Source organism: Myxococcus eversor (assembly GCF_010894455.1).
Classification (GTDB): Bacteria; Myxococcota; Myxococcia; order Myxococcales; family Myxococcaceae; genus Myxococcus; species Myxococcus eversor.
Genome location: NZ_JAAIXY010000012.1, coordinates 1 through 57,671, shown reverse-complemented (window position 1 = coordinate 57,671; position 57,671 = coordinate 1). Strand labels below are relative to the sequence as shown.

Annotated in this window: 43 protein-coding genes and 1 pseudogene (1 of these 44 running past the window's edge); 21 read left to right on the top strand and 23 right to left on the bottom strand. The window is 69.1% G+C overall.

Translation table 11 applies throughout. The features are described 5' to 3' along the window. Positions 1 to 9: the 5' end (the start) of an SDR family NAD(P)-dependent oxidoreductase gene (locus G4D83_RS23920; RefSeq protein WP_163867129.1), read on the bottom strand. Its footprint begins 855 nt before the window's first position; the window shows 9 of its 864 coding nt (coding positions 1-9); the start codon lies at positions 7 to 9; its stop codon lies off the left edge, out of view. A 191-nt stretch (positions 10 to 200) separates the two neighbouring features. Between G4D83_RS23920 and G4D83_RS23915 the strand changes: the two genes are divergently transcribed. Next, a complete protein-coding gene (locus G4D83_RS23915) occupies positions 201 to 665 on the top strand; it encodes a universal stress protein (protein ID WP_163867128.1) in 465 nt (154 codons plus the stop codon). A gap of 17 nt (positions 666 to 682) precedes the next feature. On the opposite strand, the gene G4D83_RS23910 is transcribed toward G4D83_RS23915, so the two are convergent. After that, complete coding sequence (locus tag G4D83_RS23910) at positions 683 to 1,789, bottom strand: hypothetical protein (protein WP_240356530.1); 1,107 nt, start codon at positions 1,787 to 1,789, stop codon at positions 683 to 685. 94 nt (positions 1,790 to 1,883) lie between these two features. Here G4D83_RS23910 and G4D83_RS23905 point away from each other — a divergent pair, with 94 nt between their 5' ends. Beyond that, complete coding sequence (locus G4D83_RS23905) at positions 1,884 to 2,447, top strand: hypothetical protein (protein WP_163867127.1); 564 nt, start codon at positions 1,884 to 1,886, stop codon at positions 2,445 to 2,447. A 30-nt stretch (positions 2,448 to 2,477) separates the two neighbouring features. Here the strand turns inward: G4D83_RS23905 and G4D83_RS23900 are convergent, their stop codons facing one another. From G4D83_RS23900 to G4D83_RS46365, 3 genes are all read right to left on the bottom strand, one after another. After that, the gene (locus tag G4D83_RS23900) at positions 2,478 to 3,251 is read right to left on the bottom strand and encodes a lysophospholipid acyltransferase family protein (RefSeq protein ID WP_163867126.1); all 774 of its coding nucleotides are present in this window, start codon (positions 3,249 to 3,251) and stop codon (positions 2,478 to 2,480) included. Between the two features lie 18 nt (positions 3,252 to 3,269). Next, on the bottom strand, positions 3,270 to 4,052 hold the full coding sequence (locus G4D83_RS23895; RefSeq protein WP_163867125.1) for an exodeoxyribonuclease III: 783 nt from the start codon (positions 4,050 to 4,052) through the stop codon (positions 3,270 to 3,272). Positions 4,053 to 4,134: 82 nt separating this feature from the next. Further along, positions 4,135 to 8,430: a lamin tail domain-containing protein gene (locus G4D83_RS46365; protein WP_163867124.1), complete on the bottom strand. Its 4,296-nt coding sequence runs from the start codon at positions 8,428 to 8,430 to the stop codon at positions 4,135 to 4,137. Positions 8,431 to 8,838: 408 nt separating this feature from the next. Between G4D83_RS46365 and G4D83_RS23885 the strand changes: the two genes are divergently transcribed. From G4D83_RS23885 to G4D83_RS23865, 5 genes are all read left to right on the top strand, one after another. Further along, complete coding sequence (locus G4D83_RS23885; protein WP_240356529.1) at positions 8,839 to 14,172, top strand: multicopper oxidase domain-containing protein; 5,334 nt, start codon at positions 8,839 to 8,841, stop codon at positions 14,170 to 14,172. 80 nt (positions 14,173 to 14,252) lie between these two features. Continuing rightward, positions 14,253 to 16,241, top strand: coding sequence for a YncE family protein (locus tag G4D83_RS23880; RefSeq protein WP_163867123.1), 1,989 nt, complete (start codon positions 14,253 to 14,255; stop codon positions 16,239 to 16,241). Then, positions 16,238 to 17,371, top strand: coding sequence for an SCO family protein (locus tag G4D83_RS23875; RefSeq protein WP_163867122.1), 1,134 nt, complete (start codon positions 16,238 to 16,240; stop codon positions 17,369 to 17,371). Before G4D83_RS23880 ends, G4D83_RS23875 begins: the two co-directional genes overlap by 4 nt. Before the next feature lie 4 nt (positions 17,372 to 17,375). Further along, positions 17,376 to 19,091, top strand: a complete 1,716-nt coding sequence (locus G4D83_RS23870) for an ABC transporter substrate-binding protein (RefSeq protein ID WP_240356528.1) — start codon at positions 17,376 to 17,378, stop codon at positions 19,089 to 19,091. A 24-nt stretch (positions 19,092 to 19,115) separates the two neighbouring features. Beyond that, the gene (locus tag G4D83_RS23865) at positions 19,116 to 19,781 is read left to right on the top strand and encodes a DUF4336 domain-containing protein (protein WP_163867121.1); all 666 of its coding nucleotides are present in this window, start codon (positions 19,116 to 19,118) and stop codon (positions 19,779 to 19,781) included. Between the two features lie 4 nt (positions 19,782 to 19,785). Here the strand turns inward: G4D83_RS23865 and G4D83_RS23860 are convergent, their stop codons facing one another. From G4D83_RS23860 to G4D83_RS23850, 3 genes are all read right to left on the bottom strand, one after another. Then, positions 19,786 to 21,180 (bottom strand): sensor histidine kinase, encoded by a 1,395-nt coding sequence (locus G4D83_RS23860; protein WP_338041941.1) that lies wholly within the window; start codon positions 21,178 to 21,180, stop codon positions 19,786 to 19,788. Continuing rightward, positions 21,180 to 21,866 (bottom strand): response regulator transcription factor, encoded by a 687-nt coding sequence (locus G4D83_RS23855; protein ID WP_163867119.1) that lies wholly within the window; start codon positions 21,864 to 21,866, stop codon positions 21,180 to 21,182. The genes G4D83_RS23860 and G4D83_RS23855 overlap by 1 nt, the downstream gene beginning before the upstream one ends. A gap of 71 nt (positions 21,867 to 21,937) precedes the next feature. Beyond that, positions 21,938 to 22,912 carry an alpha/beta fold hydrolase gene (locus tag G4D83_RS23850; protein ID WP_163867118.1) on the bottom strand — a complete coding sequence of 325 codons (975 nt, stop codon included), beginning with the start codon at positions 22,910 to 22,912 and terminating at the stop codon, positions 21,938 to 21,940. A gap of 107 nt (positions 22,913 to 23,019) precedes the next feature. On the opposite strand from G4D83_RS23850, the gene G4D83_RS23845 reads away from it, so the two are divergent. Continuing rightward, positions 23,020 to 23,811, top strand: a complete 792-nt coding sequence (locus G4D83_RS23845; protein WP_163867117.1) for a phytanoyl-CoA dioxygenase family protein — start codon at positions 23,020 to 23,022, stop codon at positions 23,809 to 23,811. Between the two features lie 36 nt (positions 23,812 to 23,847). Here G4D83_RS23845 and G4D83_RS23840 read toward each other — a convergent pair whose 3' ends face one another. Then, the gene (locus tag G4D83_RS23840) at positions 23,848 to 24,498 is read right to left on the bottom strand and encodes an START domain-containing protein (protein WP_240356527.1); all 651 of its coding nucleotides are present in this window, start codon (positions 24,496 to 24,498) and stop codon (positions 23,848 to 23,850) included. A 300-nt stretch (positions 24,499 to 24,798) separates the two neighbouring features. Beyond that, positions 24,799 to 26,862 (bottom strand): ATP-binding protein, encoded by a 2,064-nt coding sequence (locus G4D83_RS23835; RefSeq protein ID WP_163867116.1) that lies wholly within the window; start codon positions 26,860 to 26,862, stop codon positions 24,799 to 24,801. 137 nt (positions 26,863 to 26,999) lie between these two features. Here G4D83_RS23835 and G4D83_RS23830 point away from each other — a divergent pair, with 137 nt between their 5' ends. Continuing rightward, positions 27,000 to 27,788 carry a WbqC family protein gene (locus tag G4D83_RS23830; RefSeq protein WP_163867115.1) on the top strand — a complete coding sequence of 263 codons (789 nt, stop codon included), beginning with the start codon at positions 27,000 to 27,002 and terminating at the stop codon, positions 27,786 to 27,788. Between the two features lie 3 nt (positions 27,789 to 27,791). Here the strand turns inward: G4D83_RS23830 and G4D83_RS23825 are convergent, their stop codons facing one another. Beyond that, a complete protein-coding gene (locus tag G4D83_RS23825) occupies positions 27,792 to 29,579 on the bottom strand; it encodes an ATPase (protein ID WP_163867114.1) in 1,788 nt (595 codons plus the stop codon). A gap of 172 nt (positions 29,580 to 29,751) precedes the next feature. Here G4D83_RS23825 and G4D83_RS23820 point away from each other — a divergent pair, with 172 nt between their 5' ends. Then, complete coding sequence (locus G4D83_RS23820) at positions 29,752 to 30,192, top strand: DUF6209 family protein (RefSeq protein WP_163867113.1); 441 nt, start codon at positions 29,752 to 29,754, stop codon at positions 30,190 to 30,192. Between the two features lie 125 nt (positions 30,193 to 30,317). Here G4D83_RS23820 and G4D83_RS23815 read toward each other — a convergent pair whose 3' ends face one another. Beyond that, the gene (locus G4D83_RS23815; RefSeq protein ID WP_240356526.1) at positions 30,318 to 31,166 is read right to left on the bottom strand and encodes a hypothetical protein; all 849 of its coding nucleotides are present in this window, start codon (positions 31,164 to 31,166) and stop codon (positions 30,318 to 30,320) included. Between the two features lie 352 nt (positions 31,167 to 31,518). Here G4D83_RS23815 and G4D83_RS23810 point away from each other — a divergent pair, with 352 nt between their 5' ends. Beyond that, a complete protein-coding gene (locus tag G4D83_RS23810; protein ID WP_163867111.1) occupies positions 31,519 to 31,758 on the top strand; it encodes a hypothetical protein in 240 nt (79 codons plus the stop codon). Positions 31,759 to 31,903: 145 nt separating this feature from the next. Continuing rightward, entirely contained in the window at positions 31,904 to 32,161 is a 258-nt protein-coding gene (locus tag G4D83_RS23805; RefSeq protein WP_163867110.1) for a hypothetical protein, read from the top strand. A gap of 54 nt (positions 32,162 to 32,215) precedes the next feature. Here the strand turns inward: G4D83_RS23805 and G4D83_RS23800 are convergent, their stop codons facing one another. Then, a complete protein-coding gene (locus G4D83_RS23800) occupies positions 32,216 to 35,239 on the bottom strand; it encodes an error-prone DNA polymerase (RefSeq protein ID WP_163867109.1) in 3,024 nt (1,007 codons plus the stop codon). Positions 35,240 to 35,513: 274 nt separating this feature from the next. Between G4D83_RS23800 and G4D83_RS23795 the strand changes: the two genes are divergently transcribed. From G4D83_RS23795 to G4D83_RS23780, 4 genes are all read left to right on the top strand, one after another. After that, positions 35,514 to 36,179, top strand: a complete 666-nt coding sequence (locus G4D83_RS23795; RefSeq protein WP_163867108.1) for a hypothetical protein — start codon at positions 35,514 to 35,516, stop codon at positions 36,177 to 36,179. A gap of 102 nt (positions 36,180 to 36,281) precedes the next feature. Then, positions 36,282 to 36,770 (top strand): NfeD family protein, encoded by a 489-nt coding sequence (locus tag G4D83_RS23790; RefSeq protein ID WP_163867107.1) that lies wholly within the window; start codon positions 36,282 to 36,284, stop codon positions 36,768 to 36,770. Then, positions 36,770 to 37,879 carry an SPFH domain-containing protein gene (locus G4D83_RS23785; RefSeq protein WP_163867106.1) on the top strand — a complete coding sequence of 370 codons (1,110 nt, stop codon included), beginning with the start codon at positions 36,770 to 36,772 and terminating at the stop codon, positions 37,877 to 37,879. The genes G4D83_RS23790 and G4D83_RS23785 overlap by 1 nt, the downstream gene beginning before the upstream one ends. A 246-nt stretch (positions 37,880 to 38,125) precedes the next feature. After that, positions 38,126 to 39,628, top strand: a complete 1,503-nt coding sequence (locus G4D83_RS23780; RefSeq protein WP_163867105.1) for an ATP-binding cassette domain-containing protein — start codon at positions 38,126 to 38,128, stop codon at positions 39,626 to 39,628. A 19-nt stretch (positions 39,629 to 39,647) separates the two neighbouring features. Here G4D83_RS23780 and G4D83_RS23775 read toward each other — a convergent pair whose 3' ends face one another. After that, the gene (locus G4D83_RS23775) at positions 39,648 to 40,628 is read right to left on the bottom strand and encodes an NAD-dependent epimerase/dehydratase family protein (RefSeq protein WP_163867104.1); all 981 of its coding nucleotides are present in this window, start codon (positions 40,626 to 40,628) and stop codon (positions 39,648 to 39,650) included. 130 nt (positions 40,629 to 40,758) lie between these two features. Here G4D83_RS23775 and G4D83_RS23770 point away from each other — a divergent pair, with 130 nt between their 5' ends. Then, positions 40,759 to 41,292 carry an FHA domain-containing protein gene (locus G4D83_RS23770; RefSeq protein WP_163867103.1) on the top strand — a complete coding sequence of 178 codons (534 nt, stop codon included), beginning with the start codon at positions 40,759 to 40,761 and terminating at the stop codon, positions 41,290 to 41,292. 12 nt (positions 41,293 to 41,304) lie between these two features. Here the strand turns inward: G4D83_RS23770 and G4D83_RS23765 are convergent, their stop codons facing one another. Further along, positions 41,305 to 41,829, bottom strand: a complete 525-nt coding sequence (locus G4D83_RS23765) for a hypothetical protein (protein WP_163867102.1) — start codon at positions 41,827 to 41,829, stop codon at positions 41,305 to 41,307. A gap of 148 nt (positions 41,830 to 41,977) precedes the next feature. On the opposite strand from G4D83_RS23765, the gene G4D83_RS23760 reads away from it, so the two are divergent. Together G4D83_RS23760 and G4D83_RS23755 are read left to right on the top strand one after the other, a co-directional pair. Next, positions 41,978 to 42,379 (top strand): hypothetical protein, encoded by a 402-nt coding sequence (locus G4D83_RS23760; RefSeq protein ID WP_163867101.1) that lies wholly within the window; start codon positions 41,978 to 41,980, stop codon positions 42,377 to 42,379. A gap of 193 nt (positions 42,380 to 42,572) precedes the next feature. Then, positions 42,573 to 42,848: a hypothetical protein gene (locus G4D83_RS23755; protein WP_163867100.1), complete on the top strand. Its 276-nt coding sequence runs from the start codon at positions 42,573 to 42,575 to the stop codon at positions 42,846 to 42,848. Positions 42,849 to 42,984: 136 nt separating this feature from the next. On the opposite strand, the gene sitI6 is transcribed toward G4D83_RS23755, so the two are convergent. The 5 genes and pseudogenes from sitI6 to G4D83_RS23730 all read right to left on the bottom strand — a co-directional run bounded on the left by sitI6 (position 42,985) and on the right by G4D83_RS23730 (position 48,183). Further along, entirely contained in the window at positions 42,985 to 43,710 is a 726-nt protein-coding gene (gene sitI6, locus G4D83_RS23750) for a SitI6 family double-CXXCG motif immunity protein (RefSeq protein ID WP_163867099.1), read from the bottom strand. Between the two features lie 6 nt (positions 43,711 to 43,716). Next, positions 43,717 to 44,384: pseudogene (gene sitA6 / locus G4D83_RS23745) on the bottom strand (SitA6 family polymorphic toxin lipoprotein). Between the two features lie 24 nt (positions 44,385 to 44,408). Beyond that, positions 44,409 to 45,920 (bottom strand): Y-family DNA polymerase, encoded by a 1,512-nt coding sequence (locus G4D83_RS23740; protein WP_163867098.1) that lies wholly within the window; start codon positions 45,918 to 45,920, stop codon positions 44,409 to 44,411. Between the two features lie 10 nt (positions 45,921 to 45,930). After that, a complete protein-coding gene (locus G4D83_RS23735; protein WP_163867097.1) occupies positions 45,931 to 46,797 on the bottom strand; it encodes an ImuA family protein in 867 nt (288 codons plus the stop codon). Between the two features lie 171 nt (positions 46,798 to 46,968). Further along, complete coding sequence (locus G4D83_RS23730) at positions 46,969 to 48,183, bottom strand: vWA domain-containing protein (protein WP_163867096.1); 1,215 nt, start codon at positions 48,181 to 48,183, stop codon at positions 46,969 to 46,971. Positions 48,184 to 48,441: 258 nt separating this feature from the next. On the opposite strand from G4D83_RS23730, the gene lon reads away from it, so the two are divergent. Then, complete coding sequence (gene lon / locus G4D83_RS23725; protein ID WP_163867095.1) at positions 48,442 to 50,934, top strand: endopeptidase La; 2,493 nt, start codon at positions 48,442 to 48,444, stop codon at positions 50,932 to 50,934. A 97-nt stretch (positions 50,935 to 51,031) separates the two neighbouring features. Here lon and G4D83_RS23720 read toward each other — a convergent pair whose 3' ends face one another. Beyond that, positions 51,032 to 54,601 (bottom strand): DEAD/DEAH box helicase, encoded by a 3,570-nt coding sequence (locus G4D83_RS23720; protein ID WP_163867094.1) that lies wholly within the window; start codon positions 54,599 to 54,601, stop codon positions 51,032 to 51,034. 149 nt (positions 54,602 to 54,750) lie between these two features. Between G4D83_RS23720 and G4D83_RS23715 the strand changes: the two genes are divergently transcribed. Further along, positions 54,751 to 55,755, top strand: coding sequence for an N-acetylmuramoyl-L-alanine amidase family protein (locus G4D83_RS23715; RefSeq protein ID WP_163867093.1), 1,005 nt, complete (start codon positions 54,751 to 54,753; stop codon positions 55,753 to 55,755). A gap of 13 nt (positions 55,756 to 55,768) precedes the next feature. Here G4D83_RS23715 and G4D83_RS23710 read toward each other — a convergent pair whose 3' ends face one another. Further along, the gene (locus tag G4D83_RS23710) at positions 55,769 to 56,545 is read right to left on the bottom strand and encodes a DUF4336 domain-containing protein (protein ID WP_163867092.1); all 777 of its coding nucleotides are present in this window, start codon (positions 56,543 to 56,545) and stop codon (positions 55,769 to 55,771) included. Between the two features lie 38 nt (positions 56,546 to 56,583). Then, positions 56,584 to 57,671, bottom strand: a 1,088-nt coding sequence (locus tag G4D83_RS23705) for a thioesterase domain-containing protein (protein ID WP_163867091.1), incomplete at its 5' end; no start/stop codon positions are given.

Sequence of the window (57,671 nt, the reverse complement as noted above, 5' to 3'; positions counted from 1 at the left end):
AGGACGCATGGAAGAGAGCCACCTCCGGTTTCGGTCAGGTGGGCATCCTGCGCACGATTCGCGGGCCGCGCTCGCCTCCCCGCAAGCCCTGCGCCCGGGCCACTCCAGCCAGGCGGGCAGACGGTGGCACGCGACTTCCACTGGGAGTCCTCCGCCCCCATTCCCATGACAGGGGCCTTTCCAACACCGAGGAGCCACCCATGGCCGCACCGTCCCGCATTCTCGTTCCCATCGACCTGAGCGAGGGCTCTCGCGCGGTCATCGACTACGCCCTGAACCTGGCGCGCCCCTTCAACGCCACCGTGGAGGTGGTGCACGCCTGGGAGCCCCCGCAGTACGTCGCGCCGGACCTGTTGGTGGCCGCGCCCGGCTGGAACGCCCTCTCCCTGGAGCAGGTCGCGCTGGACACGGCCAGCAAGGAGCTGGCGACCCTGCTCAAGCAGATGGAGACGGACCCGGTGCCCATCAAGCACCGGGTGCTGGTGGGCGAGGCGGCCTCCACCATCCTGGAGCTCGCGGAGAAGGAGGGGCACGACCTCATCATCATGGGCACCCACGGTCGCCGGGGGATTTCCCGCGTCCTCCTGGGCAGCGTGGCGCAGAAGATTGTCGCCCGCGCGCACTGCCCGGTGCTGACGCTGCACGTCCCGACCGACACGAAGTAGCCGCGGGCCCAAGGCCCCTAGCGTCCGAGCGCCGCCCGCGTGGCGGCCTCCCGCCGCCGTGCCGCGAGCACCGTGGGCGCGGCGAGCACCGACATCGCGACCATGACGAGCACGGCTCCGAGCAACTCGCGCGTCCCCACCCCGGGCAGCCCCAGCCACAGCGACAGCCCCAGCGTGGCCACCACGCCCGCGAGCACGCTGGAGGCGCGATTGACGGGCACGGAGAAGGCGTTCTCCCGCGAGTCCAGCAGGATGAGCCCGCCGAAGATGCCCGTGCCCTGGGACAAGAGGCCCACCAGCATCTCCTCCAGGAGCCGCCCCCGGGTGAACAGGCCGGTGAAGCCCTCGCGGATGTCCTGCGCCGCGACGGAGCCGCCCCAGAGCGCCACCCCGGCGAGCACCAGCACCAGGAAGGGCGTGGCCACCATCTGCTCCTCCACGAAGTAGCGGGTGGACAGCGACTTGTCCTCGGACTTGGCCAGCCGGCTCATGGCGCGCAGCCGGATGAAGTAGCTGAGCAGGTACACGCCCACGTCCACCATGGCCACCAGCGTCATCGTGGCTCGCGCATCCGTGCCCGACGCCACCACCACCGCCGACAGGCTCAGCCCCAGCGCCACCCACGAAGGCCAGCGCACCCGCCTGCGGCTGAGCACATCCACCACGGGCGCCAGCACCAACACGCCGCCGCGCATCAGCAACATCATGAAGACGATGGAGGTGCCCTCCAGCGTGTACGCCAGCGTCGTGGTGCCGATGATGGCCGCCGAGCACATCCCGGACAGGAAGGTCCACGGCCCCGGCGAGGGCACCCGCAGGCCCAGGACTTCCCGGTGCCCCGCGAAGCGCCACCAGCGCTTGAGCGTGAGGAAGACGAACATCCCCACCATCGACGTCGCCGCGCTCACCGGCAAGAGCGTGAAGCCGACGATGCCCTCCTCCATGCCCGGCAGGGAGCCGCTCGACAACGCCTTCGTCAGCGCGCTGTACGGGGCGTAGGCCGCGAAGTACCCGAACGCGTAGAGCCAGATGGAGAGGTCTTGGGAGTCGTCGTGCTGCGTCGAAGATGCGGCCAGGGCGGACCTCGGGACAGGGCCAGGGGTACACCGTACTGCAAGGCACAAGCCCTGGCCCGCGCCGCCTGGAGACACCACCCCATGCAATCGGTGCGAGCTCCCGTCCGTAGGCCTCTCAACTCGGATGCCTCAGGAGCCCGCCATGCGCGCACCACTGCTGCCTACCCTGGCCCTCGCCGCCACCCTCGCCTTCCCGGCCTTCGCGGGGGATGACTCCGCCAAGAAGGCCAACGGCATCAAGGTCGTCTGCGCCGCCAACGGCAAGGACGGCAGCCGCGCCGTGCAGGGCACGGACCTCGTCATCGAGGCCGGGGACAAGGTGACGGACGCGGTCGCCGTGGACGGCAACGTCATCATCCGCAAGGGCGCCAAGGTCGAAGACGCCGTCGCCATCCGGGGCCGGGTCATCGTCGAGTCCGGTGCCCGCGTGACGGGGGACGCCGTCTCCCTGGGCGGGGAGGTCCGCGTGCACAACGGCGCGCGCGTGGACGGCAGCGCCGTGGCCCTGGGCGGAAAGCTCACCGTGGACAAGGACGGCGCCATCGAAGGCGACCGAATCAGCCTGTCCTTCGAGATTGGCGGCAAGGACCTGCTGCGCGGCTTCATCGAGGACGCGCTGGAGGAAGAGACGGGCTGCCACATCATCGACGAGGACGACAACGACGACGACCACGGCGGCGGCCACAAGGACGACAAGGACGTCTGAGCGACGTCCCTCCCCAGCCCGCGCGAGGTGCTACGCGGCGCTGACCGGCTCCGGGGCGGAGTCCGGGTCCCGGGTCAACGGCTGGAGCGAGGCGCGCAGCGAGAGGATCTGCTCGCGCGCCAGCGTCTTGAGCTTCTCCAGGTCATCCATCGTCATGCCCTTGGTGGAGATGGGCGTGCCCACCGTCACCAGGCCGCGCGAGGTGGAGAAGCGCCACGAGTGCTTCGGCAACGCCTTGCGCGTCCCGCTCACCGCCAGCGGCAGCACGTCCGCCTGACGCTCGATGGCCAGCCGGAACGCGCCGTCCTTGAAGGGCAACAGCTCGTCCGTCTTCGAGCGCGTGCCCTCCGGGAAGATCATCACCGGCATCCCCTTCTCCATCCACTCCTTGCAGCGCGCCATGGCGCCCGTGGCGGACTCGCGGTCTCCCCGGTGCACGGGGATGTCGCCGGCGATGCTCATCATCCACCCGACGACGGGAATCTTGAAGAGGTTGGCCTTGCCCAGCCACTTCATCTCCCAGGGCAGATGGGAGATGAGGAACGGGTCCGCGTTGGACTCGTGGTTGCTCACCACCACCGTGTTGGGGGCCACGTGGTCCGGCACCGTGCCGTGCACGCGGAAGCGCCAGTACGGCGTCAGCTTCGCGGCGGTGACGCCCACCAGCCGGAAGCACCGGCCCGTGGCGTAGCGCGTCTTGTCGAACGGCAGCGTGAAGATGGCGATGACGAGCTGAACGAAGAAACCGACCAGCGCGACGATTCCAATCTCGACCCACGTCCAGATGGAGAGCAGTGCGTTCATGAGAGCCTCGAGAAATCGTCAGCAGACGGCGGAGTCCAGGTCCACGCTCACCGGGCAGTGGTCCGAACCCGACACTTCGGGGTGGATGGCGGCGCGCTTGACGTAGGCCATGGCGCCCGGCGACGCCAGGACGTAGTCGATGCGCCAGCCGATGTTCTTCTCCCGCACCCCGAAGCGCTGGCTCCACCACGAGTAGTGGCCGCCGCCCTTGTTGAAGTGCCGGAAGCTGTCGACCCAGCCCGCGCGGAGCCAGCGGTCCAGCTCCTCGCGCTCCTCCGGACGGAAGCCGCTCGTCTCGCGGTTCTCCCGGGGACGCGCCAGGTCGATGTCTTGATGCGCCGTATTGAAGTCGCCCACCACCAGCACGCGCCCGCCGTCGCGAAGCGGCTTCTCCAGCTCCGTGAAGAGGCGCCGGTAGAAGGCCAGCTTGAAGGGGATGCGGCTCAAGTCCCGGTCCTTCCCGTTGCCGTTGGGGAAGTACACGTTGGCCACGGTGAGCTTGCCGAAGCGGGCGAGCTGGAGCCGGCCCTCCACGTCCATCTCCGGGACGCCCAGGCGGGTCTCCACCGCGTCCGGCTCGTCTCGGGAGAACAGGCCCACGCCGCTGTAGCCGGGGCGCTCCGCGGACGAGAAGTGCGTCTTCCACCGGGGCGGAGTGCGGACCTCGTTGGGGAGCTGCTCGGGGCGCGCGCGCACCTCCTGCAGCGCCACCACCTGCGCCCTCGCGCCCGACAACCACGGCAGGAAGCCCTTGCCGTGGGCCGAACGCAGCCCATTCACGTTCCATGAGACGACTCGCACGGACACGCTTATGGCCCGGCCGGGCCGGGTTTTCCAGCCCCTACCGGTTCACAGACCGGTAGGGGCCGGGGGTTGCCGTCAACTACTCCGTGGCGCTGGAGGAGTTCTGGGGCTGACGCGTCGTCCTGAGGATGAAGTCGGACGCGTTGTCCTGCGAGTCATACCCGTTGCCAGCCGTCGCGTCCGAGCCACCCTGCATGGTCGCCGCCGTGGAGGAGATGGACGCCTTGCGCTCGTAGCTCCCCGCCGCCGCCGGGATGGTCGGGAAGGCAGTGCCTTCGGGGGCATTGCCGGTGCCGTAGCCAAGGGCATCCACCGTGTTCGGGTCATTCAGCCCAGTGTTCAGCGCCGGAGGGCCGATGCGCACGTTGCCGCCGCCATTGGCGCTGGCCTGCATGGAGAAGACCGTGCCCCAGCTCGCATCCCCGCTCACGGAGCCCGAGTAGAGCTGGTGTACCACGAGGTAGAAACCGCGAGGCTGGATGGTTGCGCCCGCCGGCAGCGAGACGGACTGGTAGATGGTGCCTGTCGCGCTCTTGTACTGGACCTTCCAGCCGGACAGGTCCACCGCGGTGGCGGTGGGGTTGAACAGCTCGATGAACTCGTCGCTCGCGTTGCTCGGGCCCTGCGGAGCCACCTCGCTGATGACGACGTGGTTGGCGCCCGTGGGCGCGGCCGTCACGCGAAGCTGCGCCGACGCCGACCAGCCGCCCAGCGTGGCAACGACCAGGCCCTCGCCGCTGACGTTGGCCGCGACCAGGTCGAACTTGGCGGACAGCGTGTTGGCCAGCACCGTCACCTGGGCCGGAACCGCTCCCAGGTTCGCGGGCTGAACCGACACCGACACCACCGTGTCCACCGCCGGAGGCACATCCAGCGTCACCGTGAAGGCGAACGAGGAGCCACCCGCCACCACGGCGATTTCAGGAGAGAGCTGCTCCAGCGCCGCCGGCTGATCCGCGGCCAGCACCTTCACCTGGGCATCACGCGTCACACCGCCCAGGCTGGCCGTCAACGTGACCTTCTGCACACCCGGGTCCTGCGACGCGTCGGCGCTCAGGATGACCATCGCGGAGCGCTCGCCCGCGGGAATCACCACCTGCCCACCGTCCACGGAGACGGCGGGGCTGGACGACGACACCGTCACCACCGTGTCCTGGAGCGCCGGGCCGCTGAGCGTCACCGTCAGCGGCTCGGGGAACGTCGGCCCGCTGAAGCCCGAGCGAACGAAACCGCCCGTGGGAGACAGCGAGGACAGCGTCGCCTCGGCCGCGCCCGCGGGCACCAGGTCCGCGGCGGAGCGCGGCTCGATCTTCGAGTGGTCGTTGCGCAGCTCCAGCACGCCGGTGATGGAGAAGAACTGGGCCCCCAGCGCCGGCAGCGGGAACGCGTACAGGTAGTCGTTGATGCGCAGCGAGCCGTTCACCTCGAACTCACCGGTGGGCGCGGTGTCGCCGCCGCCCACGGGAGGCGCGATGCTCGTCACGTTCACCTGCGACACGCGCACCAGCACGCCTTCCAGCGGACCGGCGCGCAGGCCACCCGTGGCGATCTCCAGGGGCGTCACCACCTGAGGCGTCGGCAGCGTGCTGCCCTGGCTGACGACCGCCGTCGTGGGCGTGGAGATCTGCAGCTGCCCGAAGTAGTTGGCCACCGTGCCGCTCACATTCACGCGCACGCCCGCCACCACGTCGCTCGGCGGCGCGGTACGGGTGAAGACGAAGACACCGGAGTAGTCCGCGCCCTGGTAGCCCTGGTCCAACGGGTTGACCTGGACGAAGTAGCCCGTCGTCCCCACGCCGGTGACGGTGACGTTGGAGAAGCCCACGCGCTGGCCCAGCCACGCGGAGCCTCCGCCCGGAGCCGGCGTCTTCACCTCGTAGATGGACAGCGGGCACGCGGCGTCGCCCGGGTTGGGCGCGGGGCAGATGTCACAGACATCGCCACGACCGTCGCCATCCGCGTCGGCCTGGTCGGGGTTGGGCACGCTGGGGCAGTTGTCCACGGCGTTGATGACGCCGTCGGCGTCCGAGTCGTTCGGGTTGGGCCGGGCGCACAGCGTGGTGTTCGCGTTGAGCGGGCACACGTCGCACGCATCACCCACGCCGTCGCCGTCCTCGTCCCGCTGGATGCCCTGGTCCATCGGGCGCACCGGGTTGAAGACAGACGGGCAGTTGTCCTGCGCGTCGGCGATTCCGTCGCCGTCCACGTCGGTGCCGGTGGGGTCACCCGAGTAGGCGGTGGAGCCCGTCACGGAGGCCGGGAAGCGCGAGTCCGTGGAGGCACGGCGGGGCTCGCACACCGGCTCGTTCGCCGGCGTGGTGCAGGAGAACAGCGGGTACGCGCTGTTGTTGCGCGAGGACAGCGTGGACAGCGAAATGCCGAGCTCCGACTGGAGGCACACCGAGCGCGGCGCGCCGCAGACGTCCAGCGTGTCGCAGCCCGTGCCGCCCAGGGCGGAGACCACCGCCGACTCGCCAAAGAGCGCCTTGCCGCCGCGCATCGTCAGCACCACGTCCGCCGGCTCCGCCATGATGACGGCGCGGTACGGCGAATCCAGGTGGCCGTTGAGCCGGAAGATGGCCACGTCCGCCACCTTGCCCGGCGCCAGCGCGCCCGTGTTCGTGGCCTGGAACGCGTGGGCCGCGTTGCCCGTCACCATCGCCCACGTCTCAGCGTCGGTCAGCGTGTTGTTGAAGTAGTCGGTGTCCAGCGCGTCCGCGCAGCGCAGCTCGCGCAGGATGTTCATGGAGCCGGAGCGCAGCCAGTCGGTGCCCAGCGCGATGTTCACGCCCAGGGACTTGTAGAGCGGCACGGCGGCGGTATCGCCATACAGGCCGACGTTGGAACGCGGCGACCAGACGAGGCTGGTGCCCTTGCCCGAAATCATGGAGATGTCGGAGGCGCGCAGCCCGATGCCATGGATGATGGCCGTGCGCGGGCCGAGGATGTCCTGACCACCGGCCTGCTGACCGGAGAGGCAGAGGAACTCGTTGCGCGCGGTAGCCTCGATTCCCTCGGCGATGTGCGGCAGGTAGGCCGAGGCGGCCGGGATGGCCGCCGGCGTGTCGATTCCCGCGTAGCCGCAGCCGCTCGCCAGCTCGCGACCGTTGCTGTCGCTCAGGGGGAACGTCTCGTAGTTCGCGCCCGAGCCCGCCCCCAGGCCTTCCTGGTTGCTGGCCGTTTCGGACACGTTGGGCGCGTCCAGGTTGCGCAACAGGCCCTTGGCTCCACCCGAGCCGGCGACGGACGTGGTGCCCGCCATGACCTGGCGCAGCTCGCCCCAGCGGATCCCATCCGCGCCCGTCGACCCACCGGAGGAGACGAGCGTGTGGCCGTTGTTGCCCACGCGCCAGTCGTGACGGTGCTCGTAGCGCTCCTCCACCGACGCGCCCGTCGCCACGTAGGGCGCGGCCTGGAACGTGATGTGGTCATGCGAGTTGATGAGACCTGGCGACACCACCGACTGAGGACACGTCACGCGAGTGGCCGTGGACGCGCCCGGCGTCTGGGAGCAATCACAGCTCACGCACTGGATGGTGCCCGCGGAGTCCACCAGCATCTGCCCACCCTGGTAGATCTTGTCCGGCGCCAGGATGATGCCCGTGAACAGCTTCGCCGCGCCGCCCGACTCCACCGTGCAGGCGCCCGTCGGAGGAGGCGGCAGGTTCGCCGCGGGGCACATCACCACGGTCTCACCCGTGCCAGCGTCCGTGCCGGCATCGCTTCCAGTGCCCGCGTCCGGCTCGCCAGAACCGGCGTCCGTGGTGCCCGCGTCCGTCTCACCCGGACCCGCGTCCGTGGTGCCCGCATCCGTCTCACCAGGACCCGCGTCCGTGGTGCCCGCATCCGCCTCACCAGGACCGGCGTCCGTGGTGCCCGCGTCCGTCTCACCAGGGCCCGCGTCCGTGGTGCCCGCATCCGTCTCACCAGGACCCGCGTCCGTGGTGCCCGCGTCCGTCTCACCAGGACCCGCGTCCGTGGTGCCCGCGTCCGCCTCACCAGGGCCCGCGTCCGTGGTGCCAGCATCCGTCTCGACAGGGCCGCCATCCGTCTCCACGGGGCCAGCGTCGGTCTCGACAGGACCGCCATCCGTCTCGACAGGACCGCCATCCGTCTCCACCGGGCCAGCGTCCGGATCCACGGGGCCGGCATCCGGTACGCCCGAATCCGGCACGCCCGCGTCAGGCGTCAACTGGCAGGTGTTCTCACATCCATCCCCGTTCGTCCTGTTGCCGTCGTCACAGCGCTCGCCGCTCTCGACGGTGCCGTTTCCACAGACGGGATTGTTGGGGACGGGGTCGTCATCACCGCAAGCGGAGACGACCAGGAGTAGCGCCGCGAGCGGCGCCAGCAGTTGGCGAAAGGACCAGGACATGAAGGGGACGCTCCGGAGTGGCAGACCTGCGGGGTCCTGAATCCTACAACCGGCGCCCATCTTTCAATCGGCAAAATTTCAACAGCAGCGTAGCAATTTGCAAGACCCGGGGTATTTCCCACCCCAGGAAAACTCAGGAAATTCCCGTGCTTCCGTTGAACTCCAGCTTGACGCTCTCCTCCGGGTTCCTTTGAAAACTCTCAGACAACCTCACGCAGTGTGAGGGAAGTGTCGCGAGTACGGACGCTTACGCGGAGTGTTTACTTCCGGTCGCAGGCCCCCATAGTGAGACATCAGGACCACGGACCGTATGTCTGTGTTTCATTAGAGAGATCTCAGAAACACGCAAAGCATTCCTGACGGACTAATCATGGAATCGCCTCCACTGGAGGCGACGCAGGGGGACGTGTGTCTTCAACCCAGAAACGACAACACCCGGGGGGGAAATCCCTCCCCGGAGGCCGGGTCGCGCCCACGCTCGGGCGGTCCGTCCTGACCGCCACGCTGCTCTTCAGCCTCGCCTGCCAAACCGAGGGCACCGACGCCTCCGCGCAGGCCGCGCCAGCCAACCAGCCCATGGCGCCCGCGCAGGAGAAGGCGGTGGGCTCCTCTCCACAGGCCGTCGCCGAGCCTCCTTGCGGACGGACCCTCTTCGCGGAAGTGGTCGCGATGGATCAGGTCTACACCTACAACCGGCTGGGCTCCTTCAATCCCACGGGCATGATCTACGCCTTGATGGATGACGTGGAGCCCATCAGCGTGAGCAAGCCCGCGGGCCCCGGCAACGTGCGGTTGAAGACGAACAAACGCCCCCGCCCGCTCACCCTGCGCGCCAACGTGGGGGACTGCCTTCAGGTGAAGTTCCACAACTGGCTGGCCCCCACCCGCTCGGCGATTCCCAGCCCGAACGAGTCCCAACCCGGCCCGAGCAGGGCGGGCGGCTCCTCCACGCTGAGCTTCCTGCGCAAGGTCCTGCCCCTCTGGGTGTGGACGATCACGTATGACCCCGTCCAATCGCTCATCAAGCGCGAGGCGGTGGGCGGCCGGTGGTTCTGGCTCGGCGAGGACAAGGAGGCGGAGAACGACCACCGCGACAACTCCCCCGCCACCCGCCACGCTTCCATCCACATCCAGGGCCTGCAGTACCGGAACATCTTCTCGGACGGCGCCAACGTCGGCAACAACCCCAGCAGCCTCGTGCCCTCCGGCGGCTCGTTCGACTACGTGTGGTACGCCGACCACGAGGGCGTCTTCTTCTTCCACAGCATGGGGGCCTCGTTCGGCGGCGAGGGCGACGGCGGCTCCACCGCGCAGGGCCTCTTCGGCGCCGTCAACGTCGAGCCCCCTGGCAGCACCTGGTATCGCTCCAAGGTGAGCGAGGGCGTGCTCAAGGCCGTCACCACCGGCACCAACCCGGACGGCACGCCCCTCATCCAGTACAACGCGGTGGATGGCTCCGGCCGTCCCCACCTGGCCATCCTGGACTCCAACCGGAAGATCCGCCACGGCGACCTGGAGGCCATCATCACCGGGTACACGAGCACGTCGGTGGGCACCCTGACGTCCGTCGACCAGGGCCACTTCCGCGAGCTCACCGCCATCTACCACGATGAAATCAAGGCAGTTCAGGCCTTCGACGAGCTGGAGTGGAACCCGACGTTCCACAGCGTCCGCGACGGCTTCGGGGTGAACTACGGCGTGGCGGGCCTGGGCGCGGAGCTCATCGCCAACCGCGCGAAGATCGGCCCCACCAAGGACTGCGTCACCTGCGAGTACGAGGAGTTCTTCCTCGAGTCCTGGGCCAACGGCGACCCGGCGATGAACGTGGAGAAGGACTCCTCGGGCAAGGCCGTGGCGGCGCTCTATCCGGACGACCCGACCAACGTGCACCACAGCTACCTGGGCGACCCGGTGCGCATCCGCAACATCCACGCGGGCCCCGCGGAGACCCACGTCTTCCACCTCCACGCCCACCAGTGGAAGTACTCCCCCGCCGCCCAGGACTCCAACTACCTGGACTCGCAGACCGTGAGCCCCGGCTCGGCCTTCACCTACGACATCAACTTCGGTGGCTCCGGCAACCGCAACCTCACCGTGGGCGACTCCATCCACCACTGCCACCTGTACCCCCACTTCGCGCAAGGCATGTGGGCGCTGTGGCGCGTGCATGACGTGTTCGAGGCCGGCACCAAGGACCGCGTGCTGCCCGACGCGGAGATCAAGAACGGCACCCCCAACCCGGCCGTCATCCCCATCCCCAGCCGGGCCATGCCGCCCATGCCCACGTACGTCGCCACCACCGTGAGCACGCCCTCGGGCCTGAGGACGCGGCCCGCGTTCCCCGGCTATCCCTTCTACATCCCGGGCATGCCCGGCCGCCGCACGCCCCAGGCCCCGCTGGACCTGGAGTTCGACGGCGGCCTGCCGCGCCACATCGTCACCAACGCGGTGGGCCCGGTGGCCTACGGCAACTCGGGACGCTTCGACGTGGACCCGACGGCGCTCAACATCAAGCTGCTGCCCCAGGCCGGCACTCCGACGGAGCAGGCCGCCATGGCCTTCCACTCCGGCGACTTCCCCAGCTCCGCCGGCGTCACCGCGCCGACCATCGTCCCGCTCCACAATGACCCCACCTTCGCGGAGACGCTGAAGTACTACCCCGCCTACACCCCGTTGGGTGGCATCGGGAAGTTCCTCGTCAACGGCCGGCAGCCCGTGGCCGGCGCGCCCTTCGCGGACCCGTGTCCGGCGCGCACGACGAAGCGCAACTACCGCGCGACCTATCTGCAGATCGCCATGCAGCGGGTGAACCGCGCGGGCTGGCATGACCCGCAGGCGCGCCTGATGGTGCTCAACGAGGACGTGGCGGCCACCCAGGACGGCAAGCGGCCTCCGGAGCCCTTCTTCTTCCGCGCCGAGTCGGGCGAGTGCATCAACTTCTACGCCACCAACCTCATCCCCGCGCACCTGGAGCCGGATGACTTCCAGATCTACACGCCGACGGACGTCATCGGTCAGCACATCCACCTGGTGAAGTTCGACGTGACGGCGGCGGACGGCGCCGGCAACGGTTGGAACTACGAGGACGGCACGCTGTCCGCGGACACGGTGGCGCACCGCATCCACCTGGCCAACGCGGCGGGCGGCGCCTTCGCCGCGGATGGCAACGTGACTGAGACAGGCACGCGCGTGTACCTCACCGCTCCCGCCTCCCATCCCCGTATCCCCCGCGCGCCGGGCACCGCGCAGACCTCCGTGCAGCGCTGGTGGGCAGACCCGCTGATCAGCCCCTCGGGCAAGGAGCACCCGCTGGAGACCGTGTTCACCCACGACCACTTCGGCCCGTCGTCACATCAGCAGCACGGCTTCTACGGCGCGCTCATCGTCGAGCCGAAGGGCTCCAAGTGGAGGGATCCCCGCACGGGCATCTACTACGGCTCGCGCGTGGCGGACGGTGGCCCGACGAGCTGGAGCGCGGACATCATCACCCCGAACCCGGCCAACAGCTTCCGCGAGTTCGCCATCGCCTTCGCGGACTACGTGCCCCTCTACGACGAGTGCGGCAAGCCGGTGAACCCGCCCAACTACAAGGAGACGAGTCTGCCGTGGGCGGTGGACTTCTGGGCCACGCCCATGCCGGAGGCCATCAGCGCCGCGGACCCGGGCGGGATGACCATCAACTACCACAACGAGCCCATCCCCCACCGCATCTCCTCCCGCATCAGCTGCAGTGATCGCGTGCAGCGCAGCGGGGCGCGCGGAGACATGGCCAACGTCTTCCGCTCGGACATCCATGGCGACCCGTACACGCCGGTGATGTACGGCAACCCGGGCGACAACGTCCGCATCCGCCTCATCCAGGGCTCGCAGGAGGAGCAGCACTCCTTCACCCTGCACGGCAACAAGTGGCTCAAGGAGTTGTACGAGCCGGACAGCGGCTACTACAACGCGCAGGCCATCGGCATCTCCGAGAAGTTCGAGTTCAACCTGACCGGCGGCCTGCCGCAGATCGTCGGCCCGTACGAGACGGCGGACTACATGTACATGAGCGCTTCCACGGGCGATTTGTGGAACGGCATGTGGGGCATCCTCCGGACGACGAAGAACCGGCTGCGAGGCACCCGCACCCTGGCGGACGTGGCCATGCTCGCCGCGGACGAGAACCCGAAGCTCCAGACGGTCGCCCGGGGCGCCGCGAACGGAGAGGCGCAGGCCTACCCGCCGCTCAACATCCTGGACCTGCCCCCGGAGGCCGGCCTCCAGGTGCTGGACCCGGACAAGGAACGCGACTCCGTGCAGGACTCCTACGAGGTGGACGAGACGGGCAAACCGGTGAAGCTACGCACCGTCGAGCACGTCATGGCCGACCGCGAGGGGATGATCCGCATCGACAAGGACATGGTGCTCAAATACGAGGAGCTCCAGTGGTTCGGCACCAAGCCCGTCAAGACGGACTCGTGTCCGAAGGGCGCGCCGGTCCGCATCTACCGGGTCTCCGCCATCGACGCGAAGAACCACATCTTCGGCAAGCGGGTCGTCTACAACGACCGGTACAAAATCTACGACCCGGATGCCATCATCTTCGCGCAGGACACGCACCTGGCCGCGCTGAAGTCCGGCGCGCGCAAGCCGGAGCCGCTCATCCTCAGGGCCCGCGCGGGTGAGTGCGTCCAGGTCATCCTGACCAACCGGCTGCCCTCCAGCACGCTGCCGAAGACGAACATCTGGGCGCACCACTCGGCCATCACCCCGCGCTTCAACGTCAACCAGGTGCGGATGTCGAACCACGTGTCGCTGCATCCGCAGCTCGTCAACTACGACGTCAACGTGGACGACGGCGCCAACGTGGGCCTCAACGCGGTGCAGACGGTTCCGCCCGGCGGCGCGCGCACGTACCGGTGGTTCGCCGGTGAGTTCAAGAGCTCGCCGCTCGGCACGCCGTTCCCCTTGAGCCGCAGGACGTCCATGGAGTTCGGCATCGTCAACCTGCGCAACATGGCGGACGTGGTCAACCACGGCATGCACGGCGCCATCGGCGCGCTCATCATCGAGCCCACCGACGCCTCCTGGTCGACCGACCCGGGCACCGAGGCTCAGGCGTACGTCTCGTACACCAAGGCCGACGGCAAGCCGGAGACGTTCCGCGAGTTCGTCGCCCTCTTCCAGGACGACCTGGGCCTGCACAGCGATGACTCCACCTTCTGGGACACGGATGGCCTGTCGAGCTACACGGCGCTGCGCAACACGTCGGGCATCGACGACTCGCAGGACACGGGCCAGAAGGGTTTCAACTACCGCACCGAGCCCTTGTGGGCCCGGCTGGGACTGCCTCCGCAGACGAGTCCGGACATCATCAACGACCGCGACCTGAGGGACATCCTCAGCTCCTCGGTGCACGGGGACCCGGCCACGCCGGTGTTCCTGGCGAAGGTGGGCGACCCGCTGCGCTGGCGGTTCGGCCATCCCTCCGGCCACTCGCGCCAGCACGCCATCTCCATGCATGGCGCGGAGTGGCGCCGCAACCCGTGGGCCGCGGGCACCCAGTCGCGCGTCATGGGCCCCAATGCCACCTCGCCCATCATCTCCACCCAGGGTGGCGCGTCGGTGATGCAGTCGTACACGATGATTCCCGAGTACGGAGCCGGTGGCGCCTCCAGCATCAAGGGCGACTACATGTACCGAGACCACGCCAGCTTCCTGTGGAGCGGCGGCGGCCTGTGGGGCGTGTACCGGGTGCAGTAGCGGTTGCGTGGCACCAGGGCGACGCGGCTCGGACCGGGCCGCGTCGCCCCCTCTTCTCCAGTCCCTGGATGTGTCCCACCATGCGCAAGAGCCTTGCCGTCATCACCGCGGGCGTGTTGTCCCTGGGAGCCCTCGCCACCGTTGGGTGGAAGCTCCTTCCGCGCGAAGAGCCGGTCCTCCCTGAACCCGCCGCGCCCCCCCTCCCCGTCGCGGCCCCCGTCTCCGCCGAACGCGAGGGTGTCTCCGTGCGCTTCGACCTGGCGCTGAGCGCGCGACCGCGAGAGGCGACCAAGGGCGCGCCGCTCCAGGGCACCGCGCGCTTCGTCCTGTCGGACGCGAAGTCCGGAGCGCCGCTCCAGGACCGGCGCGTGCTGGGATGGATGGCCCTGCGCGAGCCCGACGCCGCGCCCCTGGACGACGCGGCCTGCAAGCAGCGCGTGAAGACGTACCTGGGGGGCCTGCTGTCGGCGCGCGCGGAGGTGGACCTGAATGCCTACTGGTTCATCACGCTGAACCATGACCAGACGCTGTCGGTCATCAACCCGCAGATCTCCTTCGACCGCACCAAGCTGCACAGCCTGGTCTCCGTGGGTGGCGAGGTGGCGGACTGGGCCTTGCTGAAGGACCGCTCCGCGCTCTACGTGACGGTGCCCTCCGGCAACTCCGTGTCCGTGGTGGACCTGCAGCGCTTCCTCACGACGCGAACGGTGCGAGTGGGCAAGAGCCCCGGCCGCATCGTCGTGGCCCCGGACGGGCGCACCGCGTGGGTGAGCAACGACGGCGATGGCACGGTGAGCGTCATCGACACCGCCGCGCATGCCGAAGAGGGGACGCTCGAGGTGGGCGCGGGTCGCCACGAGGTGACCTTCTCCGACGAGGGCCGCACCGTCTGGATCACCAGCACGGAGGCCGACGTGCTCACCGCCGTGGACGTGGCCTCGCGCGAGGTGCTGGGCACCGTGAAGGTGGGCGTGGGCGCGGGCGATGTCGCCTGGAGTCCGGTGGCTCGCGCCGTCTTCGTGGCCCAGCCCCGCTCGAACGAAGTGCTGGTGGTGGACCCGGCGAGCCGCGAGGTGTCGCGGCGCATTGCCGTCAAGCCGGGACTGGGCGCGCTGCGGTTCGACCGGACCGGGCGCTGGGCCTTCCTGCTGCATCCCGAAGCGGGCGCGGTGGACATCATCGACGTGGCCCGGAGCCAGGTGGCCCACTCGCTGACGGGGTTCTCGGCGCCGGACTCGGTCGTCTTCACCGACGCGTTCGCCTACGTGCGCAACACCTCCAGCGGGCGCGTGTCGCTGGTGGAGCTGCGCACGCTGGAGGGCGCCGGCACGCCGTCGGTGGTGAACGTCACCATGGGCCAGCGCGCGCCGGAGGAGTCGCGAGGGCTGGGCCGCTCGGACCCCATCGCCGCGCTGCCCGAGGGCAACGGCGTCATCGTCGCCGGAACCGCGGACCGCGCTTTGTTCCTCTACCAGGAGGGAATGATGGCTCCGCGCGGGACGCACTTGAACTACGGCCGCGAGCCTCGGGCCGTGCTGGTGCTGGACCGCTCGCTGCGCGAAGTGGAGGCGGGCACCTACTCCGCCACCACCACGGTTCGGGAGAACGGCACGTATGACGTGGCGTTCCTGCTCGACAACCCGCGCGCCATCGTCTGCATGGAGTGGAAGGTGGGCGGGGTTCCGGAGGACGCGGGGTTCGCGAAGAAGCTCCCGTTGAAGCTGACGGCCGGGTTCGACGCCACGCGCATCCTCACCGCCGGCACCACGACGCCCCTGCGTTTCAAGCTGGAGTCCACGCAGGGCCCCGGGAGTCCTCCCGTGAGCGCCGAGGAGATTCGCGTCCTCTTGTTCAAGACGCCGGGCACCTGGCAGGTGCGCACCGAGCCCCGTCGCATCGCCGAGGGCGAGTTCGAGGTGGACTTCACCCCGCCGTCGCCGGGCCAGTACAAGTTCGTGGTGGGCGTCGAGAGCCGTGGCATCGACCTGGGCCGCCTGCCGCACTTCACCTTCGGCGTCGATGCGGCTCCGGCCCCGGCGACCGCTTCCGCCTCCGAGGTCCACCGATGAAGCCCCGACTGTCGTCGCTCTCGATGCTCGTCGTCCTCGCGCTGGGGCTCATGGGAGGGCTGCCGGTGTCGGCGCAGGAGGTCGCCGTGCCCACGCCCAAGCCCAGGGCCGCGACGTCGTTGGACGTGGAGGTCCCCGACGTGGAGCTGGTGGACCAGACGGGCCGCGCGGTGAAGCTGTGGACGGACCTGGTCCAGGGTCGGACGGTGGCCATCAACTTCATCTTCACGCGCTGCAAGACCATCTGCTCGCCGATGACGGCGACCGTGGCGCGCGTGCAGAAGGAGCTGGGGCCCCAGAGCAACGTGCGCTTCATCTCGATTACATTGGACGTGGCCAACGACACGCCCGAGCGCATGGCGAAGTTCGCCGAGCCCTTCAAGCCCGGCCCGGGCTGGTCCTTCCTCACGGGGGAGCCGGCGAAGGTGAAGCAGGCCCTGGTGGCGCTCGGAGGGTACGTGCCGGACAAGGAGGCGCACCGCCCCACCGTGCTCGTGGGCAACGCGGTGGCGGGCACGTGGACGCGCGTGGACGGGCTGGGCAGTCCCAGCGCCCTGCTCGCCGCGATTCGCGAGGCCCAGGCGGCTTCCGCGGGGCCCTCGGCGCTGGGGGCGACGGCGCAGGCGGATGCCCATGCCCAGGACGCCTCGGCCGAGAAGTACTTCACCAACACGGAGCTGGTGGACCAGCACGGCAAGACGCACCGGTTCTACGAGGACCTGGTGCGTGGGCGGAAGGTGCTCATCAACTTCGCGTTCACCGCGTGCAAGGGCGCGTGCTCGCCGATTACGAAGCACCTGGCGCGGGTGCAGGAGAAGCTCGGCGGTCGCGTGGGCAAGGACATCACGATGATCACCCTCTCGGTGGACCCGGCCAACGACACGCCCAAGAGCCTGGGCACCTTCACGAAGAAGATGGGTGTGCGGCCCGGCTGGTACTTCCTCACGGGCGCGCGTGAGAACATCACCCTCGTGCTCAAGAAGCTGGGGGGCTACGTCGATGACCCGGATGCGCACAACACCACGCTGCTCATCGGCGATTCGGCCTCGGGGATGTGGGTGAAGTCCCCGGCGATGGCCCAGGTGGACAACATCGTCTACGCCGTCGAGCACCTGAACGACCCGAGGTAGCGGCATGCCGAAGAAGCACGACGGAGCCCGCGCTGTCGGCGGCTCGCGAGGAGCGAGCGTCGTGTCGCGTGGCGCTCCGTGGGTCCTGATGGTCCTGGCGTCGCTGTGGCTCGGCTGCAAGCAGGCGGAGTCGACGCCTGCTCCGGTGGACCCGCTGACGGCGAAGCGGGGGCGGAGCCTCTTCCAACGCGGCCAGAGTGTTCGGGGCAGGCCCCTCATGGGATTCCTCGCGCCCGAGCGGGTGGAGCTGAGCGGCGAGGTGTCCGCGTGTGCGCGCTGTCACGGTCCTTCGGGTCGTGGGAGTCGCGAGGGCGGCGTGGACGTGCCCGACATCACGCCCGGGGCGCTTGGACACTCGCGCGCTCGGGCGGTGGGGGCGCTGGAGGACCGCGCGCGTCCGGCGTACACGCGGGCCATGTTGTTGCGAGCCATCACCGAGGGCATCTCCGCCAGCGGTCGTGAGCTGGGCGTGGCGATGCCCCGGTATGCGCTGGACGAGGTGGAGCGGGAGGAGCTGCTCGCATTCCTGGGGCAGCTTGGCGAACACCCGGACCCGGGCGTCTCCCCTGCTTCGCTCACGGTGGGCGCGGCGTTGCCCGTCACGGGAAGACGGGGCCCGCTGGGACAGGAAGCCGCGGCCGTGGTGCGCGCGGTGTTCGCGGATGTGAATGCCGGTGGCGGCATCTTCCGCAGGAAGCTGGAGCTGCTCGTCGAAGACGATGCCGCGCTCCACGAATCCCGGAGTACGACTTCTCCGGCTGCGGACGCCACCACGGGGAAGCAGCATGAGTCGGCGCTGGATACCGCCCGAGGCCCGCCGCATCTCGTCCCGGATGCCACCACGCGACTGCTGGACCGAGGCGTGCTCGCGCTGGTGGCCAGCATGCGACGGGGTCCGCTGCCCTCCGACGCGAGACTCACCGAGGAAGGTGCGCCCCTCGTTCTCCCCCTCGCCTTGAACGGTGGCACCTCCGACGAGGACAGCCCCGTGTTCTTCCTCTATCCGGATGAGCCCGCGCTCGCGCGGCTCGCGGTGCAGTCCCTCGCCACCACGCGCGAGTCCGAGCTGCGACGAAAGCCGCTGGTCGTCGTCCACACGGGCGGCGATGAGGGTCAGGCCTGGGCGCAAGCCGTGCGCGCGGAGACGACGCGCCGGGAGCTTCGCGCCCCCGTGGAGCTGCCCCTTTCAGACGGGCCGCTCCCAGTGGAGCACTGGGCCTCCGCGCCACCACCCGCCGTGCTCTACGCGGGAACACCCGAGGGTCTCGACACCTTGCTGCGTGCCCTGGAGGCCCATGCCCCCACGGTGAGAGTCCTCGCGCCAGCAAGCCTCGCCATCCCCGAAGTGGTGGGCGCATCCACGGGGCGCATCCACTTCCTCTACCCCGCCGGACTCGGAGAGCGAGCCCCCGAGCTCAAGGACTTCGCCGCGTTCATGAAGCGCCATGGCCTGGCTCCGGGACACACCTCGTTTCAGTTCGGCGCCTACGCCGCCGCGCGAGTCCTCGTGGAGGCCCTCACCCGCGCGGGCGCGGAAGTCACCCGCGCCAGCCTGACGCAGCAACTGGAGACCCTGCGCGACTTCGACACGGGCGTCTCGCCTCCCGTCACCTTCGGCGTCAATCGCCGCGTGGGCGTGCAAGGGGGACAGCTCGCGGCGTTGGACCCCGCGACGAATCAACTCGTCCCGGTGTCGGACTGGATACCCCTGACACCCTAGCGGTTGTATGCGAGCGTCGGGTGCATGGCCCTGCCCCAGACCCGCTTCATCGAGACCACCCTGCGCTCGCCGCTGATGCAGTTGCCCGTTCGGACCGTGGTCTTCGAACTGGAGAAGGGGCGCGTGCTGCTATCACCCGCCTCGGTGCTCACCGCCGAGCAACTCCAGGAAGCCGGCCCCGTCACCGACATCGTCGCCCCGAGCCTGATGCACACCGCGGGAATGAAGGCCGCCGCGAAGGCCCATCCGACGGCGCGACTGTGGGGTCCCATCGGTGTGCGGAAGAAGATTCCCGAGCTGACGTGGCACGGCCAGCTCGATGTAGAACCCTGGCCCTTCGAGCGTGAGCTCTCACTGCATCCCCTCCAGGGACTGCCGAAGATGCGTGAGAGCGCGTTCCTGCACACCGCCTCGAAAGCGCTCTACCTGACTGACATGGTCTTCAACATCCCGGAGCCCAAGGGCCTCGCCGCGTGGCTGTTCTTCAGGACGTTCGGCACCTACCGCCGCTTCGCAGTGAGCAAACTGTTCCTCCGCTACGTCAAGGACTGGCCCGCGTTCGAGGACTCCATCGCGAAGCTCACCGCGCTCGACTTCCAGCACGTGATTCCCTCGCACGGAGACGCGGTGCTGAACGAGGGCAAGCCCAGGCTCCTCGCCGCGCTTCGCGAACGCCAACTGCCCGCCTGACGACTCACGACACGGCTCGCATCGCCACCGGAATCTCGATGACCACCTCCGCGCCCGCGGCCCTCGGCTCCGACGCGACATAGGCACGGCCACCGTGTTGCTCCGCCACCTCCCGCACGATGGCCAGCCCCAGGCCCGTGCCTGACGTGTGCACGTCACCGAGCACGCGGTGGAAGGGCTCGAACACGACTTCGCGCTCGGCCGGGGGAATGCCCGGCCCCAGGTCCGCCACGCGCACCTGGTAGCGCCCTCCCTCCCGCACCAGCCGCACGTGAATCTCGCCCCCCTCCGGAGAGAACTTCAGGGCGTTGGACAGCAGGTTGTCCACGGCCTGTCGCAATCCACCGGCGTCGAAGCTCGCTTCAGCCAGGCCGGGCGCATCCACCCGAATCATCTGGCCCCTGCGCTCCGCCTCCGCGCGCGCCCCCTCCACCGCCTGCGAGAGGAGCTGGGACAGGTCTCCGCGCTTGCGGTCCCACCCTCCTCGTCCCGCCACCGCGAGGTCCAGGAGGTTGCCCGCGAGCACCGCCAGCCGGTCCACCTCCCGCCGCGAGTCGAGCATGCTGGCGCGCAGCTCCTCCGGCGTCCGCTCCCGGCGCAGCGCCAGGTCCATGCTGGTGCGCATCAGGGTCAGCGGAGTGCGCAGCTCGTGCGCCGCGCCAGCGATGAGCCGCTCCTGCGTCTCACGCGCGCCCCGCAGCCGCTCCGTCGCCTCCGCCAGCACCGCTCGAAGCTGGCCAATCTCATCGCGCTCCCGGTCCTCCACGGGCGCGCGGGAGAAATCTCCCTCCCGCAACTGGCCCAGGTGGCGGGTGATATCCGCCAGCCTTCGCGCCAGCTTTCGCGCCAGCGCGGTCTGCACCGCCAGCAAGGCCAGCCCCAGCACCGCGGCCAGCGAGAGCGCCATCCGGTAGTACGTCCCCACGGAGCCATCCACCTGCCCCAGCGACGCGGACAGGCGCAACGCATAGCGCTCCCCGTGGGGAGAGCGGACATTCACCCGCACCTCGCGCCACCGCTCGCCATTCAGGTCCACCTGCGTCAGGAGCCGAGGCTCGCCTCCGGGCTCTCCCGGCACGAGGCGCTCCTTCCCCGCATCCACCCCCGCGGGCCCCTGCGGATAACGCACCACCAGCGCGCCATCCGGTCCATACAGGTAGCCATGGGGCGCGAAGGGCCGCACCTGCTCCAGGAGCGGCGACACCGCCATGTGCAGGTGGACCTTCTGCCCGGGCCCGTCGAACAGGCTCACGCTCTCGATGGCCGCCTGGGCCAACAACGCGCGGTCCAACGAGCGCTCCAGGTCATAGCGGAAGAGCTGCCCCGCCAGTCCCAGCGCGGTGAGCATCGCCAGCACGGGGAGGAGCGCGCCCAGGACCCAGAGGCGCCGCGCGAGCATCACGACGGTTCATCCGGGACCACCGTCAGCTTGTAGCCCACGCCGCGCACGGAGCGGATGGAGACGTCGGAAACCTGAAGGCGCTCCAGCTTCGCGCGCAGGTAGCCCACGTACACATCCAGCACGTTGCCGTGGCCCTCGAAGTCCGGGCCCCAGGCCTGGGCCATCAACCGGGCCCTCACCTGCGCCTCGCCCGGATGCTTCGCCAGCGCGGAGAAGAGCGCGAACTCGCGCGGCGTCAGCGGCTCCTCGCGGCCTCCCTTGCAGAGCACCCGTCGGCGCGGGTCCATCACCACGCAGCCCAGTCGCACGGCGCCATCCTCCGACTCGCCCCGCCGCGCCAGCGCCTCCAGTCGAGCCAGCAGCTCCTCGAAGTCGAAGGGCTTCACCAGGTAGTCGTCCGCGCCCGAGCGCAGCCCCGTCACCTTCTCCGGCGTGGTGCCCCGCGCGGTGAGCATCAACACCGGCGTGCGCACCCCCACGCTCCGCCAGTGCTTGAGCAGCGTGACGCCGTCCACTTCCGGCAGCGCCCAGTCCAGGATGATGACGTCGAAGCCCTCCTGGGCTCCCATTTCCAACGCCTCACCGCCCCGGGTGCAGACCTCGACGGAGTGGCCCTCCTCCGTCAATCCCTGTCGGAGCAGGGCCACCATCTTCACTTCGTCTTCGACGAGCAATAACCGCATGTGAAGCCCCCTGCGCGCAGCTTTCCACGCTCCGCGGGGGCGTTTCCAGCGACATTCCCGAGACAAACGGCTCAGGTCGGAGCGGAGGGCCCCGCCTCGTGAGACATTGGCGATGATTCAGACCGCATCCCGTGGTTGAGGAGAAAGGCTCTCACGGCGTCGGAGATCTCCGTCCCCGCCTCCAGCAGGCCGGCGTGGCCCGCGTCATCCACCTGCATCCAGTGGGCATGCGGCAGGCGGTCGCGCATGCGGATCATCTCCCGCAGGGGCACCAGGGTATCGTCGCGCGCGGCGATGATGAGCGTGGGCACCGTCACGGAAGGCAGCACGTCCCACGCATGTCCCTTCGCCAGGCCACGCAGCGTGTACCAGTAGGCCTTGGGGCTCATGGTCCGCAGCGCGAGCAGGAACTCGTCGATGTCGTCCCGAGGCGCGCGCGCCCGCAGCGCTCCCGCCGCGCGGGCCATGGGATAGGCGATGCGGCTGCCCAGCACCGCGCGCACCACCGGGGCGACCAGCGGCACCGTGGGGGTCGCCATCCGGAAGGCCCCGCGCACGGTGGAGAGCACGGCGCGCGCGGCCAGTCCCGGGTCACCGGAGCCCGGAGCCCCCGGCGTGCCGGCGATGAGCGTCATCGCGGGCACCAGGTCCGGCCGTCGCCGGTACAGCTCCAGCAGGACGCGCACACCCATGGAGAAGGCCACCTGGTGTGGGGGCCGCCCATCGCCGCGCGCCATCACCTCTTCGGTGACGCGTTCCAGGTCGCCCACGTGCACGGAGACGTCGTAGTCGCCGCTACGTGACTCCTCGCTGCCGCCGTGCCCCCGGTAGTTCCAGTGCACCACCCGGTGGTCCTGCTCCAGGCTGGCGACGATGTGGCGCCAGAAGTTCTCCGAGGTGCCAATGCCATTGCTCAGCAACACCGTGGCGCGAGTCTTCAGCGCGTCGTCCGCGGCCTGCTCGAGCAGGTCACCGACGTGGGTGTGCCAGGCCACCCGGGTCCCATCCGGTGCGACGACATAGCGCGTGGCGCGACGATAGGGCATGCCCCTTCACCATGATGCGGGGAAGGCGGGCGCGCAAGCGGTCCTTCCCCGCGTCCGCGGTGCGGAACACCGTCCCGTGACATGCCCGTCCAGGGTATGAGGACGCCATGCTTCGTGAGGATGCGAGGGACGTCGACATCGCCAGGGCGCTCGCGCACTACGCCGAGCACGGCTATGCCCGGCTGGGCCAGGTCCTGGATGATTCCGGACTGGAGGCCCTGCGCGAGCGGGCGGACGACCTCATGCTCGGTCGGGTGGTGTACCCCGGCATGTTCTTCCAGCCAGATGCGACCACCGGACGCTACGAGGACGCCCCGCTGGGCCTGGGGTGGCAGGGCCCGTCGCTGGACTACCGCAAGCTGGAGAAGCTGGAGAAGGACCCGCGCTTCCTCGCGTGGATGGAGAATCCCCTGTTCGAGCGGCTCGTCCGCGCGCGCATCCCCGGCGACATCGTCCTCTACCGCGCCATCCTCTTCCACAAGGGCCAGGCCGGCGGCAGCAACCTGCCCTGGCACCAGGATGGAGGCCGGCTGTGGGGCCTCACCCGAGAGCCGGAGCTCCAGCTGTGGACGGCCCTGGACGATGCCCCCGAGGGCGGCGGCTGCCTGGAGGTGGTGCCCGGCACCCACAAGGCCGGACTGGTGACGGAGCTGGGTGGCGTCATTCCTCCGGACGCGGTGGCGGCCCAGGACGCGGAGCGCCGCGCCCTGCCCCTCCCCGCGCTCGCCGGAGAGGTCATCCTCATCCACAACCACCTGTGGCACCGCTCCGGACGCGGCCGACCCGGCCTGCGCCGCCGCGCCTTCTCCGCCTGTTACATGAGCGCGGACACCCGCTGTGTCCGCAAGAAGAAGGCGCCGCGCGTCTTCCCGCCCCTGTTCCGCGCTCCGTCGCCGTGACGGCACAGCTCACGGATGCAATGCGGGCCATGGCCGTCAATAAGCCTCCCGCCGCCGCGACTCGGCCTGCTGTCGCGCCCGCTTCTCCACCGCACGGAACGTGTCCTCCACCGCGTCCTTCTGGCCCATGCGCGCCAGGAAGCCAGGGATGGAGCCAGCCGGATCCACGGTGAAGCGATACACGGCATGGGACTTCTCCTCCCCCCGAGGCTCCACGTGCCAGCTTCCTTCATTGAGCCGGAGGCGCACCGTGCCGCGCCGCTGGGGAAGGGCGTCCGGTTCCGCCTGCCACCTCTGAGCGAACACGCCCGAGCCATCCTCGGCCACCTTGGATTCCAGCACCACGTTGCTGATGTAGTCCCGCGCGGACACCACCGGCAGGTCCAGTCTCGTGTAGGTGAGCTGCCCCTCGTCTGGCAACTCCTTCAACAGGCGGGACTCCTTCACGTACGGCATCCAGTGCCGATAGGCGTCCACATCTCGCAGCACGGCCTGCACGTCCGCGGCGCTCGCGGCCAGTTCGCCCTCCGCCCAGACGTCCTTGGCCTGCGTCCCCGGCCGAGGCCGGACCTTCACCACGTACGGCGTCTCCGCCACCGTGCTCCAACCCTCCGCCGCCTGGGAGGTCCCCGCGGCGAGCCCCAGCGCCCAGGCGGCAAGCGCCGCTCCACTCCACAGCCTCTTCATGCGTTCTTCCTGGGCGACTCGGGCCCGGTGCGTCGTCACGTCCGATTCCGACACACGAGCGCCCCAGCGAATTCGCGAAGGCACACCGAGCCAGGGGCCAGGGCGGCCACCGAGCCGCCAGCCCTGAACGCACAGGGCCGCTCCGCGAGCAGCCGCGATGCGCTGACAAATGCCCCCGGCCGTTACAACGCCTTTCATGGCGCATGAGCTTCCGCATCGCCGCGCAGCGGAACCCAGAACCCGGGCACCTTGACGCGCCCGAACCACACCACCCGAGGTTGCGAAGTCGCTGCTTCGCTCTCAGCCCACCAGGTGCAAGCGAGTCATTGGCGGCACCAGCTCCCGCGCGCGCTGACTCACGGGCAGGGACACGCGGAAGGTGCTGCCCCGGCCTGGCTCGCTCTCCACGGAGATGTCTCCGCCGAAGCCGGTGACGATGCCGTGGCAGATGGACAGCCCCAGGCCCGTGCCCACCCCCACGGGTTTGGTGGTGAAGAACGGGTCGAAGATGCGCGCGCGCACGTCCGGCGCCATGCCCACGCCGGTGTCCTGCACCTCGATGATGACCCGCTCTCCCTGCGGACGCAGGGTGACGCGCACCTCGTTGTGCTCCGGCTTCCCCTCGGGAATGGCGTGCGCGGCGTTGATGAGCAGGTTGAGGAACACCTGTCCGAAGCGGCCTTCGTTGCCCTCCACCGGAGGCACGTCGCGGTAGTCGCGGATGATCTGCGCGCGCATCTTCAGCTCGCCGCGCGCCATGGTGATGGCGGACTCCAGCACCGCCTGGATGTTGACGGCGGTGGCGATCTCGTCGTCCCCGCGAGAGAAGGTCCGCAAGTCCCTGACGATCTGCCGCACCCGGTGCGCGCCATCCATCGCCTCTCGCAGCACCTCCTCCATCTCCGACGTGCGCCCCGGCGGCAGCTCGCGCGCCACGGACTGCAGCTCCACGGACAGGAAGGACAGGTTGGAGAGCACGAAGGCGAGCGGGTTGTTGATTTCATGCGCCACGCCCGCCGCCAGCGTGCCCACCGCCGCCAGCCGGTCCGACACCACCAGCTGCGCCTGCATCGCCTTGCGGTCCGTCACGTCCAGCGACACCCCGCCCAACAGCCTTCGCCCCGAGTGCTCCTTCACGATGAAGCGATACGTGAGCCAGTGCCGCTCGGCTCCGTCCGGCGCGGGAATCATGCCCTCCGACGCGCGAGCCAGCCCCGACTCGAGCACCGCCCGGTCCTCCCGCCGCACGTGGTCCGCCGACTCCGGAGGCATCAGGTTCATGTCGTCCAGCCGGTCCAGGCTCGCGCTCTCGGACAGGCCGAAGAAGCGGCGGTATGGCTCGTTCACCCAGATGCGGCGGCCCTGCTCGTCCTTCATGTACGCCACCACGGGGCTGTGGTTCATGAAGGCGGCGAACAGCGCCTGCGACTCCTGGAGCGCGGCGAGCGCCGCGGCGCGCTCCTCCATCAAGGCATGCCGAGCCTCGGCCTCGGCCGCGTTGCCCATGGCCGCGCCCAACAGGCCCGCCATCAGCTCCAGCGTGCGCACGTCCCGGTCATCGAAGGCATTCGGGCGACGGGAGACCAGGTTGAGCGCGCCCACCGGCTGGGCCTCGCGCCACAGCGGTACGCACACCATGGAGCGTGCCCCCACCTGCCGCGTGGCGCGCACGTTGACGCGCACGTCGTCCTCGGTGTCGTCGGTGCGCATCACCTCGCCGCGCAGCAGGCTGGCGCCGGTGAGGCTCCCCTCCACCGGGAGACGGAAGCCCATGTGTGGCAACAGACACCCGGTGGCCACGGTGTACTGCGCGGACCCGTCCTCCAGCAGCGCCACCGCCGCGCCGTCCGCGCCACAGAGGACGCGTGCGCGCTCGCACAGCAGGCTCATCACCCCGGCCAGGTCCAACCCCGCCAGCGTGACGTCCCCCTGCGTCTGGATGATGGAGGACAGCCGCTCCATCTCCCCGCGCGCGGAGGCCTCGGAGGTCTGATGCTGCCTTCGCTTCGCCGAGCGCCGCTCCAACAGGTGCCTGCGCGCGCGGAGCTCCACCGGGGAGAAGGGCGCGACGAGGAACTCGTCCACGCCCGCCGCCAGCAGGGGCGCCAGGCCCTCGTCCGTCGCGGAGCGGGTCAGCCCCAGCACCAGCGGCTCCTCGGGCCTCGCGCGTGCTCGCAACGCATCCAGCCAGCGCGCATCCTCCGCGAGCCCCTCCGCCTCGACGATGAGCACGTCCACCCGGCCATGCACCAGCTCCGCGCCGGCCTCGGAGGCCTCGGCCCGGACGAGCACCTCCTGACCCTGGCGCCGAAGCTCCTCCGCCACGGGGTGTTGAAGGTCAGCGCTGATGCACAGGTACTTCATCCGTTCCTTCCCGCCGCGGCGAAGGTCCCTGGCCGTCTTTGGAATGTTACAGTCTAGCAGCAGCCTGAATCCTTTGCGCCGGTCCCGAGTGAGGGGCCGAGCCAACCCAGGACATCTCAAGAGAAGAGAGGCCGTGAGTGCCGGGCAGTCCAGGAGTCATCGTCGCCGAGCAGCCCCACTACCTGCCCTGGGTGGACTTCTACGAGCAGGTGGCGCGTGCGGGCACGCTGCTGGTGCTGGACAACGTGCAGTGGCTGCGGCGGGGCTGGCAACGCAGGACGCGTGTGGCATTGCCGGAGAATGTGCCCACACCTCCGCCCACCGAGCCGGGCTTCCAATGGCTGTCCATTCCGCTGGAGGACCCACACCGCGACGCGCTCATCAGCGAGCTGGCGGTGGACACCCGGCAGCCGTGGGCACGCAAGCACCTGAGCAGGCTGGTGACGCTGTATGGGCGGCGGCCCCACTTCGCCACCCAGGTGCTGCCGTTGCTGGAGCCCTTCTACGACAGCGTGGCACGCGAGGCCGGGCCGGGCTCGCTCTTGCGTGTGCTGTTGGGGAGCACCGCGTTGTTCCACGCGCCGCTGGGGCTGAAGCCAGACATCCTCCTGGCGTCCACGCTTCAGCGCCAGGGCGACGAGAAATCCGCGCGCCTGGTGGAGTACTGCCGTCAGCTCCAGGGCCACACGTACTACTCCGGGCTGGGCTCCTCGCTGTACCTCCAGGTGAGCCTGTTCCGGGACGCGGACGTGCGCGTGTTGTGGCAGCGCTTCCGGCACCCGACCTACCCTCAGGGTCGCGAGGGGAGATTCGTGCAGGGCCTGTCGATTGTGGACGTGTTGTCCAACGTGCCGGTGGAGGAGGTGCGCCGGTGGTTGGAGCCCTCGCCGTGGGGCCCCTTCGCACCGGCACAGGCCGGAAGCTGACGGCTAGGACGCGGAGGCCGCGGTGGTCTCCGAGGTCTTGTCGAAGCGCACGAAGTAGCTGCGCACGGCGGCGTCCAGCAAGGCGGGGTCCAGCTTCGGCTCCTGTCCCAGGTAGTGGGACATGTCGATGACCTGGTCCAGGAGGTCTCGGGGCTGGCAGGCCGCGAAGGGGCGGTCCGTCGGCCGGTAGTGCGAGTCGATGAGGTAGTCGATGGCGTTGGCGTTGTAGGCCACGCCCCGCTTGCGGCACATGATTTCGAAGATCTGGTGGAACTGCTCCTCGTCCGGCCGCTGCACCTCCAGCTTGTAGCGGACGCGGCGCAGGAAGGCGTCGTCCACGAGGGCGCTGGGGTCCAGGTTGGTGGAGAAGGCGGCGAAGACGTCGAAGGGCACCTGCAGCTTCTTGCCGGTGTGCAGGGTGAGCATGTCGATGTCGCTCTCCAGCGGGACAATCCACCGGTTGAGCAGGTCCTTCGGCGACACCTTCTGCCGGCCGAAGTCATCGATGAGGAGCATCCCGTTGCTGGCCTTCATCTGGAACGGGGCCTCGTAGTACTTCACTTCTGGCGAGTAGACGAGGTCGAGCATGTCCAGCGTCAGCTCACCGCCCACGACGACGAGCGGCCGGCGGCAGCGCACCCAGCGCCTGTCATACGAGGCGCCCGCTTCGTCCTCCACGGGCTTGTGGATGTTGGCGTCGAAGACCTTCACGACGAAGTCGTCGATGAGGATGGCGTGGGGGATGAAGATGTCCCCTTCGAAGCAGTTCACCATTCCCTGGCAGATGGCTGTCTTGCCATTGCCGGGCGGGCCGTAGAAGAAGATGGCGCGACCGGAGTTCATCGCCGGACCGATGCCGTCGTAGATGTAGTCGCGGATGACCAGATCGCCGAACTTGTCCTGCATCCGCGCGCGGGTGATGCGATTGCCGCGCACCGTCTGCTTCTTCACCGCCGCGATATACTCCTGGAAGGAGACGGGCGCGGGGCCGTTGTAGCGATTGCGGTCGGTGATCTGCCGCAGCATGTCCGTCACGAAGGTCGTGAGCTGGTAGATCATCGTGGACTTGCCGACGCCGGACGCGCCGCCGCCTCGGATGTCCACGTACTTCTGGCGGCGCAGGCCCTCGATGATGTCGTCGATGACGGCCGAGGGGAGCTGGATGCGGCTGGCCAGGTCCATGCCGCGCATCTCACCGGCGAAGAAGAGCGCCTTGAGGATGAGCTCCTCCACGAAGGTCGCCGTGAGGCCGGTCTCCTCCAGGGTGCGAGGCTGGGTGGGCCAGAAGCGCTCCTGGGAGCCCGCGTTGGGTTCCAACGCGCGCCGGGAGCTGGTGCCAGGGGTGCGCCGCTCGGGGCCCGAATAGGACGCCGGGGGTGGAATGGTCCGCCGCTCCTGTCCACTGGGGGGCGCGGCGGGGGCGGCGGCCTGGGGTCGACGTTCGGCACCGGGGGCGCCCGCGGACGGCGGACGGCGCTCCTGGTTGGAGACGATGACGGAAGGCAGTGGGCCGGACTGCTGGGGCGAGCGCATCCCAGCGGGGGGGACGGGGCGGCGTTCAGTGGGAAATTCCGGCTCGTCCGACGGAGGCGCGGGGCGCTGGAGGGCGCCGGGCCGGCGCTCGGGGGGGAGCGAGGGAGCGGAGCCCGTCATGCCGGTGCGGGGCCGAGGGGGGGTGCTGAGAACGGGGTTGGGGCTGTCGGAGACGGAAGGCGTCTCGGTGGGAGTGGCGTTGCGGCTCGAATCGTCACTCGGCTCGCCGGCCGGGGACGGCCTCCTGAACAGGGTCATTCGGTGCTCGCTCCAAGGTGTTCGCGGCAGAGCCTACTCGAAATGCCCGGTATCAACGAGGCGGCCGGGCGTCGGAGGTCCACGCCTTGATGCGCCCGCCTCCTTCCCCGAGGTGGCCCGAGCGCCGCGCCGCCGGCCCATGGGCCTGACTCTCTCACCCGGGAGCCACCCCTTGAACCGACTCAAGTCCCTCCTCGCGCTCTCCCTGTTGCTGTTCGGTGGCAGCGCGGGGGCGCAGACTCCGCCCGTCATCACCTTCGGCGCCAACGGATCGCTGGCCCAGTCGCAGACGCTGCTCGCGGGCGGACAGGTCCAGGTGGCCTATGACGCCAGCCGGCTGCCGCAGTGCCGCGTCACCCTGCCCGATGGCGGCCCGGGTTGGAGTCTCACCGGCCACTACCGCCTCAACGGAGGGGCGGAGGGCAGCTTCGACGTCGCGGGGCAGCCCACCATGGGCGCCGCGCCGGTGCTCGCGCTCCCCGCCGAGGGCACGCTGGAGCCGTGGTTCCGAATCTCCAGCGTGGGCTGCGAGCAGTACGACTCCAACTACGAACGAACTTCCGCTTCACCGTGTCGCCGTAATCAGGGAGCGAATGGCTCGCCACGCGAATGACAATCACTGGCACGCTCGGATCTGGCGGGGCTCGAGCATGTCTTGAATTGCTCCATCGCGATTGGGCACTCGCGCTGTGAGAAGGCCGGCACCCGCCTGACACGGCGGGCGCCGAAGGGCACGACTCAGGTCAGCTGCAGACCCTTGTCGATCTCCGCCAGGCGGAAGCGCGCCATGGCCAGATTCGAGTTGGCGCGGCTCAAGGCCACGTAGAAGAACAGACCCTCACGCGACGCCAGCGGGCGGATGATGTGGTACTGCTCGCCCAGGGTGATGAGGATGTCCTCGATGCGGTCCTTGATGCCCAGCACGGTCATCGCCTTGAGCTTGGCCCGGACGACCTCGGTGTTGGCCGCGGCGGCCGTCTCGATGTTGAAGGTCGCGGTGCCTCCCTGGCTGCCCAGACACATTCCGCTCTTCGCATCCACCAGACAGGCCGCGAAGGCACCTTCAATCTTCAGTGTCTCATCCAGGGATTGCTTCACGTTCGGCATGACTTCTCTTTCGGCTGGGGGGTGGGTGGAGTGTTGCTGGGCGGGTGCGAGCAGCTCTTCCAGGCTGAACGTCAGCTGGCTGGAGTAGGTGCGCGGCTGGGGAACGAAGAGGGCCTGGGCATCCGGGAGCGCCAGCAGGACTTCCAGGTGGCTCGCCATGTGGCCACGGAGCAGGTCTCGGAGCGTGTCGCGCGGAACCAGGCCCCACGCCACCAGCACTTCGCAGAAGTTGCCTCCGTTCTTGCGGCACTCCGTCATGACCTGCTCGACGTCGTCCCGGCTGACCAGCTGCTGCTGGATCAGCACCGACGAGAAGTTCTGGACCCCGGGGCCATTCAGGACCGCCCAGGCCACCTTCCGCTCCACGACGAAGATGCGGCCAGAGACGGTGGTCGACTTCACCACCACCTCACCCCCGGTCTCACTCTCCAGCGCCTCGTGAAGCACGGAGCGAAGGACCGGCCGCGCAACCTGGGTCACCGTTCGGGATGCTCGTTCCATGGAGTGGGTCGCCGACGCACCAAGTGTGCTGATTTTCATATCCAAATCCCCGGCAACTATATCCAGCACCTCAAAAATATCGCAACCCAGCTGAAATATTCGCGAATTTCGAGGGATCTGGGTTCAAGCCGCCCCGGGCGGAATAGACCCGACCCATCGCAGAGATCTCCGCGGATGTGAAGCAGAAATACCACGATGTCTCATACTTCCAGTGAGAGTGTGAGAGCAGCCAAGGGCTGGTCGAGGGAGGCCCGGCCGGTGGATCATGATCCTGGCGCCCGAGGGAGGTCGGCCGACCTGCGTTCTCGGAGCCCACTCGCTGGGAGGGAGCATGAAGAAGTTACTGCTCGGTGCGCTGTCGCTGGGAATCCCGGGGCTGTTTTTCTTCGGCAACGTGACTTACGCGCCCCGGGCGGAAGCCCAGGAGCGCGAAGCTTGCACCTTTCACTACTACGACGACGACACCTACACGAACCACGTGCTGACACTGCGGTGCGCGTGCGGTGAGTCATCGTGTTCGGAGACCGAGGACGTCACGCCGTTCTTCATCATGGAGTGCAGACCCTGCTGAGGCCGTGAGGTCCTGGCGATGACGGCCCAACCCCTGTCATCGCCACGGACCCGGCGTGAAAGACAGCCACTGCCTTGCACCCTCTTCCATGTTCCCTCTAACCTGACATGTCCCGCATGGAAATGCGGGCCCAAGGGGGTTACACATGAAGAACCTGAGCTGGGTCGTGGGTGCGTTGGCATTGTCGCTCATGGGCTGCGGTGGAGCGGAATTCGCAGACACCGTCGAAGACGCCGAGGGCCAGGTCTCCCAGGCCGCCGTGACGTGCACGGAGACCTATGGCCAGTGTCGAGTCGGTCGGTGCGAGCTGGGCCCGAATGATCGCTTCCAGCTCCTCACCCGGGTCTGTTGCGATGCGGCGGGCGCGTGCACCACCACGACCACGCGCATCTGCGGCTGTTGAGGCACCACGCCTGATGAGCCGGGCATCCCAGGGAGCACGCGCCTGGGATGCCTCTCAGGGCCGTGACAGGGATTGGACGAACTTCGTCTTCACGTTCGTCACCTTCCCCGAGCGCTCCAGCACGCCCTGCCCCACGATGAACAGGGCGCCGTGGATCTCCTTCCGGCACCGCTCATACACATCCGGAGGCACCACCAGGTTCGCAATCCCAGTCTCATCCTCCAGCGAGATGAAGCACATCCCCCGCGCCGTCGGCGGCCGCTGGCGGCAGATCATCATCCCGCCCACCGACACCGTCCTCCCGGAAGACACCTGCTTCAGCCCCTCCGCCGTCACCGCCCCCAGCTTCTTCAGCGTGGGCCGCAGCAGCTCCAGCGGATGCTTCTCCAGCGACAACCCCACCGTGTCGTAGTCCGCGCAGACGCGGGCGAACACATCCATCGACGGCAGCTCCACCTCCGTGCCGTCCATCGACATCCCGAAGAACAAGTCATCCGAGTCCAGCGGCCCCAGCGCCTGGATGTCCCACAGCGCCTTGCGACGTGAGCCGCAGAGCGAGCCCAGCGCCCCCGCCAGCGCCAGCCGCGTCAGCTCGTGCCTGGGAATCCGCGCCCGCCGCGCCAGGCTCCCCACGTCCGTGTAGCCCTCCCCTCGCCCCGCCTCCACCCGCCGTCCCGCGGACTCGCCCAGCCCCTTCACCATCCACAGCCCCAGCCGCAGCGCCTTCCCCCCGTCCTCCAGCGTGCAGTCCCAGCGCGAGCAATTCACGTCCACCGGCCGCACCTCCACGCCGTGCCGCTGCACGTCCGCCACCAGCGTGTGCGGCGCATAGAAGCCCATGGGCTGCGAGTTCAGCAGCGCCGTCGTGAAGGCCGCCGGGTAGTGACACTTCAGCCAGCTCGATGCATATGCAATCAACGCGAAGCTCGCCGAGTGACTCTCCGGGAAGCCGTAGTGCGCGAAGCCCCGGAAGTTGTCGAACCACTCCTCCGCCTGCGCCCGCGCATACCCTCGCGACAGACACCCCTCCACGAAGCGTCCCCGGTACTGCAACAGCATCGACTCCGCGCGCTTGTGGCTCAGCACCCGCCGCAGCCCATCCGCCTCCTCCGCGGAGAAGCCCGCCGCCACCATCGCCAGCTTCATCGCCTGCTCCTGGAAGAGCGGCACCCCCAGCGTCTTGCCCAATATCTCCCGCACCGCCTCGCTCGGGTACACCACCGTCTCCTCGCCGTTCCTCCTGCGCAGGAAGGGATGCACCATGTTCCCGACAATCGGCCCCGGGCGGATGAGGGCAATCTCCACCACCAGGTCGTAGAACGTCCTCGGCTTCAGCCGGGGCAGCATGTTCATCTGCGCCCGGCTCTCGATTTGGAACACCCCCACGGTGTCCGCCTCGCACAACATGTCGTAGACTTTCGGGTCCTCCGCCGGAATCGTCGCCAGCGACAGCTCCCGCCCGTGGTGCTCCCGAATCAGCGCGAAGCACTTCGACAGCGCCGTCAACATCCCCAGCGCCAGCAGGTCCACCTTCAACAGGCCAATCGAGTTGATGTCATCCTTCTCCCACTGGATGACTGTCCGCCCCGGCATGGCCGCGTTCTCCACCGGCACCAGCTCCGTCAGTGGCTCCCGCGTCATCACGAACCCGCCCACGTGGATGGACAGATGTCTGGGAACGCCCTCCAGCTCCGCCGCCACGGACAACGTCCGCTGCACCCGCCGGTCGAACGCGGACAGCCCCGCCTCCAACAAGACCTCCGGCGTCACCTGGAACCCGTGCGCCGCGGAGACCTTCGACAGCCGGTCCACCTGGTCCAACGACAACCCCAGCGCCTTGCCCGCCTCCCGCAGCGCCAGCCGCCCGCGATAGCAGATGACCTCACACACCATCCCCGCCCGATGGCGTCCGTGCTTCTCGTACACGTACTGGAGCACCTCCTCGCGCCGCTCGTGCTCGAAGTCCACGTCGATGTCCGGTGGCTCCTTGCGCGCCATGCTCAGGAAGCGCTCGAACAACAACCCCATCCGCACCGGGTCGATGGCGGTGATCTGCAACGCGTAGCAGACCGCCGAGTTCGCCGCGCTCCCTCGCCCCTGACACAGAATCCCCCGCCGCCGCGCGAAGCCGACGATGTCCCACAGCGACAGGAAGTACCCCGCGAAGTCGAGCGCGGCGATGAGTCGCAGCTCGTGCTCTATCTGCTTCACCACCTCCGGCGGAACCCCCGCCGGGTAACGCACGCAGAGCCCCTCGTACGTCAGCGCCCTCAAGTGCTCGTCCGCCGTCCGCCCGGAGGGCAGGTCCTCCTCCGGGAAGCGGTAGCGCAGGTCATCCAGCGACGCCCGACAGCGCGACGCCAGCTCCACGGTCCGCTCCAGCGACTCCGGCCGGTCCGCGAACAGCCGCGCCATCTCCCCGGGCCCCTTCAGCGTCCGCTCCCCGTTGGGCCACAGCCGCGTCCCCGCCTGGTCCACCGTCGTCCCGTGCCGCACCGCGCTCAGCACGTCCTGGAGCGGCTGACGGCGTCGGTGGTGCGTATGCACGTCGTTGTGCACCACCAGCGGCACCCCCAGCTCCCGCGCCAGCACCTCCGCGCGCGCCTCCCGCGCCGAGTCCCCCGCCGACAACGTCCGGCACAGCCCGACATGGAAGCGCCCCGGGAACGCCTCCGCCAACGACGCCACCCGCTCCACCGGCGCCGGCTCCGGCAACAGCGCGAGCAACCCGCCCGAGCGCTCCGCCAGCGCCCGCCACGGCAGCCCCGCCTCTCCCTTGGGGTGCGTCATCCGGCTGCGCGACACCAGCGAGCACAGGTTCGAATAGCCCCCCGAGTCCGCCGCGTACACCACCACCGGAGGCCCGTCCTCCAGCGTCAGCTCCGCCCCGAGGATGAGCCGCACGCCGTGCTCTTTCGCGGCCAGGTGGGCCTTCACCGCCCCGTACAACCCATCCGCGTCCGTCAGCGCCAGCGCGCTCAGCCCCAGCCGCGAGGCGGTGAGCACCAGTTCCTCCGGATGCGAGGCGCCGCGCAGGAACGAGAAGTTGGAGCGACAGACGAGTTCGGCGTAGTCCACACCCGATCAAGACACTGAGCGGGCGTTCAGGCGCTAGGTCGGATCTTCGTTCAGCGACCGAATGACTCCGTGGGTTGAGGCAAGTCGCACCGCCCCCGAAGGACCACCGACGTTTCAGGACAGCCCACCGTCCGAGCCCCTCGTCCAAACCCAGACATGCCATCCACGCACCTTGCTTCCATGTCCGCGCAGCAACGCTCAACTCCTGAGAATCCCTGTCACTGGAGGTCCGGGTGCGTACCGTCGTTGACCGCTCTGTCGACGAGGAGGACGTATGTCCTTGCACGGCCTCATCCGCTTCGCCCTTCCCTTCACCCTGTTCCTGGCATCCGCCCTGCTCTTCCCTCTCCTCGGGCTGGGCGGCGAGACGCAGGCCGCTTCGCGCAAGAGCGCCCCCTGCGGCGTGAATCGTGAACTGTATCTGGGCACCTACAAGGGCCGTGTGTTCAAGGAATGGCAGACACCCCTCACCGACGAGCAGCTCAAGGACCCATTGACTCGCATGGCCAATGACGCCCTGCTCAAGAACAACTACACGCTCACCGTCCGCTTCCTGCGCGACGCGCGGGGCGCCTACTGGGCGGAGACGCTGGTGCAGTTCGACAGCCTCACCCCCGACACCGTGGGCCCCAGCCACAAGGACACCAGCAGCTACCTGCTCAACCTGGACCGGGAGCCCGCCAAGGTGGAGTTCGTCGTGACGCGGCGGCCGGCGAAGACCTACGCCACCCGACCCCAGGAACAACCCCGCACCGGCGGCATCGAGAAGACCACCTCCCGACCCAAGCCCACCAGCCACACCCTGGTCTTCAAGGAGACCCTGGCCCTGGACGCCCTGGACTGCGACAGCGGCGGCGTCCCCCAGCGCCTGCTCTTCACCCGGACCATCGGCGGCCAGCAGCCCATCGTCGAGACCCGGGAGCTGTTCCGCGCGAAGTAGGCGCGGCCCGCCTCTCGGGGAGGCCCATGTAGACGTTCGGTCCTTTCGGCCGGGCCCGTCCGCGTTTGACAGGACGGTGAACCGGCTGACAAAGAGATCTCCATGGACCTGACTCCCGCCGCCTGGCAGCTCTGGATCGTCGCCGCCCTCATCTGCGGCGGGCTGGAAATCAAGCTGTCCGGTTTCGGACTCGTCTGGTTCGGGGCGGGAGCGCTCGTCTCCTCGCTCGCCGCGGCCCTCGGGCTGGGGGGCTTCCTCCAGGTGGCGCTCTTCGCCACCGTCTCCATCGGCCTGTTCGCCGCCTCGCGCACCCTGTTCAAGAATGTTTTCATGCGGAACGCTTCGCATTTGAAGACGGGGGTCGAGGCCATGGTGGGGCAGGAGGCGGTGGTGGTGGAGGCCATCGGGACGCCGCACGGCGGGACGGTGCGCATCAACGGCGAGCTGTGGACGGCCCGCTCGTTGTCCGGCGCCATCCCCGAGGGAGAGCTCGTCACCGTGGAGCAGGTCGAAGGACTCAAGCTGTGGGTGCGCCGCCCTTCGGCGACGTTGTCCGTTCCCGCGGCGGAACAGAAACAGGAGAAAGTCTGATGGATCCACTGACCTTTGTGATTCTCGTCGCCCTCTTGGGGCTCGCGGGCTTCGTGCTGTACACCTGCGTCCGCATCGTTCCCCAGGCCAAGGTCATGGTGGTGGAGCGGCTGGGCAAGTTCCACGGCGTCGCCACCAGCGGCCTCAACCTCCTCATCCCGTTCCTCGACAGCCCCCGCCCCATCGAGATGCGCACGGGCAACCGCTACATGCGCAGCACCATGGTGGACCTGCGCGAGCAGGTCATGGGCTTCGAGACGGTGCAGGTCATCACCCACGACAACGTCAACATGGAGGTCGGCTCGGTCATCTACTACCAGATCGTCGACGCCGCGAAGGCGCTGTACCAGGTGGAGAACCTGGCGCTGGCGATCGAGCAGCTCACGATGACGAACCTGCGCAACGTCATGGGCAGCCTGACGCTGGACCAGACGCTCACCAGCCGCGAGACGGTGAACACGCGGCTGCGCATGGTGCTGGACGAGGCCACGGAGAAGTGGGGCGTGAAGGTGACGCGCGTGGAGCTGCGCGAAATCGAGCCGCCCCAGGCCATCAAGTCCGCCATGGCCAAGCAGATGACCGCCGAGCGTGAGCGCCGCGCCGAGGTGACCAAGGCCGAGGGCGACAAGGCCGCCGCCATCCTCCAGGCCGAAGGCCAGAAGATCTCCCGCATCCTCCAGGCCGAGGGCGAGCGTGACGCGGAGGTCGCCCGCGCCGAGGGCCACAAGCGCGCCACCATGCTGGAGGCCGAAGGCAAGGCCGAGGCCACGCGCCTGACGTTCGAAGCCATCCACAGCGGCCACGCCACCCCGGAGGTGCTCGCGCTGCGCTACATGGAGACCCTCCAGGAGATTGGCAAGGGTGACAACAAGATGTTCATCCCCTACGAGGCCACCGCCACCCTGGGCGCCATCTCCGTCATCAAGGACGTCTTCTTCGCCAAGGACGACGAGGCCAAGCGCCCCGCTCCCCAGGCCCGTCCCACCGCGGCGTCCCTGAGCGCCCAGAGCATCGCCCGGAGCAACGTGCTCGCCGAGCCGGCGACGCTCACGGGCGCCAACGCTCCGCAGGCACGGCGGCCCCGTCCTCCCTCCGGGCAGGACGAGTAGCGCGCTGGCCGGAAACCGTCTTGCTCGTCGTCCAGGCTGGCCGGCGAGCGAGACGGGGTTGCAATCCGCCCCGGAGCAAGCCATAGATTTCGGCGCACGCATCCACCGGAGGGCCTGACACCCCCTCCCTACGCGAGGTTGACGCACCCTTGAAGCTGAGCCGCTGAGTCCCAGGTCTTTTGGCCTCACCGCGCAGGGCCGCCCCTATGGGCTGGCTCGCGTCCTGGATTCAGGAGTTCGCTTCTCATGTCTTCCCTTCGCGCGCATCGCGTGTCGTTCGCCTATTCCGACGCTGTCTCCGTCCTCTCTGAAGTCGACTTCCACCTGACGTCCGGCTGGACGGGGCTCGTGGGCGCCAACGGCGCTGGCAAGTCCACCCTGCTGCGGTTGCTCTCAGGGGAGCTGACACCCACCGAGGGGCACCTCCAGTTTGATCCACCCTCACCCACGCTGCGGCTGTGCCGGCAGGAGGTGGAGGGGCTGACGCCGGACATCACCACCTTCGCCGAGTCGTGGGATGCGCTCGCGCGCAGGCTCCACGGACAGCTGGGGCTGGACGTCTCCGCGTTGGAGCGCTGGTCCACGTTGTCACCGGGCGAGCGCAAGCGGTGGCAGGTGGGCGCCGCCCTGGCCGCCGAGCCTCACGTGTTGCTGCTCGACGAGCCCACCAACCACCTGGACTCGGAGGCACGGACGTGGCTCGTCTCGGCGCTGCGGCGCTTCAAGGGCGTGGGCGTCGTCGTGTCTCATGACCGACCTCTCCTGGAGACACTCACCACGTCCACGCTGCGCGTCCATGGCGGTGATGTGCGGCTGTGGCCCGGGGCCTACTCCGCGGCGAAGCAGCACTGGGAGGCCGAGCGCGAGGCGGAAGTCGGCGTCTATCAGCAGGCCCGCTCGGAGCAGCGACGCGCGGCGCGGCTGCTGGACCAGGCCCGACGGGAGCAACAGTCCGCGGATGCGGCTCGGAGCACGCGCAAGCGGATGAAGGACAAGAACGACAACGACGCGCGCTCCATGGGCGCGTCCGTCGTGGCGGGCTGGGCGGAGAACCATGCGGGCCGCCGCGTGGGCATCCAACGCCGCGAGTTGGAGCGCGCCACCGAGGCCGTGGGGGAGTTCACCGCGGACAAGACGGTGGGCCGCTCCGTCTTCGTCGACTACGTGCGCTCTCCCAATCCGTGGCTGTTCACCGTCGACCTGCCGGAGCTGCGCGCCGGGGACGTGACGCTGCTGGGCCCGGTGAAGCTGTCAGTGGGCCGCGAGGTGCGCGTGCGAATCGAGGGACCCAACGGCGCGGGCAAGAGCACCCTGGTGCGCGCGCTGCTGGAGAACGCCCGCGTGCCCATGGAGCGCGTGCTGTACCTGGCCCAGGACGTGGGCGCGGAGGAGGCTCGGTCCACGCTCGACGAGGTGCGTGCACTGCCTCCCGAGGAGAAGGGGCGCGTGCTGTCCCTCGTGGCCGCGCTCGGTGTGGACCCGGAACGGCTGCTCGGCTCGGAGCAACCTTCTCCGGGCGAGGTGCGCAAGCTGCTCATCGCGCGGGGGCTCGGGCAGCACGCCTGGGCGCTGGTGCTCGACGAGCCCACCAATCATCTGGACCTGCCCTCCATCGAACGACTGGAGGTGGCCCTGCGCGAGTACCCCGGCGCGCTGCTGCTGGTGACTCACGACACCGCGTTCGCTCGCGCGTGCACCTCCGAGTCCTGGCGCGTGGAGCATGGCCGGGTGGAGGTGACGGCCGGGTGAAGCACGTCGAGGGCCCCGCTCACGTCCTGAACTGGGGGTGTTCGCGCTCCCACTTCACCAAGCCCGCGAGCCCCTCTTCCACTGACACGCGAGGACGAAAGCCCGTCTCACGCTCCAGGGCGGTGGGGTCCGCCCAGGTGCCGTCCATTTCCCCGGGTTGGGCGGGCAGTGGACGCAGCACCGCCCGAGTCCCCGCGTGTCGCTCCAGCACGGCCACGAAGTCGCGCAGCGAGACGGGCTCTCCCCGGCCCACGTTGAGCAGGCGATACGGCGGTGTCGCGGTGGGCGGGCGGTCCAGCACACGCAGCACCGCCTCCGCTACGTCGTCCACGTGCGTGAAGTCGCGCCGCATGCGGCCCTCGCCGTAGAGGTCGATGGTGCGCCCCGCGTGCAAGGCGCGCAGGAAGCGCAGCGGTGCCATGTCCGGGCGACCCCACGGGCCGTAGACGGTGAAGAAGCGCAGCCCGCTGGTGGGCAACTCGTGCAGGTGGCTGTACGTGTGGGCCAGCAGCTCTCCGGCGCGCTTGGTCGCGGAGTAGACATTGAGCGGGTGGTCAGCGGAGGCGCTCTCCGCGAAGGGCGGCGGCGTGTCCGCGCCGTACACGGAGCTGGAGGAGGCGTAGACGAGGTGCTCCACGCGCGCGGCACTCGCCTGCTCCAGGACGTGGAGGAAGCCCGTCACGTTCGCGTCCAGATAGGACCGGGCGGAGGCCCCCGCCGCGCGGACGCCGACCTTCGCCGCCAGGTGCACCACGCGCTCGGGGCGTTCTTGCTGGAAGATTCTCGCGAGCGTGGCGCTGTCGGTGATGTCGACGGGATGACAGGTGAAGCGCTCGGCGTCGGGGGAGGCGCGGAGTCGGGCCAGTCGGGCGTGCTTGAGGGGCACGTCTCCGGAGGGGTCCAGGTTGTCCACGCCGAGGACCGTGTCCCCTCGCGCCAGCAGCCTCGCGCTGACGTGGTGACCGATGAAGCCCGCCGCTCCGGTGACGAGGACCCGCATGCGGACCACACGCTCCCATGGGGCCCTGGCGGACGCCACGTCCACGGTGTGACGAAGTCCCTCGCGGAGCGTCCCGTCGGACCCGACACCTGACTTCCCGTGGCCCCTGCTTGGACGTAGGGTGAGCGACATGGTGTCCGTGAACCAGCTCCGACCCTTCGCCGAGGCCTCGCTCGAGGCCTTCCGAGCCGCGTCAGGCCCGGTGGCGCTCATCCAACAGCCCGTGGACCCGGTCTTCCGGAGCGTCGCCCAGCAACTGACGGGGGCGCGCACGGTGGGCATGGCGCACCGCACGCGCATGACGGAGCGGCTGCTCGCGATGCTCCGCGACTTCGACAACCTGGAGGTCCACTTCCTGAACCCGAAGGTGGATGGTGAGGAGCTCACCGTCGGCCGTTCGGAGTGTGACCTGGTGGTGCCGGACCCTTCCGTCTCGCAGCACCACGCGACGCTGCGGTGGAATGCGGCGACGGGCGGCTATCTGGTGCGCGATGCCCAGTCGATGAACGGCACGTGGATCAACGGCGCGCCGCTGGGCTTTCGCGCGCAGGTGACGCTCAACGACGGCGACACGCTGGCGTTCGGCGACGCGCAGTTCCTCTACCTGCGCGCGGAGACGGTGCACGAGCACCTGCGACTGGCGAGCCCCCGGGCGACGCCCTGAGGGCGAGGGGCGTCAGGGCACTTCCTTGACGATCTGGATGACGGCCTTGCGCAGATAGGAGGTGTAGTCCGTCTGCGACTGGTACAGGCCAATCATGGCGACGGTGCGGCTCTCCGTGCGCCAGACCAGTTGGCCGTCGGAGGAGATGACGCCGGCCTCCATCACCACATCGGCGCGGCCCATCGTCTGAATACCAGAGACGTCGACCCAGGACAGCACGACGACGACGGCGGCCTCGGCGTCATTGGCGCGGATGACGGACACGACTTCGTCCGTGGAGGGCGAAGGCGCCGCGGAGATGCGGGTCCCGACGACGTCGAAGCCCCGCTCGCGCAGGACGGACTCCGTCTGGCTGACGAGGACGGTGCGCGGGTTGCCCTCGCCCATCAGGTCCTGGCGGTAGGACGACATGGGCAGCGAGTCCACGCGAGAGCCGACGACGACGACGACCTTGCGGATGGCCCCCGCGGGACGCACCTCCGGCGCGGCGCATGCGGTGACGAGCAGGGACAGCAGGAGGAGAGCGGAGGCGCGCATGAGGGCCCTGGGGAAAGAGGTGGTCGCTCTGCATAACCACGGGTGACGGGTGCGGGCAAACGGGGATGCCGTGTGACGGGGCGTGGTATCCACCGGAGTGTGCGCGCATGGCCTCTTTACTGTGTCGTGATACGAGCAAGGAAACGCCATGAGCCGATTCGCCACGCCCGGCCTGCTCTTCGCCATCCTGTCGGCCTGCGCCACCACCTCTCGCGAGGGGCCTGCGGCATCGGCATGCCCGACCCACAAGCTCGACTTCACCCAGGAGACGGGATGTCGGAACGACGGCTCGGTGGAGTTCTGCCTTCCCACGGGTGATGAAGCGCTGATCGCCCGAGTGAGAGGATTCGCTCCGACCTCGCTCCAGGCCGGGGCCTCACGAGGCCGTGTTGGCTGCAGCATCCCCGAGGAGACACTCTACTTCTTCGCTACCGGCGACACCGAATGTGTCTCACGCCATGGCGCGCTCACCCCCACCGCATGGGACGCGCTCTGCCGCATCGCCGAGCTTCCAGAGGTAAGGAAGATCGCTCCGACTTGGTACGAATAGAATGCCGCTCCGAAACGACCCAGCGTCTCTTCCATCCAAGTGATTACATCCCCCCAAGAGCGGCTCAGCCAGAACAACCCCCAAGACACCCAGCACAAACAATCCCATTTACAGCAAAATCGCCCTCAAGTCAGACGCCATTACGCACCCTATCATCCTGACCTGCCTGATTCCTTAGAACCACTGATTACGCATGGTGATGGAGCTTGAACGCCGGGGACGCATCCGGCGCTGCGCCGGACAGGCCCACAGCATCGAACTGCTGCTGGCCCCAGAGCTTCTGCCCATCCTCCGTTTAAGCGGTGCGATTCTTGGCACCCTCGACACAGGGACGCCTATCGCGCTCGCTGACTTGGAGCTTTATCCATTAACACCATTTTCCGACCAGATTGAAGAACTCGAGGGCGAGACTCCTTCTGCGACTGACATTGAAAAGTGGGTCGCGAAGCACTTCAAAGCCAATCCGTAGGGCTAGTGACCGTCTCTGATTATTGCAGCCAGAGAAGCATGGCTGCGACGTGCAGGACGGCGAGGTAGCAGGTCGCCGTCTTGTCGAAGTCGCAGTCCCCCTCGTTTCGAGGGAGGGCCAGCCCTGGAGCCCAAGATTAGCGAGTGGATAGTTCGCGGAACGAGATGCCGTCGAGCGCAAGCTGGGCCACGGCATTCATGAATCGCTCGCTGCCAATCACCACCGTGGCGAAGTTACCCACGCGAAACAGGTCAAGGTCCTTGGGCAGGGACGCGGCATCCAAGACGGGCTCCTCGGGCAGGCTGAAGGCGTGCCGGCCGCACGTCTCGCACGGAGGAGGCGTCTCCGGAGGGATGCAATCGGGGTGCAGTCGTCCCCGGGGCTCAATCTGAAGCTCCAGCAGCTCGGGTGCATCCTTCTGACGGAAGCGCAGCTCCGGGCGACATCCCACCAGCCCTTGCACACCAGCCGCCTGGAGCCCCTCCATTGCGTCCTGTCGTACCAGCCACAAGATGTCGCCCTGCGACGTAAACGAGCCGAACCGTCCAGAAGCGCGTCCCCTCAATGGCCCAAAGCTCGTGCCAGGAGGCAGCTCGGCATTCGCGGGAACCAGGTGACGTACCAATTCGCGCAAGCGTGCGAACTCAACGAAGGGTTCGGGTCTGGCCTTCTCGAACTCCCGCCGCTCGGGCAGCCCCGACAGATCAACGCAGGGGTAGTCATGGCCCACGTCGCTCCACGTGACACCACAAGCGTGACACTTCACACCGGGCAGGCTCCATGGGTGCGTCCCGTCAAGGTCACCGCCACCACGCTCCTGAACGAGCGCCCTGCTCCTCGTGAGTTCAAAAAAACGGGGCATCGGTCCTCACGCTCCTGGGCGTGAATAGTAGGGCTGAATGGGCCCGCCGATCAGGTCGAAGCGATGGATCAGCATCCCCGCATACTTGAAGATCTCCTCCGGAGAAGCTCGTGGATTCACGCGCATGAAGGCGCGCCAGGCATCATTCCAGGCGCCTCCACGGTCTCCGCCCCGATGAATCCGTTGGTGGACATCCCGAGGAATGGGCATGGTGTAATTGTGGATTTTGACGCCCTGTTGATCAAACCACCTCGCGAGGTCTTCAGCCTGCGGAAAGTGGTGATGTTTCTCCCAGCGCCCGCCGTGAGCTGTCGTGCCGGAGGGATGATCTGTGCAGGGGCACCGTTCCAGTTGGGAAACGTCATGACAGCGCCACGCGGGAGCTTTTGCGCGCCGCCCCAGTTCCTTCGGGGCCCCATTCCTGGGGCAGCCGCCGCTGCAGGAGGCCGGCTGGGTGGGAAACGCGCCAGCTCAAGCGCACCCGGCGTCTCCTCGCAGCGATAGAAGCCACAGGCATCACCCAGACAAAGGAGGGTGACGCACTGATCTTCTTCAGGTGCGTTGCACTCCTGCTCCGCGGCTTCCCCTGCTTGCTGAATGCGAGGGCGTGAGGCACTCGAGCATCCCCACCCAGACACAACCAGCAACGCGACCATCAGGAAACGAAGTGACATGAAGCACAGCCTCCGCGCAGAACGTCAGTCGAACAACCCCTGCAGATAGAAGCGGCCGTCCCTCATGTCTCGAAACACCCACGCGGGGCCCAGTCCTTCGAAATGCACGCGGTAGTAGTCCCGCTGGAAGGGTGACTCTGACCACCACTCCCCTCCCAGTCGCTCCGGCCCTGTCACCGCCGTCACCCGGTGCCGCCGCCCGCTCACTCGTGCCGCCAGCAACCGTCCCGTCTCCGCCACCTCCGCGTCCAGCCACGCCGGCTCCGCCAACAACCGCGACGGCCGCTCCTGGAGCCCGCCTCCCACTGGCGCACGTTCCACGCGCGTCCCCGCGAACTCCCCCGCCCAGCCCGCTCGCGCTTCCGGCGGATGGAAGGCCTTCACCCCATGCGCCCCCTCCGGCCGGTGCACCGCCTCCAGGCCCGCCGAGCAGAGCGACTCCTCCCCCAGCGTCGTCACCAGTCGCGACAACACCACCTCCAGCGCCGCATCCCCCTCCGGCGCATCCCCCAACGAGAGCTGTTGCTCCCGATCCTCCGAGCACTCATCCACCCGCGCGGACACCTCCGCCACCGGGTTCTCCAGCCGCAACTCCTCGATCCGATGCCGAGCCAGGTCCAGCAACAGCTTCGCCTCCGCCGTGGGCCTCGCCAGCGCCAGCGTCACCCGCTGCTGCCCCGATGGATCCAACTTCAGCGTGAAGGTGATGCGCACCGCCGCCCGCCGCCGCCCCGACAGCCTCGCCCCCAACCTGTCCAGCAGCGTCTTCAGCGCGAAGCGCAGCGGCTCGAACGACTCCGCTGGCCAGTCCAGCACCAGCCGCTCCTCCAGCACCTCCTCCAGCACCTCCGCCACGAAGGGAGTGTCGTCCTCTCCACAACACCGCGCATGCACCCGCGCCCCATTGACTCCACCGCGCGCCACCACAGCACCCGCCGGCAACGCCGCCACCTCCCCCAACGTGCTGAGGCCCAACGCGGAGAAGGGCGCGCTCTCCCGCCCCTCCAGCGCGGCCAGGGGCAACGGCGCCAACGCCCGAGCCGACCTTCCCTCGGGAACCACCTCCACCCGCCGCACCCCGTACCGCGCCAGCGCCCGAGAGCTGAACGCCTCCGAGGCCACCGCCACATGCGCCCGGTACCCCAGCTCCGAACACAGCGCCAACGCCCGCGAGCACAGCCCGTCCTCGCCTCCAGACAGGTGCGCCGCCCCCGCGTCCAGCCACAGGCCATCTGGCGCTGAAAGCTGGAAGCCAGGCCCCAGGCACAACAGAGCCTCCCCCAGCGCCACCAGCGCCCGCGCCTCGTCCTCCGGTCGATAGGGAAAGTGCCGCAGCCCCGGCTCCAACGCCGTCGCCGCGGTGAGCGTCGTCCCGGGCCGCACCCCCGCCTTCAGCGCGGACGTCGATGCCGCCGCCACCCGCCGCTGGCCTCGCGACTCCTCCACCAGCACGAAGGGCCGCCCCGCCAGCTCCGGGCACTCGAGGACCTTGCGCTGCACCGGGAAGCGCGTGAAGTGCAGATACGCCCTGCGCATGGCGCGTGCCTCAGTGCGCCGCCGAGGCCGCGCTCAAACCCGCTCGCAACGACGGCATGGCGCCATCCCGCCCGGGCCGCTGGCCCTGGATCCCCAGGCCGTTGCGAGCCACCCACGCCCCCTCCTTCAAGAAGTCCGGCGTGGCATCCGCATCCACCGGCCCCACGTCCAGCAGCCTCCCGCCCCCCTCCAGCCCCAGCTCCGGGTACAGCGTGCTCCACGGCACCACCGCCCGAGCCCCCGTCCCACCCCGCCGGCTGCGCACCACCTCCACGGACCACCCCTCCCCATCCCCCGACTCCGTCCGCAGCCGAGTCACCCCATCCGCCGGCGCATCCGGAGAGGTGAGCAGCAACAGCAGCCCGCCCCCACGCTCCGCCGCTTCCGCCAGCTTGCGTGTCTCCGCCAATCCCACTCGCGGAGGCCGCCCCACCGCGCCCACCCCTCGCGTCAGGTCCAGCACCACGCAGGCGAAGGCACCGCTCCGGGCGAGCTGCACCGCCGCCCACACCCGCTGCTCGGGCGCCTTGGGACGAACGAGGAGCAACCGCTCCAGGTCCACGCCCTGCGCCGCGGCCGCCGGGGGATAGAGCTCACGAGGCCCGTCCACCCACGCACACAGCCGCTCCTCCCGGTGCGCCGCCGCCACCGCGCTCAGCGCCAGGCTGGTCCGCCCCGAAGCCGCCTCGCCGCACAGCTCCACCGCCTGCCCCAGCGGGAAGCCGCCCGAGGGCAAGAGCGCGTCCACCGCCTCCATCCCCGTGCGAAGGACGGCCAGGTAGCGCCGGGGCGCCGCCTGCAACTGGCGGATCCGCTCCCGGAGCTGATCCACCACCGAGCCCGCCGGGCCTGCCTGCTGCACCAACGCCGCGCTCATCTCGCCTCCTCGCCGGAACCCGGCACACCGAACAGCCGCCTGGACAGCGGTTCAGTATGCTCACGGGTCTGACGTGCGCTCGGACAGGACGCACGGCGATGGGCGAGGCGACACGACGCACCGGCTTGGATCCGCTGGCCCGAAGCCAGCGATCTCAAGCCCCTGCGCGTCCTAGCCGGCGCAGATGACCTTCACTTCCACCTTCTCGTCATCCGCCCGGCGCAGGCAGCTCCCGCCGAAGTAGAGGCGCGCGGGGCGCTCCTCACCGGACGGCTCGTAGGTCAGGTCCCCCGCGGCCACCGAGCACGTCTCCACCGTGCCCCCGGCGCGCGTCAGCTCCACCCGCGCCAGCCGCGGATCCGGCAGGTTCACCACGTCCAGGCTCTGCGCCACCGCGGCCAGCTCGGCGATGCCCAGCAGCGTGTCCCGGTAGCTCGCCCGGCAGATGGAATCCAGGTTGTCGAACTTGGTGTCGAACTTCTCCGCCATCGCCCGGTGCCGGTGCCCCGGCCCATACGACGTGGGGCAGTCCACGTTGCGCACGTACGTCCCCTGCGGCGTGACGTCGAGCACCAGCTCCGCTCGCTTGTCACTCAGCGCCACCGGGCCCACCGTGGCCCAGAGCACCTCGCGGCGCCCGCCCTTCGAGTCGCGCAGCGTGCTGAAGAGCTGGAAGTACTCGTCCACCGACGTCAGCAGCGCCGCGTTCTCGCTGCACTTGTCCACCGACGTGTCGTCCGGGACGATGACCGGCGGCGGGCGCACCGTGGAGCTGCAGTCCTCCTCGTCCGTCACCACGACCACCAGCAGCCGCGCTCCATCCCGAAGGAAGCCGCCGTTGCCTCCCTCGCCGATGGAGGTGTTGGCCAGGGGCTCGGAGACCGCCAGCCGCACGGCCTCGAACGGAGACTCCTGCCCGCTGCCCGCCGTCCCCTGCTGCACCAGCCGGCGGAAGCGCTCCAGCAGGTGCTCGTCCGTGCTCTCGATGTAGCGCGAATCCGAGGGCTGGCCATCCGCCTCCGGAACAGCCTGAAGGTGTCCCGACTCGGCGGGGTATTCGCGGTATTGCTCCACGCCCTGGAAGAGGATCCGCCGGTAGACGGACGTGGTGATCACCCCCACGCGGAAGTCCTGCGTCACGCCGCCGCCTTCCTGGAGGGCCTTGATGAAGGCGGGCAGCTCGGTGGCGATGCCGGCCTGCTCCTCGGCCATGGAGGCCGAGTTGTCGATGACGAAGAGGATGTCCGTCTTCTGCGGCGCCACGACGGGAGACTCGCTCTGACACTTGCCTGGAAGGGAGGAGCCCGGCTCGTCGACGGGCGACGTGCAGGACGCCACCCAGAGGGCCGGCAACAGGAGCAGGGGGGCACAGGGCTTCAGCTTCATGGGGCCTCCTAAGAGACGGCGCGCCCAGGCGGCGCGACGCATCAGGGCTGGGGGGGCGAGCATGCCCCACCCCAGGCCCGGAGGCGAGACAAGGTGCAGCGTCTGGCATCCGACTTGGACGTGGAAAATCGCACACGGCGTTTGCCATGGGCGTTTTGGTTGTTACGTTGGTTCATCTGCCGCAAGAAACCGACAGATGTTCACCGGCCTGGCCGCTCGCACGGTTGGGCTTGAAGACGAAGGAAGAGGCCGAACTTCATGTCCGATGAGAAGAAGAAGGGCACCGCCGCGAGCGCCATGCCCACCGCGATGGCCCCTCCCGGGCTCATCAACAAGGAAGACATCCCGCAGGTGCTCCCCATCCTGCCCCTGCGCAACAGCGTCTTCTTCCCCGGCGGCGTGCTTCCCCTGGCCGTCGGCCGTCAGAAGACCATTGCCCTGATCAAGGACGCGGTGCGCGACGACCAGGTCATCGGCGTCGTCACGCAGCGCCGCGCCGAGGAAGAGGATCCGGGCGCCGCCGACCTCTACACCATGGGCACCGTCGCCCGCATCGTGAAGCTGCTGAAGATGGGCGAGGACAACTACTCGCTCGTCGTGCAGGGGCTCGCGCGTTTCCGCGTGGTGGAGCTGGTCCAGGAGGCCCCCTACCTCAAGGCCCGCGTCGACGCGGTGGAGGACAAGACCTCCGCCGAGAACGTCGAAGTGGAGGCCCTGGGCATCAACCTCAAGAAGCTGGCGCGCGAGGTCATCGAGCTGATGCCCGAGCTGCCGGCCGCCGCCACGGAGCTGGTGGAGAGCATCACCCACCCCGGCCACCTGGCCGACCTCATCGCCGCCAACGTGGACGTGCCGATCGAGGAGAAGCAGGCCGTCCTGGAGACCGTTGATCTCAAGGCGCGGATGAAGCTCGTGCTCGAGCTGCTCAACCGCAAGCGGGAGATCCTCAAGCTCTCCAACAAGATCGACTCCGCCGTGAAGGGCGAGATGTCGAAGACCCAGCGCGAGTACTACCTGCGCCAGCAGCTCAAGGCGATCAAGGAAGAGCTCGGGGAGATGGGTGAGGAGGAAGAGGAGCTCGACGAGCTCCAGGAGCGCCTGAAGAAGGCGGCCCTGCCTCCCGACGTGGAGAAGGTGGCGAACAAGGAGCTCAACCGCCTGAAGACCATTCCGGCGGCCTCCAGCGAGTACACCGTCGCGCGCACCTACCTGGATTGGATCGCCGACCTGCCGTGGTCGAAGATCTCCGAGGACAACCTCGACATCGAGAACGCGCGGCAGCAGCTGGACAAGGACCACTTCGGCATCAAGAAGGTCAAGAAGCGCATCCTGGAGTACCTGGCGGTGCGCAAGCTGAAGAACGACATGCGCGGGCCCATCCTGTGCCTCGTCGGTCCTCCGGGCGTCGGCAAGACGTCGCTGGGTCAGAGCGTGGCCAAGGCCACGGGCCGCAAGTTCGTGCGCCTGTCGCTCGGCGGCGTGCGTGACGAGGCGGAGATCCGCGGCCACCGGCGCACCTACGTCGGCGCGCTGCCCGGCCGCTTCATCCAGAGCATGAAGAAGGCCGGCACGAAGAACCCGGTCATGATGCTCGACGAGATCGACAAGCTCGGCGCGGACTTCCGCGGAGACCCGAGCGCGGCGCTTCTCGAGGTGCTGGACCCTGAGCAGAACAACTCGTTCAGCGACCACTACCTCGACGTGCCGTTCGATTTGTCCAAGGTGATGTTCGTCGCCACGGCGAACCAGTTGGATCCCATCCCCGGTCCGCTCCGTGACCGCATGGAGATCATCGAGCTGTCGGGCTACACCTTCGAGGAGAAGCAGAGCATCGCGCGGATCCACCTGGTGCCCAAGCAGCTCAAGGAGCACGGCCTCAGCCCGGATCACATCGAGATCACCGACGAGGCGCTGCTGACGCTGACCACCGCGTACACCCGCGAGGCGGGCGTGCGTAACCTGGAGCGGCGCATCGCGGACATCTGCCGCGCGGTGGCGGTGGAGGTCGCCGGTGGGAAGATGGACAAGCAGACCATCAACCCGGATCGCGTGAAGGAGATCCTCGGGCCCGAGATGTTCTACTCGGAGGTCGCGGAGCGCACGGAGGTTCCGGGCGTGGCCACGGGTCTGGCCTGGACGGCGGCCGGTGGAGACCTGCTCTTCATCGAGGCGACGAAGATGGCGGGCAAGGGCGGCATGACGCTCACCGGCCAGCTCGGCGACGTGATGAAGGAGAGCGCGACGGCGGCGCTGAGCTACCTGCGCAGCAAGGCGGAGTTGCTCGGCATCAGCTCCAACTTCCTGGAGAAGACGGACCTGCACCTGCACTTCCCGGCGGGCTCCATCCCCAAGGATGGTCCTTCCGCGGGCGTCACCATCCTCACCGCGCTCACCAGCCTGCTCACGGGCATCCGGGTGCGGCACGACACGGCGATGACGGGCGAGGCCACGCTGCGTGGCCTGGTCCTGCCGGTGGGTGGCATCAAGGAGAAGGTGCTGGCGGCTCACCGCGCGGGCATCAAGCGGGTCATCCTGCCCGAGCGTTGCCGCAAGGACCTGGTGGACGTGCCGGACCAGGCGAAGAACGAGCTGGAGTTCATCTTCGTCACGCAGATGGACGAGGTCCTCAAGGCCGCGCTGGAGACGTCGCCGTTCAAGTCGTCGACGGGGACTCCGGGTGGCGAGCCGGGCAAGGAGGCCCTGCCTCCGCAGGCCGCCGACGCTGGCGCGGCTCCCGAGGTTCGCGCGTAAGCGCGGGCCCTGACGGCCACTGAGTCATGACGCGGGCAGGTTCCTCCTCGGAGGGACCTGCCCGTTGTCTTTGCGGGCGCACTGCCCTCGCCGCTGCTCAGTGCCGCGTCGGTGGCGTGTCCTGCGCGTCGGGCGCGGAGAGCCGCTGTGAGAGCAGGCCGAGCAGCTCCTGGGTGGAGAGCCGCCCGGCGCCGTCCTTGCCCTCCAGCACGTCCGCGACGAGCGCGCGCTTGTGCTCGTGCAGGGAGAGCATCTGCTCCTCAATCGTGCCGCGCGCCACCAGCCGGTAGACGGTGACGGGGCGCTCCTGGCCGATGCGGTGCGCGCGGTCCGAGGCCTGATCCTCCACGGCCGGGTTCCACCACGGGTCCAGGTGGATGACGCTGTTCGCGGCGGTGAGGTTGAGGCCGAAGCCACCGGCCTTGAGGGAGATGAGGAACAGCGGCGCGGTGCCCTCCTGGAAGGCCTTCACGGCCTCGGCGCGGCCCCTCGGCGTCGTGTGGCCATCCAGGTACTCGTAGACGATGCCGCGCGCGTCCAGCACCTCCCGCACCAGGGCCAGATGCGAGGTGAACTGGCTGAAGACGAGGGCGCGATGGCCCTCGGCGCGCAGCTCGTCCACGAGCTCCAGGAAGCGCTCCAGCTTGGAGGACTCCACGCGTGACTCGGCGTCGTAGAGGCGCGGGTGCGAGGCCAGCAATCGCAGCCGGGTGAGGGCCGCGAGCACCTCGAAGCGCTGCTCGTGCTCGCGCTCCCGCCGCTCGCGCATGACCTCCGGGCGCGATTCCAGCGCGGAGATGGCCGCCAGTCGCGCGTCCTCGTACAGCGTCCACTCGTCCGAGGACAACACGACGGGCACACGCACGTCGGTGCGCGGAGGAAGCTGCGCCTCCACCTGGGCCTTGGTGCGACGCAGGAGGAAGGGTTGCAGGACGCGGGCGAGCGCGGGGGCCGCGGTGGGGTCCACGCGGCGTTCAATGGGGATGGCGAACCGCGTGCGGAACGACTCCTGACTGCCGAGCAGCCCCGGGAAGACGAGGGAGAACACGCTCCACAGCTCGCCCAGGTGGTTCTCCATGGGGGTGCCGGAGAGGGCGAACTTGAAGTCGCCCTGGAGCGCCCTCGCGGCGCGGAAGCGATGCGTGCTGGCGTTCTTCAGGGCCTGGGCCTCGTCGAAGACGATGGTGGCGAAGCGCAGCTCGGACAGCCGGCCGATGTCTCGCGTCAGCAGGCCGTAGCTGATGACGAGCACGTCCCGAGGCCCCAGCCTCTCGAGCAGGCCGCCCCGGTCCGCCGCCTCGGAGAAGAGGCGCATCCGCAGCGAGGGCGCGAAGCGCTTCGCCTCGTCCATCCAGTTGAAGGCCACGGAGGTGGGCGCCAACACGAGCGCGGGCCCGTGCTTGCTTCGCTCCAGCAGGACGGCCAGGGCCTGCACCGTCTTGCCCAGTCCCATGTCGTCCGCGAGCACCGCGCCCGCGCCCCAGGAGGCCAGTCGCGTGAGCCACCGGAAGCCCTCCGCCTGATAGTCGCGCAGCTCCGTCTTCAGCGTTGCGGGGACCTTCGGCTTCAGCTCCTTCGCGGCGAAGATGCGCTCGACGAGCCCCTGCCAGGTCTTGTCCGCATCCAGCTCGGCGCCAGCGCCACTCAGGGCGGACAGGGCCTCCGCGGCGGCCGGCCCCACTTCCAGGCCATGGCGCGACGAATGGGCATGGTCCGCGAGCCGCTCCAGGTGCTGCCGCAGCGCCTCTTCGACCTCCACGTAGGTGTGGTCCTTCACCAGGACGAAGCGCTCCTTGCGGCGCGCGGCATCGAGCAGTCGCGCCAGCTCCACGCGCTCGCCCTGCACCGCGAGCCCGCCGAGCATCCCGAACCAGTCCCGCTTGCGCTCGACGGTGATTTTCAGCGCGCTGGCCCCTCGGTGGCTCGCGATTCGAAGCGGTGAGCCCAGCCACTCCAGCTCCGGACGAGGCTCCAGCTCCTGACACGCGGCGAGCAGCGCGAGCGCCCCCTGCACTCCCGAGAAGGTGTACGAGAAGGGCATCACCTGCGGCTCCGCGAGCGCGAAGGGCAGGCGCGTCTGGAGCGACTCGGCCTGCGCCAGCTCCTTCACGAAGTCGCGCACGGTGTGCACGGCGTCGTTGCCACGGCGTACGTAGACATCTCGCGGCCCCTCGCCGGGGATGAAGGACGTGCTGTCCGGGAGGGCGCGCACGCGCAGGTCCGCGCGCACCGCGCCGCCGGGTTCGATTTCGAGCCGCAGCACCGGGAGCTGGAGCACGGGGACGCGCTCACCCATGACGCCGCGAGGCAGGGACACGGGCAGCCGCACGGCCAGCTTCGCGAGCTTCTCCAGCAGCGCGCCGTGGCTCTCTGGCGGGAAGACATTGCCGTGGCGCTGGAGCACCGTGGCGAGCGCGCGGACCTCCGGGCCCACGTCCAGGAGGGTGAGCTGACGCGCGCCCTCGTCCCAGAGGAAGAGCGCCTCCTCGGGCTTCGACTTGCGCACGCGGTCCACCATCGACGAGGACAACGTCGCGCCGTCGACGCCCGCGGTGACGACCACCGCCCCACCCCGCTCCACCGCGACGATGCCCACCTTGGCGCGCTCGACGTGGATGAGCAGGTCCTGCGTGCCCTCCTGGTAGAGGCGGGGGTGGTCCACCAGTTCGACGAGCAGCGCGCGGGAGACGGGCCCGTCGTTGTCCGGGAGCAGCGACGCGAGGCGTGCGTCGAGCGAGGACAACTGCGCGCCGTGCTCTTGAAGCAGCTTGCGTCGGCTCACCTTCGCGCCCGTCGAGCGCTGGCCCTTCTTGTTGCGCCGGTGCACGTACGGGTGCACCTCCACGCCGTAGCCCTCGATGACGTCGACGCGCCAGGAGACCTCCACGCCCGCGCCGCTCCCGAGCCCCTCGTCGAGCGCGCGCTCCAGCGCCCGGAGCGTGCGGTCCCATCCCGGACGCACCAGCTCATCGAGCGTCTCACCAAAGCCCTCCGTCCAGGGTTGGCGCAGCCACAGGAGCACCGTGTCGATGGCTGCGAGCAGATGGACACACGGAGGCGCGCCACAGGTGCAGTCGCCCTGCACGGCGGTGGGCGTGAAGGTGAGGCTCGCCTCGGGGAGGATGAACCCCATCTGCGCGCCGTAGGGCAGCTCCGAGCAGCGCGTCTCGCGGAAGCGGAAGCCCGGGAGCTCGGAGTCGAGCTGGAGCGCGTCGCGACTCAGGACACTCGTGAGACGCGGGGCAACGGTGTGGGGCGCGCGGCCACGCAGGTCCAGGAGCAGGCCGTGGACGCGGTGCGTGCGTGCCTCTGGGGGCGGCGCGAGGCGTTCGGGGAGCGAGGCGCGGGCCTGCTCCGTGTTCCGACGCTCCTCCTCCACGAAGCGCCACGCGAGCAGCGGGAGCAGCTCCTTCATCTTCGGAGACGGGAGGGACTCCTGAATCCAGCGGGTCCGAGCCTCCTCGTTGAGCATCTCCACCAGGCGGCGGCGAGCCGTCGCGGGACGGGCCTGGGGAAGGAGCGCGGCGTCCACCAGGGGCGTCAGCACCGTGAGGCTCAAGCGGGACAGGTGCTCGATGCCGTGCTCCCGCAGCCAGGAGCGCAGGGCACCTTCCGTGGCGAAGTGTGGGACAGTCGAGGGGACGGGCTGCGGGCGCTCCACGGACATGGCCCTTCGCTTCTTCGCGAAGCGGAGGGGAAACGCAAGCGCGACGACGAAGCGGCCGGGCGGGCAACCTTCCTTCCGTGACTTCCGCTTCCCCGCCATTCCACGGCACACTGGGGAACGACGCTCCCTTGCCAGGCGTCGGACCCGTCATGATGAAATCCGCTGGAGTGTGGGGACTGGGAGTCATCCTGCTCGCGGGGCCTGCGTGCACGCGGGCCTCGACCGAGGCGAACCGCGTCCCCCTGCCCGTCGACTCGGGCGCGGTGCGGGAGTCGGTGGAGGGCAATCGCTCCTCGCTGCCCACCGCTCCGGGCGAACCCAAGGGCGTCGTGGTCGAGCCTCCCGCGCGGAAGCAGCCGTCCGGGGAGCCCGAGGCCGTCCGCGCGACGCCGAGATGGCCCGCGTCCGGGGCGCCGCTGACGCTCGTGTCGGCACACTTCCCCCAGGGGTTCGGCAAGCAGCGCGTGTACCTGGACGCGGGACATGGGGCGGAGGGGAACACCGGCAACCGGTCCGTCACGTGTGAGGACGAAGAGGTCTTCACGTTGCGAGTGGCCGAGGACCTGGCGCGGCGACTGGAGGCCACGGGGCGCTTCGAGGTGCGCCTCAGCCGCAAGTCGGGACAGCGGGTCGCCTATGCCGACCGGCTCACGGAGGCCGAGCGCTGGGGTGCGCACGTGCTGGTGAGTCTGCACTCGGACTCACGGGGGATGGCGCAGCCGTGGTCCCCCGCGGAGGGACAGGAGTGCAACCGCCAGGATGCGACGCCGGGGTTCAGCGTGCTGTGGTCCGAGGAGGCGGAGGCGCCACTCAAGGCGCGCCGGGCCACGCTGGCGCGGGCGCTTGCACGGAACCTGTCTCAAGTGGGCTTCCTGCACTACGACGGCGTGGACTACACGGGGCTCTATGCCGCTGACTCCGCGCAGGCCGGAGTCTTCGTGGCGCGAGAGCCCACTCATCGCCGCATCTTCGTGCTGCGCAAGCCGACCATCCCCTCCGTCATCATCGAGACGCACCATGCGCTCGACTTCGAGGAGGCCGCGCGGTGGCGGGAGGAGCGCACACTGGAGGCCTTTGGTTCAGCGGTGACGCAGGGGCTGGTGGACGCCTTCACGCCGGCTCTCGTCGCGGCACCCCAGATGAAGAGCCGCTGACGAGGACCGTACGTCAGCGCAGCCAGGCGAAGGCATGCTCGAGCTGAGCCACCGCGTCGTCGAGATAGCAGCGCCCATGTGCGAAGAGCACCCGCTGCGGCTTCCATCCGAGCATCCGCTGGTAGCAGGCGCGCGCCTGCGGCTTTCGTCCCCAGGACGTTGCCTGGACCTCACGAGGCGTCTGCCCCGGCCACATGGTGCCACCGAGGGACAGCAGCCACCGGAACCGAGGTTGGACGCGCTCCTGTTCGAGCGCCATGACCAGGTCCGCGAGGATCAACGTCGAGGAGGCCTCGTGGAAGAACACGACCTCTTCGACGAAGCGGCTGCCTCGGAAGATGAGCTGTTCGAAGTCGCTCGCCCAGGCCTCGGGGGCGGCATCCTGTAGGTCGGTGTCGAAGGGAACGTCGAGCTTCTGCGAGCGTGCGCGCTCACGGACTCCCGGAGAAGCCCAGACCGTGGCGTGCGGGTAGCGCGCCTTCCAGGCTGGGATGGCCGCGTAGTGGAACCGGTTCGGCGACACGAGGTGCTCGACCCGGCCGAGCATATCGACCTCCGCGAAGAGCTCGGGAGTCGGCGCCGTGGGAGACCAGAGCCACAAGCCCCCCGAGCCCAGCCGGACAATGACCATGCGCGTGGGGAATGGCAGTGAGACCGGGCCAAAGTTCATCCTCGCGACGGGCCCGTCCACCCACCAGAGGCCATCGGCGAGCGGCTTGAGCGTCGAGAGCGGACCATAGGGACGTATCCCATCGGTCCACTCGGAGGGCTCGTGGTTTCCTGGAGTCATGGCCCTTTCATACTCGGTTCGTGACGGAGCGCACCCGACTAAGTGCCCGCGTCCCGGTCCTCGTCAGCCTCTTCGTCCTCGAGGAGGCGTGCCAGTCGTGAGGTCAATGCACTCAGGTACGGCTCTCGCAGCACGCTGTAGTGGTCACCGGCGACGTCCTCCAGCTTGAGCTGTGCCTGTGGGACCCAGCGCGACCACCCATGGCTCGCGTCCACGGCCCGCTCGCGCCTCGCGTCCTTCGCACGGAGAAGCAGCATGCGCCCGGCGTAGGGTCCTGGACGGTACGTGGATAGTGCTCGGAGGTTTGCTCGCGTCACGTCGCGCCAGGCTCGAAGGTCGGTGTCCTGGACCTCGGGAGGCAGCCAGTTGGCGACGCGTGCGTGTTCGGCGAATCGAGCGAGCTGCTCGTCTTCCGTGAGGCCCATGAGCAGCTCCGGACGCAGCGTCGATTCCGCCCCCGCCGTGCGCGCCAGATCCATCGCCATGCCCGTGAGCAACAGCGCGTCCTCGGGCGCTGTCATGAGGGATTCGTCCCCTGGAGCGAAGCTGTCGAGGAGCACGAGTTGTTCCACCTGCTGCCCTTGTCGCTCCAGCTCACGCGCCATCTCGAAGGCGATGACGCCACCCATGGACCAGCCGCCCAGGATGTAGGGGCCGTCCGGCCGCACCACGCGCATGGATGCGACGTAGCGGCGCGCCAGTGCTTCCACCTGCTCCAACGGAGCCTCGTCTCCATCCAGCCCAGGCGCCTGGAACGCGAAGAAGGGCCGCTCCGTTCCGAGCGTGCGCGCGAGCAGCCGGTACGGCCCCACCGCGCCACCCACCGCGTGAACGAAGAAGACGGGAGTACCCGAGCCCTCCGCCTGCAAGGTCACGCAGTCTCGGACCACGCCACCTGCCCGAGTTCCTTCCAGCCAGGACGCGAGCTGCACCACCGTGGGTGCCTCGAAGAGCGCACGCAACGGGACGTCCACACCTGTCAGCGCACGCACCCTCGCTACCACCTGCGTCGCCAGCAGTGAGTGTCCTCCCAGCTCGAAGAAGTCGTCCTTCCTCCCCACCCGCTTCGCGCCCAGCACCTCCGCGAAGACCTCCGCCAGCTTCGCTTCCGTCCCTGCTCGCGGGG

Coding starts and splice junctions, on each gene's coding strand:
- G4D83_RS23915 (WP_163867128.1), top strand. CDS start 201: ATGGCCGCACCGTCCCGCATTCTCGTTCCCATCGACCTGAGCGAGGGC.
- G4D83_RS23905 (WP_163867127.1), top strand. CDS start 1,884: ATGCGCGCACCACTGCTGCCTACCCTGGCCCTCGCCGCCACCCTCGCC.
- G4D83_RS23900 (WP_163867126.1), bottom strand. CDS start 3,251: ATGAACGCACTGCTCTCCATCTGGACGTGGGTCGAGATTGGAATCGTC.
- G4D83_RS46365 (WP_163867124.1), bottom strand. CDS start 8,430: ATGTCCTGGTCCTTTCGCCAACTGCTGGCGCCGCTCGCGGCGCTACTC.
- G4D83_RS23880 (WP_163867123.1), top strand. CDS start 14,253: ATGCGCAAGAGCCTTGCCGTCATCACCGCGGGCGTGTTGTCCCTGGGA.
- G4D83_RS23875 (WP_163867122.1), top strand. CDS start 16,238: ATGAAGCCCCGACTGTCGTCGCTCTCGATGCTCGTCGTCCTCGCGCTG.
- G4D83_RS23870 (WP_240356528.1), top strand. CDS start 17,376: ATGCCGAAGAAGCACGACGGAGCCCGCGCTGTCGGCGGCTCGCGAGGA.
- G4D83_RS23865 (WP_163867121.1), top strand. CDS start 19,116: ATGGCCCTGCCCCAGACCCGCTTCATCGAGACCACCCTGCGCTCGCCG.
- G4D83_RS23860 (WP_338041941.1), bottom strand. CDS start 21,180: ATGCTCGCGCGGCGCCTCTGGGTCCTGGGCGCGCTCCTCCCCGTGCTG.
- G4D83_RS23855 (WP_163867119.1), bottom strand. CDS start 21,866: ATGCGGTTATTGCTCGTCGAAGACGAAGTGAAGATGGTGGCCCTGCTC.
- G4D83_RS23850 (WP_163867118.1), bottom strand. CDS start 22,912: ATGCCCTATCGTCGCGCCACGCGCTATGTCGTCGCACCGGATGGGACC.
- G4D83_RS23845 (WP_163867117.1), top strand. CDS start 23,020: ATGCTTCGTGAGGATGCGAGGGACGTCGACATCGCCAGGGCGCTCGCG.
- G4D83_RS23840 (WP_240356527.1), bottom strand. CDS start 24,498: ATGAAGAGGCTGTGGAGTGGAGCGGCGCTTGCCGCCTGGGCGCTGGGG.
- G4D83_RS23835 (WP_163867116.1), bottom strand. CDS start 26,862: ATGAAGTACCTGTGCATCAGCGCTGACCTTCAACACCCCGTGGCGGAG.
- G4D83_RS23825 (WP_163867114.1), bottom strand. CDS start 29,579: ATGACCCTGTTCAGGAGGCCGTCCCCGGCCGGCGAGCCGAGTGACGAT.
- G4D83_RS23810 (WP_163867111.1), top strand. CDS start 31,519: ATGAAGAAGTTACTGCTCGGTGCGCTGTCGCTGGGAATCCCGGGGCTG.
- G4D83_RS23805 (WP_163867110.1), top strand. CDS start 31,904: ATGAAGAACCTGAGCTGGGTCGTGGGTGCGTTGGCATTGTCGCTCATG.
- G4D83_RS23795 (WP_163867108.1), top strand. CDS start 35,514: ATGTCCTTGCACGGCCTCATCCGCTTCGCCCTTCCCTTCACCCTGTTC.
- G4D83_RS23790 (WP_163867107.1), top strand. CDS start 36,282: ATGGACCTGACTCCCGCCGCCTGGCAGCTCTGGATCGTCGCCGCCCTC.
- G4D83_RS23785 (WP_163867106.1), top strand. CDS start 36,770: ATGGATCCACTGACCTTTGTGATTCTCGTCGCCCTCTTGGGGCTCGCG.
- G4D83_RS23780 (WP_163867105.1), top strand. CDS start 38,126: ATGTCTTCCCTTCGCGCGCATCGCGTGTCGTTCGCCTATTCCGACGCT.
- G4D83_RS23775 (WP_163867104.1), bottom strand. CDS start 40,628: ATGCGGGTCCTCGTCACCGGAGCGGCGGGCTTCATCGGTCACCACGTC.
- G4D83_RS23770 (WP_163867103.1), top strand. CDS start 40,759: ATGGTGTCCGTGAACCAGCTCCGACCCTTCGCCGAGGCCTCGCTCGAG.
- G4D83_RS23765 (WP_163867102.1), bottom strand. CDS start 41,829: ATGCGCGCCTCCGCTCTCCTCCTGCTGTCCCTGCTCGTCACCGCATGC.
- G4D83_RS23760 (WP_163867101.1), top strand. CDS start 41,978: ATGAGCCGATTCGCCACGCCCGGCCTGCTCTTCGCCATCCTGTCGGCC.
- G4D83_RS23755 (WP_163867100.1), top strand. CDS start 42,573: ATGGTGATGGAGCTTGAACGCCGGGGACGCATCCGGCGCTGCGCCGGA.
- sitI6 (WP_163867099.1), bottom strand. CDS start 43,710: ATGCCCCGTTTTTTTGAACTCACGAGGAGCAGGGCGCTCGTTCAGGAG.
- G4D83_RS23740 (WP_163867098.1), bottom strand. CDS start 45,920: ATGCGCAGGGCGTATCTGCACTTCACGCGCTTCCCGGTGCAGCGCAAG.
- G4D83_RS23735 (WP_163867097.1), bottom strand. CDS start 46,797: ATGAGCGCGGCGTTGGTGCAGCAGGCAGGCCCGGCGGGCTCGGTGGTG.
- G4D83_RS23730 (WP_163867096.1), bottom strand. CDS start 48,183: ATGAAGCTGAAGCCCTGTGCCCCCCTGCTCCTGTTGCCGGCCCTCTGG.
- lon (WP_163867095.1), top strand. CDS start 48,442: ATGTCCGATGAGAAGAAGAAGGGCACCGCCGCGAGCGCCATGCCCACC.
- G4D83_RS23720 (WP_163867094.1), bottom strand. CDS start 54,601: ATGTCCGTGGAGCGCCCGCAGCCCGTCCCCTCGACTGTCCCACACTTC.
- G4D83_RS23715 (WP_163867093.1), top strand. CDS start 54,751: ATGATGAAATCCGCTGGAGTGTGGGGACTGGGAGTCATCCTGCTCGCG.
- G4D83_RS23710 (WP_163867092.1), bottom strand. CDS start 56,545: ATGACTCCAGGAAACCACGAGCCCTCCGAGTGGACCGATGGGATACGT.